Source organism: Microcoleus sp. A003_D6, from assembly GCF_036702825.1.
GTDB lineage: Bacteria > Cyanobacteriota > Cyanobacteriia > Cyanobacteriales > Microcoleaceae > Microcoleus.
Genome location: NZ_JAUBWA010000002.1, coordinates 88202 through 130480 on the forward strand (window position 1 = coordinate 88202; position 42279 = coordinate 130480).

At 47.3% G+C, this 42279-nt stretch carries 31 protein-coding genes (1 of these 31 running past the window's edge); 22 read left to right on the forward strand and 9 right to left on the reverse strand.

Features of this window, described 5'->3' with window-relative positions; all coding sequences use genetic code 11:
* Positions 1-47, reverse strand: the start of a protein-coding gene (gene rpsB, locus QUB70_RS01205; RefSeq protein WP_332977909.1) for a 30S ribosomal protein S2. It extends 784 nt beyond the left edge of the window; 47 of the gene's 831 nt are visible here — the first part of the coding sequence; it begins with the start codon at positions 45-47; its stop codon lies off the left edge, out of view.
* Between the two features lie 372 nt (positions 48-419).
* A complete protein-coding gene (locus QUB70_RS01210) occupies positions 420-608 on the reverse strand; it encodes a hypothetical protein (RefSeq protein ID WP_332977910.1) in 189 nt (62 codons plus the stop codon).
* Between QUB70_RS01210 and QUB70_RS01215 the strand changes: the two genes are divergently transcribed.
* The 4 genes from QUB70_RS01215 to QUB70_RS01230 all read left to right on the forward strand — a co-directional run bounded on the left by QUB70_RS01215 (position 607) and on the right by QUB70_RS01230 (position 5508).
* Positions 607-2811, forward strand: a complete 2205-nt coding sequence (locus tag QUB70_RS01215) for a cation:proton antiporter (protein ID WP_332977911.1) — start codon at positions 607-609, stop codon at positions 2809-2811. The genes QUB70_RS01210 and QUB70_RS01215 overlap by 2 nt on opposite strands.
* 83 nt (positions 2812-2894) lie before the next feature.
* On the forward strand, positions 2895-3431 hold the full coding sequence (locus QUB70_RS01220; RefSeq protein WP_332977912.1) for a hypothetical protein: 537 nt from the start codon (positions 2895-2897) through the stop codon (positions 3429-3431).
* Positions 3432-3705: 274 nt separating this feature from the next.
* A complete protein-coding gene (locus tag QUB70_RS01225) occupies positions 3706-4332 on the forward strand; it encodes a DUF3038 domain-containing protein (RefSeq protein ID WP_332977913.1) in 627 nt (208 codons plus the stop codon).
* Between the two features lie 3 nt (positions 4333-4335).
* The gene (locus QUB70_RS01230) at positions 4336-5508 is read left to right on the forward strand and encodes a DUF4335 domain-containing protein (RefSeq protein WP_332977914.1); all 1173 of its coding nucleotides are present in this window, start codon (positions 4336-4338) and stop codon (positions 5506-5508) included.
* Between the two features lie 188 nt (positions 5509-5696).
* On the opposite strand, the gene QUB70_RS01235 is transcribed toward QUB70_RS01230, so the two are convergent.
* Positions 5697-7775 (reverse strand): abortive infection protein, encoded by a 2079-nt coding sequence (locus tag QUB70_RS01235; protein WP_332977915.1) that lies wholly within the window; start codon positions 7773-7775, stop codon positions 5697-5699.
* A 5-nt stretch (positions 7776-7780) separates the two neighbouring features.
* Positions 7781-8452, reverse strand: coding sequence for a hypothetical protein (locus tag QUB70_RS01240; protein WP_332977916.1), 672 nt, complete (start codon positions 8450-8452; stop codon positions 7781-7783).
* A gap of 354 nt (positions 8453-8806) precedes the next feature.
* Between QUB70_RS01240 and QUB70_RS01245 the strand changes: the two genes are divergently transcribed.
* On the forward strand, positions 8807-9742 hold the full coding sequence (locus tag QUB70_RS01245) for an OmpA family protein (protein ID WP_442927675.1): 936 nt from the start codon (positions 8807-8809) through the stop codon (positions 9740-9742).
* Positions 9743-9907: 165 nt separating this feature from the next.
* Here the strand turns inward: QUB70_RS01245 and QUB70_RS01250 are convergent, their stop codons facing one another.
* The gene (locus QUB70_RS01250) at positions 9908-11020 is read right to left on the reverse strand and encodes an AI-2E family transporter (RefSeq protein WP_332977918.1); all 1113 of its coding nucleotides are present in this window, start codon (positions 11018-11020) and stop codon (positions 9908-9910) included.
* 80 nt (positions 11021-11100) lie between these two features.
* Here QUB70_RS01250 and QUB70_RS01255 point away from each other — a divergent pair, with 80 nt between their 5' ends.
* Together QUB70_RS01255 and QUB70_RS01260 are read left to right on the forward strand one after the other, a co-directional pair.
* Positions 11101-11415, forward strand: a complete 315-nt coding sequence (locus QUB70_RS01255; protein ID WP_332977919.1) for a helix-turn-helix domain-containing protein — start codon at positions 11101-11103, stop codon at positions 11413-11415.
* Between the two features lie 24 nt (positions 11416-11439).
* On the forward strand, positions 11440-12396 hold the full coding sequence (locus tag QUB70_RS01260; RefSeq protein ID WP_332977920.1) for an alpha/beta fold hydrolase: 957 nt from the start codon (positions 11440-11442) through the stop codon (positions 12394-12396).
* 31 nt (positions 12397-12427) lie between these two features.
* Here QUB70_RS01260 and QUB70_RS01265 read toward each other — a convergent pair whose 3' ends face one another.
* Positions 12428-12655 carry a hypothetical protein gene (locus QUB70_RS01265; RefSeq protein WP_332977921.1) on the reverse strand — a complete coding sequence of 76 codons (228 nt, stop codon included), beginning with the start codon at positions 12653-12655 and terminating at the stop codon, positions 12428-12430.
* A gap of 247 nt (positions 12656-12902) precedes the next feature.
* On the opposite strand from QUB70_RS01265, the gene QUB70_RS01270 reads away from it, so the two are divergent.
* Positions 12903-13772 carry a methylated-DNA--[protein]-cysteine S-methyltransferase gene (locus QUB70_RS01270; protein ID WP_332977922.1) on the forward strand — a complete coding sequence of 290 codons (870 nt, stop codon included), beginning with the start codon at positions 12903-12905 and terminating at the stop codon, positions 13770-13772.
* Positions 13773-14027: 255 nt separating this feature from the next.
* Here QUB70_RS01270 and cysS read toward each other — a convergent pair whose 3' ends face one another.
* Entirely contained in the window at positions 14028-15617 is a 1590-nt protein-coding gene (gene cysS, locus QUB70_RS01275; RefSeq protein ID WP_332977923.1) for a cysteine--tRNA ligase, read from the reverse strand.
* A gap of 797 nt (positions 15618-16414) precedes the next feature.
* On the opposite strand from cysS, the gene QUB70_RS01280 reads away from it, so the two are divergent.
* The 9 genes from QUB70_RS01280 (at position 16415) to QUB70_RS01320 (ending at position 25667) form a co-directional block, all read left to right on the forward strand.
* Complete coding sequence (locus QUB70_RS01280; RefSeq protein WP_332977924.1) at positions 16415-17779, forward strand: DUF4912 domain-containing protein; 1365 nt, start codon at positions 16415-16417, stop codon at positions 17777-17779.
* 592 nt (positions 17780-18371) lie between these two features.
* Positions 18372-19685, forward strand: a complete 1314-nt coding sequence (locus QUB70_RS01285) for an ABC transporter substrate-binding protein (RefSeq protein ID WP_332977925.1) — start codon at positions 18372-18374, stop codon at positions 19683-19685.
* A 180-nt stretch (positions 19686-19865) separates the two neighbouring features.
* On the forward strand, positions 19866-20765 hold the full coding sequence (locus QUB70_RS01290) for a carbohydrate ABC transporter permease (protein ID WP_332977990.1): 900 nt from the start codon (positions 19866-19868) through the stop codon (positions 20763-20765).
* A 274-nt stretch (positions 20766-21039) separates the two neighbouring features.
* Positions 21040-21903, forward strand: coding sequence for a carbohydrate ABC transporter permease (locus tag QUB70_RS01295; RefSeq protein ID WP_332977926.1), 864 nt, complete (start codon positions 21040-21042; stop codon positions 21901-21903).
* 152 nt (positions 21904-22055) lie between these two features.
* Positions 22056-23138, forward strand: coding sequence for an ABC transporter ATP-binding protein (locus tag QUB70_RS01300; RefSeq protein WP_332977927.1), 1083 nt, complete (start codon positions 22056-22058; stop codon positions 23136-23138).
* A gap of 333 nt (positions 23139-23471) precedes the next feature.
* Entirely contained in the window at positions 23472-23819 is a 348-nt protein-coding gene (locus tag QUB70_RS01305; RefSeq protein ID WP_332977928.1) for a hypothetical protein, read from the forward strand.
* A 354-nt stretch (positions 23820-24173) separates the two neighbouring features.
* Positions 24174-24347, forward strand: a complete 174-nt coding sequence (locus QUB70_RS01310; RefSeq protein WP_332977929.1) for a DUF3574 domain-containing protein — start codon at positions 24174-24176, stop codon at positions 24345-24347.
* A gap of 165 nt (positions 24348-24512) precedes the next feature.
* Complete coding sequence (locus tag QUB70_RS01315) at positions 24513-24752, forward strand: hypothetical protein (RefSeq protein ID WP_332977930.1); 240 nt, start codon at positions 24513-24515, stop codon at positions 24750-24752.
* A 405-nt stretch (positions 24753-25157) separates the two neighbouring features.
* The gene (locus tag QUB70_RS01320; RefSeq protein WP_332977931.1) at positions 25158-25667 is read left to right on the forward strand and encodes a hypothetical protein; all 510 of its coding nucleotides are present in this window, start codon (positions 25158-25160) and stop codon (positions 25665-25667) included.
* 78 nt (positions 25668-25745) lie between these two features.
* Here the strand turns inward: QUB70_RS01320 and QUB70_RS01325 are convergent, their stop codons facing one another.
* Positions 25746-25946 carry a hypothetical protein gene (locus tag QUB70_RS01325; protein WP_332977932.1) on the reverse strand — a complete coding sequence of 67 codons (201 nt, stop codon included), beginning with the start codon at positions 25944-25946 and terminating at the stop codon, positions 25746-25748.
* Positions 25947-25968: 22 nt separating this feature from the next.
* On the opposite strand from QUB70_RS01325, the gene QUB70_RS01330 reads away from it, so the two are divergent.
* From QUB70_RS01330 to QUB70_RS01350, 5 genes are all read left to right on the forward strand, one after another.
* The gene (locus QUB70_RS01330; RefSeq protein WP_332977933.1) at positions 25969-27975 is read left to right on the forward strand and encodes an ABC transporter ATP-binding protein; all 2007 of its coding nucleotides are present in this window, start codon (positions 25969-25971) and stop codon (positions 27973-27975) included.
* A gap of 763 nt (positions 27976-28738) precedes the next feature.
* Positions 28739-34081 carry a PAS domain S-box protein gene (locus tag QUB70_RS01335; protein WP_332977934.1) on the forward strand — a complete coding sequence of 1781 codons (5343 nt, stop codon included), beginning with the start codon at positions 28739-28741 and terminating at the stop codon, positions 34079-34081.
* A 341-nt stretch (positions 34082-34422) separates the two neighbouring features.
* Positions 34423-35742, forward strand: coding sequence for a cytochrome P450 (locus tag QUB70_RS01340; RefSeq protein WP_332977935.1), 1320 nt, complete (start codon positions 34423-34425; stop codon positions 35740-35742).
* A 449-nt stretch (positions 35743-36191) separates the two neighbouring features.
* Positions 36192-37601 carry an RNA-guided endonuclease InsQ/TnpB family protein gene (locus tag QUB70_RS01345; RefSeq protein ID WP_332977936.1) on the forward strand — a complete coding sequence of 470 codons (1410 nt, stop codon included), beginning with the start codon at positions 36192-36194 and terminating at the stop codon, positions 37599-37601.
* A 71-nt stretch (positions 37602-37672) separates the two neighbouring features.
* Positions 37673-41413 carry a PAS domain S-box protein gene (locus QUB70_RS01350; protein ID WP_332977937.1) on the forward strand — a complete coding sequence of 1247 codons (3741 nt, stop codon included), beginning with the start codon at positions 37673-37675 and terminating at the stop codon, positions 41411-41413.
* Positions 41414-41471: 58 nt separating this feature from the next.
* Here the strand turns inward: QUB70_RS01350 and QUB70_RS01355 are convergent, their stop codons facing one another.
* Entirely contained in the window at positions 41472-42065 is a 594-nt protein-coding gene (locus QUB70_RS01355; protein ID WP_332977938.1) for a chorismate lyase, read from the reverse strand.
* Between the last annotated feature and the right edge of the window lie 214 nt (positions 42066-42279).

Consider the following 42279-nt stretch of genomic DNA (forward strand, 5'->3'; position numbering starts at 1 on the left):
AAGTGAACTCCTGACTCTAACATTTGAGCCAAACTGACTACTGGCATTGTATTTTTAACTCCTGTATTCGGGTTAATCCTCCATCCGGTCGTATTTCTGAAGGTTTGCGCCCTCGAAACACCCGAAAACCCGGATGTGCGAATTTAAACAACTTTTCTAGTTTATCACAGCTCGCGCTACTTTGTCTGACAATCTTATATCACTAGGTTTAAACTCAGATGTTGCACCATTGTCAAGAACGGGCCGGAGAGCCCGTTCCACAAGAGATGAATTTTCTTGTGGAACAGGCATCTTGCCTGTTCCTAAACAAGTAATTGAGAATGGTGCAAGATGTGAGTTTAAATGGGCGGTGGGCATCCGGAGGTGAGATTTAGTGCGGGGTGCGCCGACTGCGGTTAGAGTTACTTGCAAGCGTTTCTTTAAAACGAAAAATCCAGGTGGGAGGTTGCCAAAGCCTTTGTTCGCTTGTGAGAGAATGGCGTTGTTGGTGTGCCTCTTGTGCCTTCTACCTTCGATCGAGCTTGTATCCATTTTGTTCGATCGGCAATTCTGCCGGCTTTACGAGTTCCTTCTCGATCCGCAAAAAATCCCAAAGCTACAAACGCCATGCCCATCCCCATTCTAGTTCTAGTTGAAGTTCTAATTGTCATCGCACTTTCCCGAATTGTCGGTTTGGGATTCCGCTGGATCAAGCAACCTCAAGTCATTGGAGAAATCGTAGCAGGAATTATGCTCGGCCCGTCTCTGTTTGGCTTAGTTGCACCAGATTTAGCAACAGCCCTTTTTCCACCCGAGGCCGTCCCCTTCCTCAACGTGCTATCCCAAATCGGGCTGATATTTTTCATGTTTTTGATTGGTTTGGAACTGAATCCGAAGTACCTCAAAAGCAATTTAGATATAGCGATTTTAACTTCCCACGTCAGCATTCTAGTGCCGTTTTCCCTGGGAAGCTTGCTCGCACTGCTGCTGTATCCCATCGTTTCAAATAATAGCGTTTCTTTTACAGCCTTTGCCCTGTTTTTAGGCGCTGCGATGTCAATTACAGCCTTTCCGGTGCTGGCAAGAATTATTACAGAACACAACTTGCAGAATACAAAATTGGGGACGCTGGCCCTGACTTGCGCTGCCGTTGACGATGTGACGGCGTGGTGCTTGTTAGCAGTGGCGATCGCAGTTACGCGAACTAACTCCACGATCGGCGCTTTGCCGACAATTATTGAATCTATAATTTACATCGGTTTCATGCTGACTGTAGTCCGCTGGTTCTTGCAGCGGCTTTCCAAGCACTACAATCGCACCGGCAGGTTAACTCAGTTAGTGCTGTCGGGTATTTACATGGGAGTTGTAGCATCGGCTTTAATTACGGAATTGATCGGCATTCACTTAATCTTCGGTGCATTTTTGCTGGGTGCGGCCATGCCTAAAAATGCGGGATTAACCAGAGAATTAGCAGAGAAAACCGAAGATTTTGTCCTGATATTTCTGCTGCCAATCTTTTTTGCTTACAGCGGCTTGCGTACTCAAATCGGCCTGCTCAACAGTCCCGAATTGTGGCTGCTGTGCGCCGCAGTTTTGGGAGTGGCAATTGTCGGCAAATACCTCGGCACTTACGTGGCAGCCAGAGTTTGTGGCATCAGCAACCGCGAAGCTTCAGCGCTGGGATGGCTGATGAATACTCGCGGTTTGACTGAACTAATTGTGCTGAATATCGGTCTTTCCCTGGGCGTAATTTCGCCGCTGCTATTTACGATGTTAGTCATCATGGCTTTAGTCACAACTTTTATGACTTCGCCGCTGTTGGAGTGGACTTATCCAAAACGGTTAATTAGATTAGATATTTCAGAAGTTAACTCTGAGGATTCAGAATTAGAAGATTCACAAATTGCTGACATCAGCGAAGAAACTGCTAACAAATTGCTGCCAATTTATCGAATTTTAGTACCTGTTGCCAATCCCAGCACGCAGAAAGGTTTACTGCGACTAGCGGTAGCGCTGGCGCAGCCGGCTGCTGGTATGGGCGGTGATGATTTGCAGTCGGCGGCGGTTCATCCTCTGAGTTTGATAGAATTAAATGAGGACTATGCCTTTGAAAGTACGCCTGCGGAAGCCGATCGCATTATTCAAGAGCGCTGCGCGAAATTATCAGAATTGATTGATAGTTTGGCACTGCCGGAGGCGCGAAAATTCGTACATCCCATCATTCGGATTACTAATGATATAGCGCGGGAAACGGCACAAATTGCGGAACTAGATCGCGCGGATTTGATTTTACTAGGATGGCACAGGCCTACTTTTAGCAGCAACCGTTTGGGAGGACGTGTCGGTCAAATTCTCAGCAACGCTAAGGTGGATGTAGCAATTTTTGTTGACAGAGGCAGGGAAAAGTTAAATAACTTGTTAGTACCTTACGCGGCAAACATTCACGATGATTTGGGGTTAGAATTGGCGCTGAGACTGTTAGTTAATAGCGAGGAACGCCGTTTGACGGTGCTGCGGGTGGCGGTTGACGGGGAAGCTGGAAACGAGTTGAGTTACGAGTTTGGGCGAGTGATGGAGCAGTTGCCGGTTGACGTGCGATCGCGCATTGAAACTCCGATTGTGGAGGCTGCTGAGCCAATTCAAGCGGTGATTGCTGCTTCTGCTAATGCTGATTTGACTATTGCAGGTACGAGTCGGGAGTGGGGAATTGAGCGCCAAACTTTGGGACAGTATACTGATGAATTGGCTGTGCAGTGTCATTCTTCGCTGCTGATTGCGCGGTGTTACGTTAAAGTGCGATCGCACTTGGCTTCGGTACTTCCTCAAAGGTAGTCAGTAGACAGTTGACAGTTGGCAGTTGTTATTGGTTATTTGTGAGTTAGTATCAATGCCCAATGCCCAATGCCCAATGCCCAATGCCCAATGCCCAATTATTAATTACCAAGATGATGAATCATTTAAGCTTCAAATCCCTGGCATTTTACGGGGTAGCGATCGGCTCTGTTTTGCTGCTATTTAAAGTAGTAACTGCTTACGGAGAAGCAAATTTAAAGGCTGCTCCGGCAATTGCGGGAAGTTATCGCTTCGATCCTAAAAGTTTGCCTGAATGTCTGAAATCTGATTCCTTGGTCTTGACAATCGAGCAATCGGGTGTTTATTTGAGCGGTAATTTGCGATCGGGCAGCAGGGAGGGCAGGGAAAAAACAGCCGAGGAGAAACCTTCTCTATTTGGTAAGTGGGAAACTCAAGGATTGAACTTGTCCGGTGCGGTTGCTAATTTAGCTGGTTGCAGCGACTCCACAGCAACCGGTCAAAACAGTTCTGTTAAAATGCGCGGAATTGTGGATCGAGAAAGCTTTAAGGGGAAAATTAGTCTAACTGATAAGGCCGCGGCTACTGATTTTACGGCTCAAAGAGAAGCGGCGGTGCAACCCCAGAAGCAAGAACATTGATTGAGCAAAATAGAGAATAAGAAATGGGAAAGGGGTAATTCTTTGTCGCTTTCCGACTCTCCCCTTCTCCCCTGATGAAGCAAGGAATCACAAAGCGGCGGTGGGGGAGTGGGCGATCGAACTCCGGCCGCCGGAGCTCGCCTGTGACGGTCGGTTGCTGCTAAATTAGAAAATATACCTAAAAGTCAATGATAAAAATAAAGTATCCCAGAGGAGTCTTTGGTTGAGAATTTGTCTTGCTCAAGACCCCCCGTGCCCGTATAGTTTGTTTGGAATGGATGTTGCCGTGATATTAATGCCGTCAGAAACTTCGCTTACCGAGTCAAACCCGTTGATTTTAGACAGTTTGCCAGACTTGTCGCCGAACGGTGGCGGGTGTCCCCGCCGGGCCAGATTGCAAATTGATTTGATGTTGCTGGCGATCGAAGCCTTGTATCTCGGAGGTGCTGAAGAAATGCTGGCAGTGTCAAAGGAGCTGGAATTGGAATCAATTATCAAAAATCGGGTTGCCCTTTGGCTGATGCGCAATACTAACCCGCTGAGACGCTACGCCCAGCGCCGCTCCCTTACCATTGTGGAGGCAAAAGCGCTGGTGGCGATCGCCTGTAATATGGCGCGCAAGTTAACCGCCACAATTCGGCAGTTGCTGCTAGACTCGCAGCAGTTGCGATCGAAAAATATCCCCCTCAACCAGAACCTGCCGCTGGCCGAGTATTTAGAACGCTTTCGAGCTCACTTTCGATCGCGCATGAACCCCAAGCGATCGCTGGTTGCAGTTTACGATTCCGACGAAAAGCTCGACGAACTAGCTTTGAACTTGTTGAGCAAACTGCTATTTTGTACAGGCACAGCCGGAATGCAGCGCTTCTGGGTTAGCCTGTTTGATGGAGAAGTTGAATAAAAAATGACTATTAGGCGTCAGTACAGTCTGCCAAATTGCACCCTGGTTCTAGAAGGGTTGAGCGATGGATCGGCAGCCAGCCAGTTAGATATACGGCCGGTGCTTTCGATATTAATGAGCGCTGAATGCTATGTTACAGGTCTCGGCGAGCCCCTGACGGGGGGACGGGAGTTTTTTGAAAGCTTGGTGAGGGCCGTCAGCAGCTACGCTCAAGAATTTATGAGCGGAGTGCATTATCCCGATCGCTACGGCCCGAATTTGGGTATGGTGCAGTTGCAGAGAATTGACGGCAACGTGCATCGGTTGACCGTTCTACCCGCCTCCACAGGCAGCCCAACCCAAATCGATCAAAAAACAGAACTGTCGGCAAAAGTAGATTTGACGACGGTACAGCTATTTGACTTGGTAGAGGCGATCGATCAGTTTTTTGCCGACACGCAGACGCTACCGGAATTGTCGCTGCAATTAACCCCAATTTCCAAGCGTTATATCAAGTCGGCCGAACCTTTGGCGAAGCGGAGTTTGCCTGCTGTCGTGGGAGTGTCGAGTTTGGCTTTGGCTGCGATGGCGTTTTTCTTGGTGCCGATACCCGAAGTCCAGCGCCCCAGAGATCCGGTGCCGCAGCCCAATCCTGCGGGCCAGAATCAGGGAACGCCGAATCCGGGCGGATCGGGTTCGCCGAATCCCAATCCCGCGCGCCCTGCTGACGGTTTGCTGCCTGGGAATAAAACTCCGAAAGCTGAATCGAGTTCGCCGACTCCGAGCCCCGCGCCGCAGTCGGAGGCTTCACCGTTGGCCGCACCGCAGTCTAATACTTCGCCCGAAACCACGCCCAGTCCTGTTGCTGAAGGTTTGGCAAGCCCTGAAGCGGCTGCCGTGCCGATTACCGATCCGGCGGAAATTGAGCTGTTGAAGGGCAAACTTTCGCAGCAAATTGAGGGAGTTGTCAAGAATCAGCCTGCCGTTGATGCGGAGTTGGTTTATCGGGTGAGTGTGGCTAAAGACGGGGCGATTGTCGGTTACAAGTCGGAGAATTCGGCAGCAGTCGATCGATCGCAAACGCCTTTGTCGGAGTTGCTTTACAAACCGATTGGCAGCAGGCCGCCTGCGGAACCGCTGGCTGATTTCCGAGTAGTTGTTGCACCGGGCGGCACTGTTCAAGTGAGTCCTTGGTAATGGTTCATAGTTGAAGAAGACCGGGCGGTTAGAAACCGCGTCTACACAAACAAAACCCGCCTCCGCGGGTTGAAGAGTGCGCGGTTAAAATTACCGGATCTGATTAATTCTCTTCATTCCGCGGAGGCGGAATTCGTTTGTGTAGACGCGGTTTCAACCGCCGTCTTTTTCTTATATTATAATTTGACTCAAAAGCCTGTTGGTGCGATCGGCTCAATGTCTGGGTCAAATCCTCCGACTTGATTGGTGCGAATTATCCACAAAAATGCTCCCTGTTTTAAGAAAATTTTGGCGATTTCATCTTGGGTGCGTCTGGGCAGCATTGTTCGGTAACTAATAGCAGCTTTTATCAAGTTCGCTATACCCGCAAAAAATGTTTTTTTCAGTTCCGAATCAATCCCCGCCAATCTCGTATTTTTCCGCCAATCTGGACGGACAATACCGAGGGGAATTAATACTTTTTCTAAACTTTCTCCTAAAGCTACTAACTGGTGAAATCTTTGGGTTTGTGCGTCGGTGGGATGTGTTTTCAGCCAGTCTTGAATCTGAGGATTTGACTCGACTTCGGAAGTAATTTTTTTAATTGTCGCGTAAATTGCCTGACTTGAATCTTGGACGCAAGAAGTTGCTGGCGTGACTAAAGTTGCGCCGGTGCCGTCTCCGCTGCGGTAGCGGGCCATCATGATATCTAGTTGCTGGTTTAATTCGGTTAAGGGCGACAAGGCGATGCCGCCAAAATCGTAGTCGCAACACACGCAGTCTAATTTACAGATGATATCGCAAACCGGGCGATCGCCCAACCAGCCGCGCTGCAAGTCTCCCATGTAACTTTGCCACTTGTTGGAACCGGCGACAATTCCGTCGGCATTGTGGGCGTAAACTTGTTTGTATTCTATGTCAAAACGCAGTTCGCTAGTAAATCGATCGCGCACTACTTTTGCTACTCCGAAAGCAAAATGTCCGGTGACAATTCCCAGCGGTGGCCGTTCGCCTTTTTTGCCGCCGATACCCCCGAAACTGTGAATCACTATGCCGATATCTCCTTCTTGCCAAGGAGAGATTGAAGGGTTTTCTGTAGCGTCATCAGGCGTTAACAATACTCTTTTTGCTTGCCCTTTTTGGGCTGGTGTATTTTCCCAATTTTTGCTGCTTAAATAAGCGAGAGATTTTTTCAGTCCGAAATGTGTTTCATCTGGAATTAATTGGGCAATTTTGCGGGGTTCGATTGCCTGTACTGCAAATATACTGTCTTCGTCTCTTTCGCCGTAAATATACCAGCCGTCTGGATTTAATGGCGATTGTTCGATCTGGTGATTGGTAGACCTCGCTACGCCATTTTTGTCTGGCTGTACTTGGGGAATCCGAATGATTTCGGCGGCGCCGTCAAATTGTTGAGATGTTTTGTTGAAATGGCGGACAATAAATTTGTCGCTGTTGGGTTCTTTTCGCTGTAGAATTGAGACTAAGGCGCACAAACGTCCGATAATTTGTACTGGTTCGCGATCGATCGTGAGTTCGCGGCGATCGCTGCTGCTATAATTAATTGCAATCACTGGCCTGCGCAGCATCACTGTCACGCTGTCTTCGAGTCGGGTACCTGCGAGAGTTTCTAAAGGGCCGACATTTCGTAACCCGTTCAATCTATCTGGATGAATGTTGCCAGATTTTTTACTATTTTTAGCCTGTTTGGTGAAGTTGATATCTTGCGTTACTGCGTGGAGAAAAAACTGTACTTCGCGATTTGTACTCCATTTCAAAAATGCTGTTTTGCCAATAAAGTTTTGATATCTTTTTGGTGCATTTATTACTTCAAAAAACACTGTATCGTAGGGCTGGCGCTGTTCGTTTGAGGGCAAAATCAAGCGGCCGTGCCAAAGAGCGATCGGCTTGTAGAGATGGGCAACTGCTGCTGGATTTTCGCAGATTATCTGCGGATCGCGCGCTTCTGAAATATCGCTTCCAGATCCACCAAAAATAGCAGCCGTTAAATTGCCCTCAGTTTCTAGGAACAGCGGTTCTAAAAAAAGGTTTTGCGAGTCAGAAAGATTAGCGGTTGAATTGCCGGAATTTTTGGTAAACTGCGGTCTAGAAGAATGGCGTTTTTCCTCCAATTTCACCTGCAACCAATTGAGGAACAGCCGAATAAAAATAAAAGCTGTTAGGCCGGAAATAACAGCCAGAACAATCAGCGCCAGAATCAAAATGAATTGGTCGAAAGATAGACCGGAAAGTAAAATAATTGTGGGCCCGATCGCAGAAAATGCCATAATATCTAAAAACGAGTTTTAGGTTCGATCCAGTCTGTGCTGGCTTGACTGCCGAAAACTAGGGGTTTGTCCTCGCTGACAGCTACCGTTTGGCCTGTCATATCCACTGCACAAAGAGGCCAAGATCGATCGCCCAAATTGCCGGCGCGGAACAGAACTTGTCCCGGGCAAACTTGACTCCAACCCAACAATACAGCATGAGTGTAAAGACTGCGAGCGGGAGCAACGGTATAAGTGTAATTATCATTTTTGTCCCAGATTACCGCGTAGTCGGACATATCGGAAGAGTTGAAAAGCGCTTCAAATTCGCGGGCGAGAACGCGGGAACCCTCTTGATTCCAAGAAACAGGCACTAAAATCGCGATCGTCCCGGACATATCTGTGTCATCGCTAGCATACATTCCGCTTTCCGCCAGAGGCGAAGCAGCCGCTACTGTTTGCAGTTCCCCTGTTTTGAGATTTTCCACAAACATGACGCTGCTAACCCGACACCGGGCGAATTCCGCCTCTACTTGCAACTCAATTCGACTGTAAGCGGCGTATTGACCGTTAGTTGAAACTAGGGAAGGGCTGCGATAGTAGCGGACGCCTGTGCCGGCAGTTGAGCTCACTTTAGCATGAGTGGCACTAATCCATTCCCAAGGAACGGGATAAGGGCTATTTAAAGGGTCAGTCATCGGTTTTTTTCCAAAAGTTATACAGCATTATCTAACAGATTCAGGCTTGCACGCAGGGCACTAGAAACCCGGTTTCTGCCGGAAATGCTTCGCCGCCAAACCCCAGATTTGGAAAAACCGGGTTTCTGTTTTAGATTAGACGAGCAATTGCATTCATTCCCTCGCACTTCTTGAAATTCATCTGCGTTTATCTGCGTGCATCTGCCTTACATCTGCGGTTTCTGTATCAATCAAAGATTTATGCAATTCAAGTCTAATGTAGATTTGTCTTCCAATCTAAAATCTCAAATCTCAAATCGGATTGGTAAGATAGTATCGAAATTAATCTGGTACGTGCACCGTCCGGGAGGAAAAATGACGCCATCTTTTAACCAAAAACCTTCAATCCCCCCGACTCGCGTCTCCAAGTCGCGGGGAAAAGGTTTGCTTGTACTGTCGCTGATATTTCGACTGCTGCTGCTGGGGGTAGGCAGCGGTTTTGCGTGGGTTTTGGGGATGGCGATCGCTCAAATTTACCCTTCTAACACCGCCGAGATGCCGCTGGCAGAGAGATTGCTGCGCGTAACTCAAAATTTGACCTCCAGCCCGAAACGCGCCCCAGCAACGCAAATTCCGGCGCTCCCGACACCAACCGCTACACCGACTCCCCAGTCAAAACTCAGTCCTGCCCAGAGAGAGAAATTGCAGTCGGATTTGAGACAGTTGCAGGGGGAGTTGAACGCGCTAATCGGGCGCACGGCGGCTTTGGAGAGTCAGTTGGGCAGCAGCCGCCCGACGGAAACTTTGGAAAAGCGGTTGCAGTTGATGTCGCGGGAATTGGCAGGGCCGGAAACGGCGGCAAGTCCTGTTCCTGCTTTACCGGCGATCGGCAGCAGCCCCAGTCTGAGCCCTGAAACGGTGAATACTGCGCCGCAGAATGCCAATAATCCGGTGTTTGGAGGGGATGGGCTGATGGTAACTCTGCCCAGCGATGTTTTGTTTGATACTGGCAGCATTTCTTTGCGCGCGGGAACAAGTGCGATTTTGGACAATTTGGTGGCGGAGTTGAGCAATCACGAGGGGGCGACGGTGCGGGTTGCGGGCCATACTGACGACGCGGGGGAAGCGGCGGACAATCGCAATGTGTCGTTTGCGCGGGCTCAGGCTGTGGTGCAGTATTTGTCGGGTGTGCTCGGTCAGAAGTATCATTGGGTGGCGATCGGCTATGGGGAAAGTCGCCCTTCGGTAGACAATAGTTCTGATAGTAATCGGCAGCGCAACCGCCGCATTGAAGTGGCAATTAGTCCTTAGTCAGCGGACTTGTGGATACTAGATTTGTTGCATGAATCTTTGATTGATAGTGAACCGCAGATGTAAGGCAGATAAACACAGATAAACGCAGATAATTTCCACAGAGGTGATCGAATGGTTGCAATTGGAGGCTACTGTGTTGAATTATCAAGGGGTAAGCTGCTGTCACGCTGAAGGTGTAAGAGGTGGCAAGTCAGAATTATTTTTAGCCCGATCTATTGCCTCTTGATGTTCGCTCCTAAGTTTTGGTTTTAAATACAAGTTTTCAATCAAAGCTGCCACTCCGGCAAACCAAGGCGGCACGATTATAGCTCCGATAATTCCCAATACTTGAACGCCTCCCAAGACAGAAAGCAATTGATATAAAGGGTGCACACCAACCGATGAACCAACCAGCAAAGGATCGAGGACGTAAGTTTCTAAATTCTGGATAATTACAAATAACAGCAACACCCACAAAAGTACCCAGCCACCTTTAGCTAATGCTACGATTAATGCTGGTACTGCTCCTAACACGGGGCCGATGAAGGGAATCAAGTTGGTAACACCGGCGATCGCACCCAAGCCTAAAGCAAATTCCGGCATTCCCAAAACGCTCAAACCTGTGGTAATAAATATCCCTAAAATGCCCGAAACTAACACTCGCCCGCGAATGTAACTCCCCATTCTTTGACCGATTGGCGTGGCTTGTGCTGCTAATCTTTCATCCCAAGGTTTCGGGAAAAACTGCACCAAACTTTTAATTAATGTGTCGCTGTCGGCAACCATGTAACCTGAGATAAATAATGCTAAAACTAAACTGAAGAAACCGCCGAGAATGCCTCTCGTTAAACTGTACGATCGCAAAACCAGTTGTTGGCTCGATCGAATCAGCCAATTAGTCAGCGATTGAGTGTCCACCAACTGACCCACCAAGGTTGGGGCATTGTCGCTCAACCGACTCAATACATTAGTTGCCACAGTTCGCAAACTTTCGACATAAACTGGTAACTGCCGCAGCAGTAATTCTATTTGTGCGATTACTGTGGGGCCGATTAACACCACCGTGCCGCTTAATCCGCCGATGAGAGTTAAATAAACCATAATCACCGCCAGCCAGCGGGGAACCCGCATGGTTTCGGCCCAATTCACGATCGGGACGATCGACGCGGCGAGCACGACTGATATCATCAGAATTACTAGCAGGCTGCGCAATTGCCACAGCAGCACTAGCAGCAAGGACGATGCAACAATTAGCAGCAAGTTAGGTAAAGAAATAGTTATCCGCTGTTCTGACATGATTAAGTAATTATATTTTTGGCGATCGTCTCAACCTTGATTTTATAATAAACGATATGATATAAGTTACAATTAAGATTATGAAAGTGCATTCAAGCAGTGGGAATGTGTTTGCTGACTTAGGGCTCCCCAATCCTGATGAACTATTGATTAAGGCAGAACTAGCTCATCAAATCAATGAGTTAATCTCCGAACGCCAACTAACCCAGACTGAAGCAGAAAAGCTCTTAGGTATCGATCGACCCAAAATATCAGCATTGATGCGCGGTAAATTATCCGAGTTCTCTACAGAACGCCTATTTAGTTTTCTCAACGCACTCGGCAGCAATGTAGAGATTCGTATTGCCCACTCGCAACCAAATGTCCAAGCTCAAACTCGCATTGTCGTAGCATAGTACAGGAAAAATTAAAAGATTAATATGCAGCCGCAATATTCCACCCAAGATTTGTCCGCCATTTCGTCTATAAAATCCCCAACGCTGTTTTACGAATGGCAAAACTATCGCTGTGCTTATGAAGTTTATAACCCAACTACTGCGACAGAAGATAGCATCCCTTTGTTATTAATTCATCCGATAGGAGTTGGGTTGTCAAGAATCTTTTGGCATAGATTTTGTGATAGTTGGTACAAAGCAGGGAACACTAATCCTATTTACAATCCCGATCTTTTGGGCTGCGGCGATTCCGAAATGCCGGCTGTGGCTTGCTATCCAGACGATTGGGCCGCACAGTTGCAGTTTTTCTTGGAAACTGTAGTCAAAAAACCTGCGATCGTACTCGTGCAAGGTGCTTTACTTTCTGTAGCCTTGGCTTTAGCAAAAATGCAGCAGGAAAGCGGCTCAAATTTAATTCGCGGGTTAGTCCTCGCGGGGCCTCCCGCTTGGGCGGTGATGAACAAACATTCGACAGACAGACAGCAAAGAATTGTCTGGAATTTGTTAAATTCTCCCTTGGGAAACGCTTTTTACCGCTACGCCAGACGCGCTGAGTTTCTGCGCTCTTTTTCCATCAAACAACTGTTTGGCGATGCGGCGAAAGTTGACAGCGAATGGTTGGATGCTTTGCAGGCTGGGGCAGCGAATCCTGACAGCCGCCACGCGGTTTTCTCGTTTTTAGCGGGGTTTTGGCGTCAGGATTACAGTAGCACGATTCAAAAGTTCGATCGCCCCACACTCGTTGTCATGGGAGAAAAAGCCTCAAGTATCAGTCAATCGGGTAAAGAAGAAAAACCCGATGAAAGATTAGCGCAATATTTAGCTAACTTTCCCAATGCGGAAGGTTTGTTGATACCGGGGCGCAACGTTTTACCTTACGAATCAACCGCAGAATTTGTGGCTGCTGTTGGTGAGTTTGTGAATAAGTTAAATAAAAATTAAATCTATTTTTGGAGTTTCAGAACCAGTTGTCTCATGCTTCCGGCTCGTCCAAAGACTGGCGTAATTTTGAAATAACATCCTCGGCTGACTGCTGTCGGAATTTGCCTGTACGGAAATCAGCTAAGGTTTGTTGAGCATCCGCAGCTATTTCGGCGCGGATACTCTCGCAGTGACGGTTTTGCAGGATTTTGATCGGCATTTCCTGCTGTTCGCAGGACAGTTGCAAAGTAGTTTCTAGCACTTGGTCGAGGGTATTCATAGAGTTAGGCTATTACCCAATACGGTTGAACAACTTGCGAAGTTTAGTAAATTGTATCGCTTATTCCCTCCAGTTGCTAGGTACTACCTGCTCGCGCCTTGCTCGCTGGTTGGTAAGCTGATATAATTTTTTCCAAGACAGCGTGTTTAGAATTCGCTGCTGATACAAATACCGCAAGAAACGGGTGGCTTTAAGTTTGCACCATCAGTAGACTAAAAAGATGCAAATCTTTTTCTGAATAGCCGACATGATTTCGATCGAAAGTCCGAGTATCTATGACAGCGAAGATTATCACCGGATTGCTGGGGCGATCGCATTTATGCGTCAAAATCACTTGCATCAGCCAGATTTAGCAGCCGCAGCACAGCATATCGGTTTAAGTGAGTATCATTTCCAACGAATGTTTACTCAGTGGGCTGGTATTAGCCCCAAGCGGTTTTTGCAGTATCTGACGGTTGAATATGCCAAGTCAAAGATTGCTCAAACTAAAAGCCTTCTCGATTTAACATCAGATATCGGCTTATCTAGTCCCGGAAGATTGCATGATTTGTTTGTGAATCTCGAAGCAATGTCTCCGGGTGAGTTTAAAACAGGCGGATTAGGATTGCAAATTGTCTGCGGAATTCACGACACTCCTTTTGGCAAAGCTCTAATTGCAACAACAGCCCGCGGCATTTGTAATCTGTATTTCTTGGATGGAACCGATGAGCAAAGGGCTGAACAAATGCTGCGGAATGTCTGGTTAAATGCTGAGGTTATTTGCGATCGCGAAATCACTCAACCTTTGTGCGATACAATTTTCGATCGAGGCAGTTTTTGCGATCGTAAACCGATCGCACTTTTGGTGAAGGGAACTAATTTTCAGGTTCAAGTCTGGCGGGCACTTTTGAGAGTCCCATTTGCGGGAATCACCACCTACCAAACTATTGCTGAAACCATCGAGCGCCCGACAGCAGCTAGAGCCGTTGGTAATGCTGTGGGTAATAATCCCGTCGCCTATCTGATCCCGTGTCATCGCGTCATCCGAGAATCTGGAGAGTTGGGCGGTTATCGCTGGGGTGTGGAGCGAAAAACAGTTATTTTAAGCTGGGAAGCCAGCCGCGAAATTAACAAATAATATCATGTCCGGTTGAATAGTTATAATACTTTTGTTCGACCATGCGCCACGCCCGTCAGCCACAGGTATCTAATTTTATCGCGATCGCACTTAACTCCCTAACAATTGATATCATGTTCGATCGCATCCTTCGTGTATGGGCGGGGCGGGTTTAGGAGATAATTAGTTTGAGACGTAGATTGTTGGTAAAACCCGCCCCTACGAAATCGCAAATTATTCGATCGCGAATCAAGCAGACATGATAGGAATTTGGTTTCAACTGCGATGCCAAATTGTTGTACCGTCTTTTTGGTCGATTAGAGTAACACCTTTATCCTTAAGCTCATTGCGAATGCGATCGCCCTCAGCGAAATTCTTAGCTTTTCGGGCATCTTTCCGCTGCTGAATCATCGCCTCAATCTCCCCATCCGTCAAACCACCAACCGAGATTTCCGTCTCAGCTTCCGGCTGAACTTCCAAACCCAAAACCCCAGCCAAATTCACCAAAGTCACCCACTTTTGCTGCAACAATTCCGCAGGTGTTTCAGTTTTCCCTTGATGCACCAAAACATTACCTTCCTTGCCCAATTCCTTAGCTAATTCAAACAGCACAGTCAAAGCACCCGGAGTATTAAAATCCTTATCCATAGCTGCTTGAAATTGCTGCACTAATGTGCTATCTCGTCCAGTCAATGTATCTATTTTCTCAACATCCCAACCCAGTTTAGAGCCGTGTTGACTGCCAAAAAGTAAGCCTTCCTTAAGAGTCTGCCAGCCATTTCGAGCGCTAGCGATCGCCTCTTCAGTAAAATCAATCTGACTGCGGTACTGCGCCATCAACACAAACAGCCTCACCGCCATCGGTTCCACCGCTTTGGACTTATCACTCTTACTCCCCCCCTTACCAAGGGGGGGCTGGGGGGGGTTAGATTCATTCTGACTCCCCCCCTTACCAAGGGGGGGCTGGGGGGGGTGAGATTCCAAATCGCTCGACCAATTTCCCGACAGCAAATCGCGAATTGTAATAAAATTGTGCAAAGTCTTAGACATCTTTGTGCCGTTGACAGTCACAAAAGCATTGTGCATCCAATAATTAGCAAGGGATTTCCCAGTCGCGGCTTCAGATTGAGCAATTTCGTTTTCGTGGTGCGGAAAAGTTAAATCGGAACCGCCGCAGTGAATGTCAATAGTTTCGCCCAAGCAATCGCGCACCATCGCCGAACATTCAATGTGCCATCCGGGGCGACCTTTTCCCCAAGATGACTCCCAAGCAGGTTCACCTGGTTTAGCGCTTTTCCACAGGGCAAAATCAGACGAATCTCGCTTTTTTTGAGCTTCTATTTCTGCGGTTTCCAATCTGCCGCTAGCCCCTGCTTCCATTTCTTCCAACTTGCGGCCGGAAAGTTTTCCGTAATCGGCAAACTGCCTAACGTTGTAGTAAACGTCGCCGCCAGACGCATAGGCATAACCTTTATTTTCTAATTCGTGAATCAGCCGTTTAATGCCGTCCATTGTATGTGTGGCGCGGGGATATTCATCGGCCCTGAGAATATTCAGCTTGTCCATATCTGCAAAATATTCGTCGATGAAGCGTTCCGCTACAGATTCCATTGTGGAATTCGTTTCTCGCGCGCGGTTGAGAATTTTGTCGTCAATATCTGTAAAATTCTGCACGTAGCGGACATCAAATCCGCGCCACATCAGATATCGGCGCACCATGTCCCAAACAATGTAAGCGCGGGCGTGCCCGACGTGGCAGTAATCGTATACCGTAACGCCGCAGCAATACATCCGCACCTTTGGGGGTTCGAGGGGTTCAAAAGGTGATTCGCGGCGGGTCAAGCTGTTGTAAAGCGTTAGAGTCATTCGATTTTAGATTTTAGATTTTAGATTTTAGATTTTACAAGATTTACGCATAACCCCTATATGTTAGGGTGCGCAGTGCGCATATTATCTGTATAGGTAACGTGTCAAACCATTTTTGCGTCTAGGACTATTGGTTTGTAGTTGCGATCGCCCGTAAGCGTTGCTTGCAGAAGATGAACACCCAACTGCCAGCCGAGGAAATTTTGCACTCAATCTCCTCTATCCATAGTACCGCCCCAGCCGACTCAATCTCACATCTAATTCATGTCACGGAATCTTGACAATAGTTGCGGCGACGATCCCCACAAGCGGTTTATTGTCAAGACTTCCTGACAAATTGATCCCCAAAGTCACGAAAATGCGTATAAGTACCCATGATTGAGGCAAAAGACCCCTTGACCAGATCGCAACTTGTCTGCAACATTAAGTCATGACAAAGCGATCCCAAAGAAATACTTGGATTAAGCCGAGGCAGCTCTGGGAGTCGAATAGCGCGCGTGCTGCGAGCACAGCGTTGCTAGCAGCACCGATCGCACTCACAAAATCGATCTTGTCAATCAAGAATCGACAGAAAAGTTTTATTTAGATCGGACGGTGCGCGCAGAAGCCAAGAAGTCACAACCCCCGATCGCATAGGGGAAAAGACAAGCTAAAAACAAGCAAGGCTTCAAAGGTTGGAGAGATTTGGAAGCTCGATAATATTTGCATTTAAAAGAGTTTCTAACTCAAAAAGTCAACACATTTGTGTTGAAACGAAAAATCTAACCCGCCATCCTAAATTAGTGGAGAACCAACTCATGGCAAAAGAACGCCCACCATTAGAAGAGATGACTTTGCGACAACTCCGCAGAGTTGCTAGCGAATGTGGAGTCTCTCGCTACAGCCGGATGCGGAAATCGCAACTTCTGGCATCAATTCAAGAAATTCAGCGCACCAAATTTTCATACAGTCCATCTCGCAAACTAGAGGCACAAGAAGCAGTGGAAGCAGCAAAGTTTGAACTCGGCCAAGAAGATAGAACAGGCGGTTCTTTGTCGTCTGTAGATGAAGGTTTAGCAGATTTGCCCAACGGCTACGGCGAAAGTCGGGTTGTTTTAATGCCCCGCGACCCAGAATGGGCCTACACTTACTGGGACATTCCGAACGATCGCAAACAAGAATTGCGCCGCCAAGGAGGACAGCAACTCGCCCTGCGGATCTACGACGTTACAGACGTTAACCTCGACAGCCAAAGCCCGCACAGCATTCAAGAATATCCCTGCGACGAACTAGCCCGCGAATGGTACGTGCCAATCCCCGTGAGCGATCGGGACTACGCGATCGACATCGGCTACCGCTGTGCAGACGGCCGCTGGCTGGTATTAGCCCGATCGGCCCAAGTCCGCGTCCCGCCCATCTATCCCAGCGACTGGATTGAAGATCAATTCATCACCCTTGACTGGGAAGAAGACTTGCGCGGCCAAACCTTCGCCGAACTGGTTACTCCGGCCAAGAAAATGGCAGCAGCAACAGCCTCCGCAACTTACAGCAACGGTAACGCCATTTACGAGCAAATCTTCGGTATGGCAGAATCGGCAGAAGCGATGCGCGTAGCGGGTTCTATCTTCGGTTCCATGCAGCACGTCGCCGGTTCCATCCAGCAAGTGGGCATCCACGAACAAGCTATCAGTTCCTACGTGTTCCCCTCCGGCGTCGGAATGTGGGCGGCTTCGGCCATGTCCGGCCTCACCATGTCCGGTGTCGGTATGTCCGGCCTCACCATGTCCGGTGTCGGTATGTCCGGCCTCACCATGTCCGGTGTCGGTATGTCCGGCTTCACCATGTCCGGTGTCGGTATGTCCGGTGTCGGTATGTCGGGAGTTGGCTTCGCCGCCCCGATGCGCCCCCGCCAGTTCTGGTTAGTTGCTGACGCCGAACTGATTGTCTACGGCGCCACGGAGCCCAACGCCACCGTCTACGTAGGCGGACAGCCGATTAAACTCAATGCTGACGGCACTTTCCGCTTCCAAATGTCCTTCCAAGACGGCTTAATCGACTATCCGATTTTTGCAGTAGCCGCAGATGGCGAACAAAACCGCGCTATCCACATGAAATTCGAGCGCGAAACCCCAGAACGGCGCACTAATACCAAGGAAGATGCTGTTGTTGAATGGCTTGGCTAACGGCAACGGTCGATCGCGATCCGGGCGATCCCCCAGGTTTGTGCCAATTTTTTAACCATCACAAGGCAGACCCGGAGCCGATCGTGATTTGTTAGGGTTAATCCCAGACAACAACCCATAACACCCCCTATACACCGTTCTCCTGTTTTGAGGAGCGGTGTTTTTTGTGTTTAGAAGGAAGAAGGAAGAAGGAAGAAGTTCGGCAACGGATTTTGTAGCGGATGTAACGGATGTAACGGATTAGAAGAAGGAAGAATTATTTATTTATAATGTTCTCAATAGACTTGAATTGCATAAATCTTTGATTGAAGGATCAACCGCAGATTACAGGCAGATAAACACAGATAAACGCAGATAATCTCAAGATAGTTGATGATTTTTGTAATAGGTTTAATATCTATCTGTAGATAGATGTTGATTTAACTCGCCATCTCATCAGTTAAATCAAAATTTGCACTCTTCACTCAAGCATTATTAAGTAAGCTAAAGTTTACTTAAATTTTTATTGCACAAACTCGCTAAATCCAGCGAAACAAAAGAAAGCGAGTTATCAGAGAAATAAGGCGATCGCACCGCCACTTCTCAAAAACAAATGCAAAAAATAAATTCCCCGCCGCAACAAAGGCAGAAGCCTCATCTTTTCGCCTTATTCGCGATCGCATTAGCCGCCGTCTTGCTTTTATTTATCCTGCCGGCACTGACTCAACAGCCAGTCGCGATCGCGATGTTGATGCAAAGCCAAGACATTGTTAACTGGAAACCCTTTTTCAAAGAATTTGAACAGAAAAACCCCAAGATTCGCATCAACCTCATAGAAGGGCCTTCTGATACCAACCTCGTAGAAAATCTTTACACATCTGCCTTTCTTTTAGGCGAGTCGCCCTACGACATCATCAACATGGATATTGTCTGGGTTCCCAAATTTGCAGCCGCAGGTTGGGTAAGGGATTTGACAGACAGAATTTCCCCCGAACAACTATCAAAATTCATCCAAGGTAACGTCGAAGGTGGGCGGTATCGGGGCAAACTTTACCGAATTCCCCACGCTTCCGATGCCGGAATGCTTTATTACCGCAAAGACATTTTAGAACAAGCGGGAATTCCAGCGCCGAAAACCTTTGAAGAGATGGTAAAAATCTCTCAAAACTTGCAGAAACAGGGAAAAACAACTTGGGGTTATTTGTGGCAAGGCAAACAATACGAGGGAGTATCTGCGATGTTTGTCGAGGTTCTCTCCGGTTTCGGCGGCTTCTGGGCCAACCCTCAAACTTTTGAAGTTGGGTTAGATAAACCGGAGGCAATTAAAGCAGTGGAATTTCTCAAAAATACGATCGCCTCCGGCATTTCTCCGGCGGGTGTAACCACTTACGCCGAAGAAGAAACCCGGCTGTTGTTTCAAAACGGGCGATCGCTTTTTTTGCGAAACTGGCCGTATGTTTGGAAGCTGGCAAATGCCGAGGGCTCGAAGGTTAGAGGCAAAATTGCGATCGAGCCAATGCTCAGCAGTATCGGTAAAACAGGCGGTTCCTGCTTGGGCGGCTGGGGCTGGGGAATTGCCAAAACCTCAAAACATCCAGAACAAGCGTGGAAAGCAATTAAATACCTTACCAGCGAGGAAACGCAGCGCAAATTTATTTTACAAACCGGTTTAGTTCCCAGTTACAAATCCCTATTTACCAACAAAGAAATAGTCGCCAAATATCCCCACTACCCGCAACTGCTAAAAGTAGTGGAACGATCAGCTTTGCGCCCCCCCCTGGCACAATACGCTCAAGCTTCTGATATTTTGCAGCGCTATTTGAGTTCAGCTTTTACTGGGAGAATGAGTGCAGAACAAGCAATGAAAGCAGCAGCTAGCGAAACTCGCAATTTATTAGGCAGTTTGAAACAACCCCAAGCTTTGTAAATTTGACATCTTGCCTCTGTCAGAAACAGGCAAGATGCCTGTTCCACAAAGAGTGAATTTTTTTATTGTGGGGTGGGCATCTTGCCCGCCCGAACAGGCAAGATGCCTGTTCCACAAACAGTTAATTCAATTGTGGGGTGGGCATCTTGCCCGCCCAAAAATAATTTAAAGGTGAACAATATGCAATTAGACAAGATGCGACAGCGCGAACAAAAAACCGGATGGATATTAGTAGCACCAGCTTTGATAATTCTGATGCTAGTATTTGCTTACCCAATATTGCGCGCTTTTTGGCTGAGTTTATTCACCCAAAACCTCGGTACAGAATTAAAACTAATTTTTTCCGGTTTTGCTAACTACAGTCGAATCTTAGGCGACGGGCGTTTCTGGCAAACTTTAGGCAACACCACAGTATTTACAGTCGCCTCAGTCTTACTGGAATTAATTCTCGGCATGGGCATTGCCTTAGTCTTAAATCAATCCTTCGCAGGGCGCGGCATTGTTCGCACAATCTCCTTGCTACCTTGGGCGCTGCCGACTGCATTGATGGGAGTAGCTTGGGCGTGGATTTTTAACGACCAATACGGCGTAATTAACGATATTTTGATGCGTTTGGGATTGATTAAAAATAGCATTAGCTGGCTGGGAGACCCAACTTTGGCAATGATGGCAGTGATTACAGCAGATGTGTGGAAAACTACGCCGTTTGTCAGCTTGCTTTTGTTAGCGGGATTGCAATCAATTCCCGGTGATTTGTACGAAGCCCACGCGATTGACGGCGCCAGTAGCTGGCAGAGTTTCCGTCAAGTTACGCTGCCGCTGCTGATGCCGCAGATTGCGATCGCCTTGCTGTTTCGATTTACTCAAGCTTTCGGCATTTTTGACTTGATTCAGGTGATGACGGGAGGGGGGCCGGCGGGGGCGACGGAGACGGTTTCTATCTACATTTACAGCACGGTGATGAGGTATTTAGACTTTGGGTACGGGGCCGCTTTGGTGGTGTGTACTTTTTTGCTGTTAGTGGCAGCAGTTGCGATCGCCAGTTACCTGTTATCGAGAGCCCGCGCCAGTCAATTTTAGATTTGTCGCACGCACACCCCAGAAACCGGGTTTCTTCGTATATTTCTCGCGACTCGTCGAATAAACTCGCAGAAACCCGGTTTCTTGCCCCACGCGCCCGCACACCCCAGAAACCGGGTTTCTTCGTAAATTTCTCGTTCCTGTCCGCAAAACTCATAGAAACCCGGTTTCTCGCTATTTCTTGAAACTCTTGTGGGGTGGGCATCTTGCCCGCCCCAAAAAATAAATCTAAATCCCGCAACAACTTAGCACGTTCATTTCATTGGTATAAATTATGTCGATCGCCCGCGAACAACCTACCAAAAAAACCTTTAACATCCGGCAATTAATCTTGCCAATCTCGGCAATATTAATTGTCGCATATTTCCTCGCACCCATCGTCTGGCAGGTGCTAACTTCTTTCAAAGTAAATGCGGATATTGCGGCGATTCCCAACGTCTACATTCCCAAACGAATTACTTTCGAGCACTACCTGTCTTTGTTCCGCCGCCGCCCGTTTGCACTTTATATTTTAAATAGCGCTTTTGTTTCCATTACTTCAACACTACTGTGTTTAGCAGTAGGCGCTCCCGCAGCTTACGCTTTAGCCAGGTTGCGGCTGTGGGGCGAGAGAATTATCCTGGCAACTGTGACGATTGTAACCTTGTTCCCGGCGGTGCTGCTATTTTTGGGACTGCTGGAAATTGTCAAAGCTTTGAACTTAGGCAATAATTATTTAGCCTTAATTATTCCTTACACCGCTATCAACTTGCCGCTGACAATTTTGGTAATGCGAAGTTTCTTTCAACAGTTGCCAAAAGATTTGGAAGATGCCGCTAAAGTGGACGGATACAACACTTTTCAAATGCTGTGGCAAATCGTACTGCCGATGACATTTCCCGCGTTAGTCACAACTGGAATTTTGACATTTATTTCAGCTTGGAACGAGTTTATATTTGCATTAACATTTATGACTCGCGAATCTCTAAAAACTATTCCCGTCGCCACGGCTCAACTCAGTGGCACGTCAGTCTTTGAGATTCCTTACGGGCCGATCGCCGCAGCCACCGTTTTGGGAACTTTGCCCTTGGTTTTCCTAGTTTTGGTGTTCCAGCGGCGCATCGTTCAAGGTTTAACAGCCGGGGCTGTAAAAGGATAAATCGATTTTAGATTTTAGATTTTAGATTTTAGATTGGAGAGTAGTCAGCAGTCAGTAGTCAGTAGTCAAACAAGCAACAAAAAATTAATCCGTGTATCCGTGTTTATCCGTGTCGTGCTGTTCTTACCAATTCCCAATTACCAATTAAAATCATGGCAAAATTGCAACTAAAAAACCTCAATAAAACCTACAGCCCTAAAGTTGTTCCCGTAAAAGACATTAGCTTAGAAGTCAGCGAAGGAGAGTTTCTGACTTTGCTGGGGCCGTCGGGGTGCGGCAAATCTACGACGCTGCGGTTGATTGCAGGGTTGGAACAGCCGACTAGGGGCGAAATTAGAATTGGCGATCGCAATGTCACTTATCTCAGACCGGGCGATCGGGATATTGCAATGGTTTTTCAAAGTTACGCGCTTTACCCGCACATGACAGTATACGAGAATATGGCGTCGAGCCTCAAACTTCGCAAAATCTCCTCCGGCGAAATCAATCGGTTGGTGACGGAAGTTGCAGCATCCCTGGGATTGACGGAATTAGTCGATCGCAAACCAGGGAAACTATCAGGCGGACAGCGGCAGCGAGTCGCCCTCGGCCGCGCATTAGTGCGCCAACCGGAAGTATTTTTGCTCGACGAACCTTTGAGCAATCTCGACGCATTATTGCGGGAAAAAGTTAGGGCCGAACTCAAACAATTATTTGCCTCCCAAAAAGCTCCTGTAGTGTACGTCACTCACGACCAAACCGAAGCAATGACGCTTTCTACAAAAGTCGCCGTTCTCAACAGCGGCAGCGTGCAGCAGCTAGATCCGCCACACTTAATTTATACCCGTCCTGCAAATCAATTTGTAGCTGGTTTTGTGGGCAGCCCGCAAATGAATTTGCTAGTGCTTAAATGCCAGGGCAATTTTGCGATGTTAGGTGATTTTGGAGTTCCACTCCCAAATCTGCCGACTCTGCCGCCAGAAATTGTGTTGGGAATTCGCCCAGAACACGTCGGCTTTGCAAATGCAGAGGCCGACAAGATAGCGGCCCCAGAGGCAATTAAAGGTGAGGTTTATTTAGTGGAAAACTTGGGAATGCAAAATTTAGTTAGCGTCCGAGTTAAAGGTGTGGAGTCAGTAACGGTGCGGGCTTTGCTGCCAAATGACCGCCACTGGAATTCAGAAATTGTAGAGCTGGTTTTTGGGCCTCAGTTGCTGCACTGGTTTGACGTGAAAACTGGCGATCGCTTGCAATAAAAATTTGCCCTGAATAGCATCATTGATTAAAAATTGTCTAACTATGTGTATAAAAATATTTTTTTGGCTTCTAATTAAGTTATGACTTTAGTTAGAGGTAGAACAATTTTGCTGCTGTTAAGGTGATATTCATGTGTGAAAAAGCTAATTGGCTCACACATAGGTGGCGCATTTACCAGAATTTATCGCTAACCTATAACTCTATTTAGGTGGTTAATGGCAAGGTAAAGCTAAGTTGGCTTTCTCTGGCGTTAACTGCTGACTTTGGAGTGAGCCAATGAGATTTAAAAATGTTGAAATTTATCACCAATCAACTTAGGGAGTATTACCGAGATGAATTTGATTTCCACTGCGATCGCTCGCATCAGTTCCCTGCTTAAGGGCTTTCAAGTGAAGAGTTTTTTGAGTGTTGTCCTAGTCGGTTTTATGCTGCTGACGGCAAATGTTAATGCTGGAGACAATAGCAAAGCTTACGGCACGCAAGTTGGCTCGAAGGGCGATCTTAACAACCCCGAAAGACCTCAAACAACCCGGGAATGGAGGCAAGAAGCTCGCGAAACTAAGGACGCTCCGGGCGAGAGAGTTCAGAAGATCGGGCAAGAGGCAGGAGCTGCTGTGAAAGAATTTGGAGAAATGTACCAAGACACTGCTAAAAGAAGTATCCGCGAATTAAAAGATTAATAGGGCAGACGCAAGCAAGTAGGCGAGCAGAAATAAACTAGGACTGACATTCAAAAACCCGGTTTCTCTTGTGAAACTGGGTTTTTGGGTGGAATCGTTTTATGTTAAATTATATCAAATTTGGGTGACAAACCCCGTTTATAAGACTCGGCGGTTGAAACCGCTCAAGACTCAAACGAAGTCCTATAAACTCATAGGTTGTACCATTCTAAATTAGCCTTTTATGAACAGGCAAGATGCCTGTTCCACAAGAAATTTTATGAACAGGCAAGATGCCTGTTCCACAAGAAATTTTGGCGTTGCTTAATTAGGGTATGAAAACAATAAGTTGAAAATCCCGAAGCTTTGTGGATAATGGTTTCTAGGACTTGCATATTTAGCCTTTCATACCGTAAGTCAGCAACGCCGATTTATGAAAGTAGCCCGGACAAAAATCGAGCTATTAATGAAATTATCGAAATTTACAAGCGCACTTTCCAGCAGGAGTCAGTGTTGCGGGCAACCAGCGAAGTTAAGGTTTCTTTCTGATGCGGTTATCGAATCAGCGTATTTATGATATTATTTGCGGTAATCGAGGTCATACCCTCAAGGATAAGTTGGGTGCGGGTGCAATAAAAATCATAATTTGTGGGTATCGATCGCACGCACACTGCGAAAAGTCGATATAAAAACCAGCCCGGGAGAAAACAAAAGATGACGAACGACGGCAACCCAAAAGCTGAACCGCCGGAAAACGAGGATTCAGAAAATTTGGACGGTATGGCGAAAGCTTTTCTTGTGAGCGTGGCTTGGTCTTACGCAGAGGCATTGGAGCGAACGAAACGATCGCGAAATCAACAGGAACCAGCGCCGAAATCTCCGACAGAATCTCAGGGCGAATCTCCAGCAGAATCTCAGACAGAAACAGTCGATCGCACTTTTGAAAGCAATTGATCGCAGAGGCTGTTGTGCGTTGAGAATAATCAACGCACAACAGCCTCAGCGATTGCTTTCCGAAGAAAAGCGATTGCAGAGGCTACAGCAGACAGCGCCACAAAATCCGTAGCGAGCAGATTTTGGGCGATCGACTTTGGCGGCAGATTCCCCAAATTAAAGGGGTTGGTAAGCTGTTGTGCATTTAAATTGTATATTTCGAGTCCCGATCGAAAATCGTCAAATCCTCTCCCCCGATCCCCATCGGACCCTCTCCCTCTCTAACACCATAGGCAATCTAGATGCAACACAGCTTATTCAATTTGACTAAATGTATTTCATTCCCCAAAAAAGATTAAAACTAAACAATGTCCGGTTTTACCGCTACAGTGTACAAAAGAAATAACCAATTTTTAGATCGGCCTCATGTCTAATTCAAAAATGATTGGCAAAGCGATCGCAGGTAGCCTTTGCTTCGGCATCCTCGCCAGCTTCAACGCCTCACTCGGCCCCGCCTCCGCAGCAGCACCAACAATTGCCCAAGCAGCAGCCCCGGCCACTAGCAACATCGACCAGCAACTCCTAGGTCAATGGCAAGGCACAGTCCCCTCCGGTCAGTCTTTCACCTTCGTCTTTGCCCCAGAAGGCAAATTGTTTCTCATGGCTAAAGGCCCCGACGGAGCCGCCCGCGCCAAAGAAATGAGGTACAAAGTTAATCTCGGTGAAAAACCGATGCACCTTGATGTCGGCCTCAGCAGCACAGAAACCGTTGAGACTATTTTTGAGTTGACTGCCGAAGGTCAAATGCGCCTTCAGTTGCAAGGCACCAATCCCGGACAGGCGAGACCTAATTCCTTAAACGAACAGGCAACCGTGTTTAAAAAGGTCTCCGAGGCCACTGCACTGCCTGCTGACACTCAAGTCATCGGTTTTTGAAGGCATTCGGCAAAAGGCTTGTGAAGGAAAAAGGCAGAAAGCATTCGGCAGAATTCAAGAATTTTCCTTGTTTGGAGTTCAAACAAAAAAGTCCCTCTTCCTTCTGCCTTTTTCCTTCTTCCTGACATCCGTTACATCCGTTGCCGAACTACCCTCTTCCTTCTTCCTGACATCCGTTAGATCCGTTACATCCGTTACATCCGTTACACAATCCGTTGCCGAACTTTCCCCGTGCCTTCTGCCTTCCACAGGCCCTGCTACAATCCACTTAATCTCCATTTAACTTTTGTCATAGACTTCCATGAGTGAAACCGTCCTAGAAGTTCGCAACCTGCGGGTTCAATTTCAATCTGCGGACGCAGGCGATGCGTCTGCAACAGTCAAAGCTGTTGACGGCATTTCGTTTGAGGTCAAGCGAGGGCAAACTCTGGGAATCGTGGGAGAATCGGGGTCTGGAAAATCGGTAACATCCCTGGCTGTGATGGGTTTGCTGTCGAGTTCGTCAACGAAAATCGACGGCGAAATTTGGTTTTCTCCGACAAAAGACGGCGCTAGCAATGGGCCTGTGAATCTGCTGGAAATGCCGGACAGGGAAAAACAAAGATACCGGGGCAGCCAGATTGCGACGATTTTTCAAGAGCCGATGAGTTCGCTCAATCCCGTTTATACGATCGGATTTCAACTCACAGAAGCCATTTGTTTGCACCAAAAGGTATCGCAGACAGAAGCGCGGCGCAAAGCTGCTTCTCTGCTGCAAGAGGTGAAGCTGCTACCGGGCGACGACGAGCTCGGGCAGCGCTGTTTGGCTTTGCGGCAAGAAGCTGTTCGGGATGACGATCGCGATTTGATGGATCTCGTCAACGGCCAAAAACAAGCTATGCTCGATCGCTACCCCCACGAACTCTCAGGCGGTCAAATCCAGCGCGTGATGATTGCAATGGCCATTTCTTGCAATCCAACTTTATTAATTGCTGACGAACCTACCACGGCTTTGGACGTAACCGTGCAGGCAACAATCTTAGCTTTGCTGCGCGAGTTGCGGGACTCTAGAGGCATGGCAATGATTTTTATTACCCACGATTTGGGCGTCATTGCGGAAATTGGCGATACCGTGGCGGTGATGTACCGAGGCAAGATTGTTGAGTGCGGTGCGATCGAACAAATTTTCAGCAATCCCCAACATCCTTACACAAAAGGTCTGTTAGCTTGCCGCCCAACTCTCGATCGGCAACTGCGCCGCTTGCCGACAGTTTCCGACTTTATGGATGTCAGCACAAATGCTAGCGGCGAATTAGTAATTGTCGAGAAAAATATCGATTTAGACGGCGACAGCAGCGCTGGAAATCCCGCTTTTGCAAATGGAAAACCGCCTAGACTGCCGCATATTTCCGGCCCTTTGCTAGCTGTTAATAACTTGCGAGTCGGTTTTCCGGTGCAGGGAATGTTTGGCGAAACTAAACGCTTATTTATGGCGGTAAACGATATTTCTTTTGAAGTTTACCCAGGCGAAACTTTGGGTTTGGTGGGCGAATCTGGCTGCGGCAAATCAACTTTGGCTAGAGCTTTGCTGCAATTAATTCCGATCGCCAGCGGTAAAGTATTTTTTGAAGGTCAAGAAATTACGCCTCCTGCCAGAAGTAGTTCGGCATCGCAGTGGATGGCCAATTATCGGATGAAAAAAGAGTACGATCGCAAATTGCGGTGGCTGCGGCGCGATCTGCAAATTATTTTTCAAGACCCTTTTAGTTCTCTCGATCCGCGCCTGAATGTTGGGGATGCGGTGATGGAACCGATGGTGATTCACCGCTTTGGTAAGAACCATAAAGAACAGCGCGATCGCGCGGCTTATTTATTGGATAGAGTGGGTTTGAATCCCAATTTCATGCAGCGCTACCCTCACGAGTTTTCGGGCGGGCAGCGGCAGCGAATTTGTATTGCTAGAGCTTTGGCTTTGAATCCTAAGTTTATTATTTGCGATGAGTCGGTTTCGGCATTAGATGTCTCGGTGCAGGCGCAAGTTTTAAATTTGCTCAAGGAGTTGCAAACAGAGTTTGGACTGACTTATATTTTTATTTCTCACGATTTGAGCGTGGTCAAGTTTATGAGCGATCGCGCGATCGTCATGAACAAAGGTAAAATCGAGGAAATTGGCACTGCCGAGCGCATTTATCGCCAACCGCAGCAAGCTTACACGCGGCAACTGATAGCTGCTATTCCTGCGGGGAATTTGGAGCGAATTAGGCAACAGCAATTAGGGCGCAAAGCTGCTTGGCCCCCATCGCCGGCAGATGAATCAGAACAAAATTGATATCTAGTGTTTTAAACTCCTATCAATTACCAATTGCCCGTTACCAATTACCAATTATTAATTAGCCATTACGCGCGAACATCTCGTGCAACGAAAAACTGCTACAAATATTTTTTTCATTTTATCTTCACAAATCAGCAGTTTATTTTTTTTTAACTTCATAATTTACGGTCAAATTCAACCTGCTTGAACTTGACTAATATTCCGGGTTGTTCAACCCACAGCCAAGGCACTCCACGCAGTATTTTCATATAGCAACCGCCACATAGGTTAGGACATAAATAATGTCCTGAATAAATCCTATGACCCTTTAGCATAAACGGTTTGATGCTCGTACTATGTAACTGTCAACTGTCAACTGTCAACTGCTATACATCAAACCCGGTCATTCCTAAACGCAAAAAGTTCGGTATAATCCACTACTAAAAGCCCGGTAAGCAGCTTCATGCGCAGCGTCGATAATTAGGCTCTGCGTCCAAAATTAGCTAGATTAGGCCAAATGTCCAATGACTAACAGCAATATGTAGCGTAGTATTATAGAGAAACTCTCTCTATGAGTGGGAAAAAGTAGAAAATGTGTACCCTAGCTAAAAAGAGATTGCTCGCTAGTTCCGTAAATACACTTAATTGTCTGGCCGGGTTGCGTAGATTTACGCAAATTTTAAAAGGCTAGATTTTGCAAGCTAGGAAAATCTTATAATATTTAAATATTTTTATTGTTATTTTGAATCACCACAAGTAAAAAGGAATCAAGAGTAAAAAAATGAAATCTTCTGTTCGTAACGAAGAATCGAAAAGCACTAAATTATCGAGCTTACTGCAACTGTTGTTGATAAAAATTACCGCAGCAGTCACCAAAATAGAAAAGGCAGAATGCAGAAAGCAGGATGAAAAAACAATCAGCCTAGCGACGATCGCCCCTGGCAGTTTATTCTCAATTTGGATAATTGTACTGCTGGTGTTAAACGGGTGTCTTTTAGCTGGCAGCCGCGATCGGTTGTACGATAGCCAAATCGCCCTGGGATTTTTGGCAATAGCAAATATGGTCTTTTTGGCGGTATCGGCGTGCTCAAACGCCTCTTGGGCCATCGCGGGAAACGATCGCCCATCCAGCGAACCAGACGGGAGCGATCGCTTTTTTAGCCTCTCCCTAGATATGCTGTGCGTCGTTGGTTTTGACGGTTATTTAAAACGCATCAACCCAGCAGCAGAAAAAATCCTCGGCTATTCCCCAGCAGAAATGGTGGGCAAACTGTTCATTGAATTCGTGCATCCAGACGATCGCGAAGCTACCCTAAAACAAGCTGAAAGTATTGCTGCGGGCAATAATACCGTTGGGTTTGAAAATCGCTGGCGGTGTCGAAACGGCTCTTACAAGTGGGTAGCCTGGACTGCTAGCGCTTTCTGCGAGGAAGAATTGATGTATGCGATCGGCCGCGACGTTACCGATCGCCAACTGGTTCAAGAGTCACTCCAGCACAGCAATTCTATCTTGCGTTCCGTGATAGAAAGCACGCCGGATATCATTGTTGTCAAGGATATTCAAGGCCGCTACATAATCGCAAATTCTGCGGTAGCTCAATTTTTGGGAAAACCGATCGAAGCAATTATGGGCAAAGACGATACAGCATTATTTCCTGCTGAAATAGCCAGTCAAATTATCGAACTAGACCGCAAAGTGACTGCCGCCGGAGAATGTTTGACTTATGAAGAAGATATACCACACAACGGGGGTATACGAACGTTTATAACAGCGAAATACCCTTGGCGTGACTCTCAAAAAAATATTGTCGGCGTAGTTGCCATATCTCGCGACATCAGCGATCGCAAAGAAATAGAAGCAGCGCTACTAGAGAGAAACATCCTCTTTGAAAGCGTAATCGAAAGTACGGGCGACAGCATTTTTGTCAAAGATACTCAGAGCCACCACCTATTGGTCAATTCTAAGGCGGCGGCGATTATTGGCTTGCCCAAATCAGAAATTATTGGCAAAAAAGATGCAGAATTATTTCCTCCCGATATTGCAGATATGCTTGGGGAAAATGACCGCCGGATCTGGCAATCTGGGATTGAGGAAACGATCGAGGAAATAGCAAAAGATAGCGAGGGCAACATCCTGACATTTCTTTCTACCAAAAGTCCTTTGCGCGATCGGGCCGGAAACATCACCGGTGTAGTGGGAGTTGCTCGCGAAATTACCGATCGCAAACGCGCAGAAAAAGCCCTACAAGAAAGCGAGGAACGCTACCGCTGCTTAATTGAAGCCACATCCCAAATTGTTTGGGATACTAAAGCCGAAGGCGAATTTGTCACCGAACAACCAGGATGGAGTGCATTTACCGGACAGATTTACAGCGAACTTAAAGGATGGGGGTGGCTAAATGCTATCCATCCAGATGATAGACAACATACTGCAAAGATTTGGTCTGATGCAGTCGCCAACTGCACTTCCTACCAACTAGAACACCGCTTGCGCAGGCACGACGGCGAGTACAGGTACATGAGCGTGCGCGGTGTGCCCGTATTGAACGCAGACGGCAGCATTCGCGAGTGGGTGGGAGCGCACTCCGATATTACCGATCGCAAAATCACAGAAGAAGAAATGCAGCAGCAAAAAGAATTTTTGCGCAGCATTTACGACGGCGTAGACTACAGCATTTTTGTAATAGATATCGGCGCAGATGGAGAGTTTCGCTACGCCGGCTGGAACCCAGCAGCCGACTTATTCGGAGGCATCAGCAGCGAATTCGGGCGCGGCAAAACTCCCGAACAACTTTTCGATCCATTTACAGCAGCAACGTTCCGGCAGAATTTGATCGACTGTTTGGAAAGAGGCAACTCGATTTCCCGCGAATATCCCGCTACTTTTGACGCTAGAGAAATCTGGTCGATCGTAACTCTAACTCCGCTGCGGGACGGATCGGGCAAAATTTATCGCGTTGTCGGCAGTTGCAGCGACATTACAGAACGCAAAAAAGCCGAAATCCAATTGCGCGAACAAGAAGAATTTTTAAACAGCATCTATAACGGCTCCAATCAAGCTATTTTCGTGGTAGATGTCACCGCCGACGGAGAGTTGCGCTACACAGGCTGGAATACTGCTACAGAAGCCTCTACAGGCTTTTTAATCGCCGATGTCCAAGGCAAAACTCCAGAAGAGGTTTTTCCCCCGGCAGTAGCAGCAGATATTCGGCAAAGATACGTCGATTGTTTGGCAGTCGGCACCTCGATTTGTTACGAAAACAAGACGGAGTTGGAAGGCGTCGAACATTGGTTTATGGTAACTCTGACGCCACTGCGCGATGCCTCTGGCAGAATCTACCGCCTGATTGGCAATTCTATGGAAATTACCGATCGAAAACTTGCAGAAGCAGCGCTGCAAGCCAGCCAGCATTTTGTTGAGCGAATTGCCAATACCAGTCCGAATATTCTCTATGTTTACGACGAAAGCGAGCAGCGAAATGTCTACAGCAACCGCAAAATCACTGACATCCTCGGCTATACGGCCGAAGAAGTTGAACAAATGGGCAGCAGTCTGTTATCTACCATTATCCACCCTGATGATTTAGCTAAATATCCCGAATATTTGCAGCAATTAGAAAATGCTCCCGACGGCGAGGTTGTTGAGTACGAATATCGGCTGCGCGATCGACAGAATTGTTGGCACTGGTTAGTCGGCCGGAATGTTGTATTTAGCAGAACAGAGGATGGAAAAATTCACCAGCGTCTCGGTGCTGCTACGGACATTACAGAGCGCAAAATAGCAGAACAAGCTTTAGCAGAACAATTGAAACTTTCTTCATTCACAGCAGATGTGGGAATTGCTCTAACTCAAAACCAGACTTTGCCTGCAACTTTGCAAAATTGCACCGATGCAGTTGTGCGCCATTTGGATGCTGCGTTTGCTCGGATTTGGACGCTGAACGAACAGGGAAATGTATTGGAGCTGCAAGCAAGCGGGGGGATTTATACTCACATTGACGGCGCTCACAGCCGCATTGCTGTCGGTGAGTTCAAGATTGGTTTAATCGCCCGAGAGCGAAAACCTCACATCACTAATTCTGTGAAAGAAGATCCCCGAGTCAGCGACAAAGAATGGGCGAAACGAGAAGGAATGGTAGCTTTTGCTGGATATCCGCTAATTGTTGACAATCAGTTGCTGGGAGTAATCGCGATGTTTTCCCGCCAGGAGTTGAACGAATCAACGCTGGTTACTTTGGCTTCAACTGCCGATTCGATCGCCCTGGGAATCAAGCGCAAACAAACAGAAATGGCTCTCGCCGCCCAAAAGCAAACTATGAGGACAATTATTGACAACGCTCCGATCTGGGTGTGGATGGCAAATCCTAGCGGGCGGATGTTATTAGTTAACAAAACTTTCTGCGAAGATGTGGCTGTATCCGAAGATGAATTTTTGGCAGCCTCTCACTATTCCGAAGTTTTGGGATTAGAAGCATCTGCTAACTGCATGGCATCTGACGCGCAAGCGTGGAGCCAAGATACTCCCTGTTATTCTGAAGAATTGCTCCAGTTGGCTGATGGCGAGTATCACCAGGTGGAGACAATTAAAACTAAAATCAAAGATGATTGTGGCAGGGCGATCGGCTTGATCGGTTTGGGTTTGGACGTTACAAAACAAAAAGAATCTCAAAGACAGTTGCAAGAGTCGGAAGCGAAATTCCGCAAATTAGCGGAGCAGGAAGCGCTGCTAAACCAACTAGCTAGCAATATCCGCAAATCTTTGGATTTAGATACTATTTTGGCAACAACAGTGCAGCAGATTCGCGACTTGCTGATGCTCGATAGCTGCGTGTTTATTTGGTATTCCCCAGACGCATCTCCGCCTGTTTGGGACGTGCAATACGAGGCGAAAAATGCTAGCTTACCTTCGGTGTTGGGTTTATTTCCTATTAGCTCAACTGGTTCTCACGCCGCACGAATTGCCAATTTAGAAATAATTCGGGTCGATGATTTTGAGACTGTTACCGATCCAGTAGAAAGGGAATTTTTCAGTTATATAGGATTGACTTCTCTGCTGAACATTCCCCTTCAAACATCTGCTGGTAAAATCGGGGTAATTTCCTGTAGTGCTTCTAGCGGCGTGCGGTGTTGGAGCGATGAGGAAGTGGAACTGTTAGTGGCCGTGGGCAATCAATTGGCGATCGCCATTAATCAAGCGGAACTTTACACTCAAAGCGTCGATTCAGCCCGGATAGCGCAAGAACAAGCTGCAAAACTAGAAGTAACTCTGTGCGAACTCCAGCAAGCTCAAACTCAGCTCGTGCAGGCCGAAAAAATGTCTAGCCTCGGTCAGATGGTAGCAGGAATTGCCCACGAAATCAATAACCCGGTCAGCTTTATTTTCGGCAATCTTACCTACACCGAAGAATACACCACAAACCTGATGAAACTGCTGCAAATGTATCGACATGAATACCCGGAACCTTCTCCAGCTCTTCAGGAGGAAATAGAGGTATTAGAGCTGGATTTTGTGCTAGACGACTTGCCGAAAATGCTGTCTTCAATGCAGGTGGGGGCTACTCGGATTCGGGATATCGTGCGGAGTTTGCGGAATTTCTCTCGCCTCGATGAATCCGACATGAAAAAGGTTAACATTCACGAAGGCATCGACAGCACATTGATGATTTTAGAACACCGTCTGAAAGTTCAGCCCGTTAGCGTAGCGGGTACGGAGTACCATCGCCCCGCAATTCAAGTCGTTAAAGAATACGGAGAATTGCCGCTAGTGGAGTGCTACGCGGGACTGTTAAATCAGGTGTTTATGAATATTATCGCTAACGCGATCGACGTTTTACAACAACCGCTCGAAAATCCGGGAATTATTCGCATCCGTACAGAGGTAGAAGGTACTCTCGCTGTGATTAGAATTGCTGATAACGGTGCAGGTATCACCGATCGAGTCAAGCAGCGAATCTTTGACCCGTTCTATACTACAAAACCGATCGGTTCGGGGACGGGGATGGGTTTGGCGATTTCCCATTCAATTATTGTCGAAAAACATAAAGGTGAAATCAAGTGTTTCTCGGTGGTGGGGGAAGGCACTGAATTTATAATCGAGATTCCGATTAAAAGAATAGAAAATTAAATTGGTTTGCAAGCAAAATTACTAAGGTGCGTCATTCGATTTTAGATTTTAGATTTGAGATTTTGGAGGCGACCCCACGGATAAGTTCGGGGGCTTGAGGATTTTAGATTTGAGATTTTGGATTGATTCCACGGATAAATCACGTGGCGGGTACCATCAAGAAATTCGCTTGTCAGTTGGAAAACCCGATTTTTTTGTACTAATCTTAAGATTGACGAACCCTACAGACTCCAAACAGATAAAAGTTATTTTACCAGAAATTTGTCTGGTGCGTATTGCCCACCCTCCAACTAAAATTGATATGATATTAACAATCTAATATCTAAAATCTAATATCTAAAATGGCATTACCTCCAGGCAGTTTCGGTTTACCCCTAATTGGCGATACTATCAACTTTTTGCAAGATTCCCAATTTGCCAAAAAACGCCACCAGCAGTACGGGCCCATTTTCAAAAGCAGCATTTTCGGACAGCCTACCGTGTTTGTGTGCGGCCAAGAGGCTAATTTGTTTGTTTTAAGCAATGAAAACCAGTATTTTGTTGTGAGTTGGCCTCCCAGCACGAAAGCGCTTTTAGGGCCGCTTTCCTTGGCGCTGCAAACGGGCGCTCACCACCAAAATCGGCGCAAGTTGCTGTACCAAGCATTTGCGCCGCGAGCGCTGGCCGGGTACATCGAAGCGATGGAAGATATCACTGGGCGCTATTTGCAAAGATGGGCAAAAATGGAAACCATGACTTGGTATCCAGAACTGAGAAATTATACTTTTGATGTTGCGGGTAAGTTGTTAGTAGGGATTGATAAGGGTTCTGAAACGGCGCTGGGACATTATTTTGAAACTTGGTGCAAAGGTTTATTTTCGATTCCTTTAGATGTGCCTTGGAGTCAGTTTGGCAAGGCGAAAAAGTGCCGGAAGCTGCTGTTGGCAGAACTTGAAAAGATTATTCGCGATCGCCAACAAGGAACCCCTAGCGGCAATGATGCTCTGAGTTTGCTGATTTCGGCTCGCGATGACGAGGGAAATAGTTTGAGTTTGGAGGAGTTAAAAGATCAAGTGCTGTTGCTGCTGTTTGCGGGACACGAAACTTTAACTTCGGCGATCGCCTCTTTTTGTCTTCTCCTAGCTCAACATCCCGATGTGATGGCAAAAGTGCGGGCCGAACAGCAGCAGTTCCCCGCAACTGAACCGCTAACCCTGGAACAGCTCAAACAAATGACTTATTTAGAACAGGTTATGCGAGAAGTGCTGCGGTTGGTTCCGCCGGTGGGAGGCGGTTTTCGGCAGGTAATTAATGCTTGCGAGTTCGGTGGCTGCGAAATTCCCAAGGGTTGGAACGTTTTGTATGAAATTAATCAGACGCATCAGGATAGCGCAGTTTATCCCGAACCCGATAGATTCGACCCCGATCGATTTAACTCCGATCGATCGGCTAAACCTTTCAGCTACGTACCCTTTGGTGGAGGTTTGCGAGAATGTTTGGGCAAAGAATTTGCCCGATTAGAAATGAAGTTGTTTGCGGCGAAAATGATTCGGGAGTTTGAATGGGAGCTTTTACCGGATCAAGATTTGAATTCGATCGCAGTACCGACTCCGCATCCTCGCGACGGTTTGCGAGTGAAATTTCGGCGACTGAAAATTGTAAGTTTAGGACTTAAGCAATAACTTTAGTTCTAGGGTGTGCATTGCACACCTTACCTATGGGATAATTTGAATGGATGGTGAGATGTAGGTGAATCCTGCTATCAATAAGTAAAGTTTCATATCTAAACTTTTGTGCCTTCCGATGGACGATTTCAGTACCGCGTGGTATAGCTAATAAGGATCGCGAATTAAATAATTTACACAAGTTTGTGGGGAGTAGGGGTTGGGCGTCCCGCCCGCCCTTTCTGGACGGGCGGGACGCCCATCCCACAAGAACATCAAAATTGTAAGTTATTTAATTCTCATTCCTAAGTAGGAAATTATCAAAATAGTTCGGCAAGCGGAAAACTCATCGGCTTTAGCCATGAGATGTAAGCGGCACGGGCGGTTTTAACCGCCGTAAATCTTTTTAATTCTTAATATTTGAAGTCACAGAAAGCATTAATATATAAACAAGGAGGTGAGAGAAAATGCTGACAAACTATATCTATAAGTTGCGTCCTAATCAAACACAATGCCTAAAGATGGCGAATTGGGTAGATATGTTACGAAGCCAATATAATTGGTGCTTAGGTGACAGAATTACCCAATACAATCAGCAATTCATCCAAGGCAATTACTCCGATATCCGAACCAAAAGCGAAGCTTGCCCATTAACCAGTTTTGTGAGCAAGAATGGCGCAACAGGCAATCCCTGGAAAGACTCGAAGTTTGACAAAGAAGGCAAGGTCAAAAATCCTCGAAGAAGCGCGGGAGATATTCAAATTACAGCATTGCCAGAATTGAAGATTGCTAGACCTTGGTATGGCGGGATAGATTTAACTGTTTTACAGCAAAATGTTAAACGATTAGATATCGCCTACAAAAACTTTTTTGAAGGTAGAGGGTTTCCTAAGTTTAAAAGCCGCAGTAATTTTACATCTTTTACTTTTGTAATGGGTGTGAAATTACAAGGAAGTAAAATCTACTTACCAAAAGTGGGTTGGATGCGGTTTTATAATTCCCGCTCCATCCCTAATGGCTTTACCCTCAAGGCTTGTACGGTTAGAAAGCGCCAAAATGGTTGGTATGTTTCCATCAGAATAGAAGATAAATCTATTCCTGATTACATCCCTAAACCTCTTGATGATGTCGCTAAAATAATTGGCTGTGACTTAGGGATTACAAAACTGGTACATCTGTCTGATGGATATCAGATTGATAATCCCAGATTCTCAACCACCAAAAAGGCAAAGCGTACTTTAAGGATTAGACAAAGGCGAGTTAGCCGTAAGATTAAAGGTAGCAAAAACCGCAAAAAAGTGGCTATTAGAGTTGGGCGATTTCATCAAAATATCCGTGACAAACGGCAATCTTATCAGTGGAAAGTTGCGAACAAGATTGTGTCTCGCAACGCCGATGTAATTGCCCTGGAAGATTTGAATATTTCTGGGATGATGCGCCGATGCAAGGTGAAAACTGACAAAGGTAGATTTCTCAAGAATGGGCAATCCAGGAAAAAAGGTTTAAATCGCGCTATCTCTGATGCAGCTTGGGGTGATTTAGTTTTAAAGATTGAGTATCTGGCTGCAAAGCAAGGAAAAATTGTAATTAAAATTAATCCCAAACACTCTAGCCAAGAATGTAGAAATTGTGGTCATACAGATAAGTCCAATCGGTATGGTGAAAAGTTCATCTGCGTTGAATGTGGCTATCACGAACACGCCGATATTGGCGCTGCAAAAACCATCAGAGATAGAGCTTTGTCAATAGTACGTGGGGACTCCGCGAAACTTGGTGTTCAACACCTAAACGCCCAAAAGATATCACCGCGCTCAAAGAGTAAACGCGGTGAGTTTGGGAACCCTAGCAATAGGGATATTAAGGAAGCAATTTCTTAAGAATCTCAGTCGCTTTAGCGCTGAGAGTGTCAAATTAGCCAAATATTTTTCAGCGTAAGGACTGAGAATTTATGACTTCTAGCTTCCACAGTCACTCTGTCCCTTCAGAGAATGGTTTACCTCAAAACAGCCAAAAGGTAATTACTGAAGCAGATGTCCTGATTACAGCAGCACTGGCCGATCGTCCAGCAAGAGTCCCGGACTTAGCGGCTGAAAACCAAGCGCTTCTGACTCTTGCTCAACAACTGACCGACGAGCCGCAGTCCATGCTCAAAACCCTGGTTCGGATTGCCAGGGAGCTCTGTCGTTGCGACACTGCTGGGGTCAGCTTGTTGGAGACTTTAGCCGATGGCAGCTCCGTTTTTCGCTGGGTGGCGATCGCAGGTGCATTAGAATCTTTGGAACAAACGACTACACCAGGCAACTTTAGTGCTTGTGGCACGACAATTCAGTGCGGACACCCGCTACTATATGCGCGTCCCGAACGCTATTTCACCTACCTGCACGATCGGCAGTTTCCCATTGTTGAGGGACTGCTGTTGCCGCTTTGCGTGAACGATCTACAGCTAGGCACGATTTGGATTATTTCTCACAACGAGCAGCGACATTTCGACCGGGAAGACCTACGGTTGATGACCAGTCTCGCAGGCTTTACTGCTGCTGCTTTGCAGAGTATTCATCAGCGTCAGACGGCTGAATTAGCCTTGCAGCGAGAGCAAGCTTCGAGGCTAGAAACAGAAGCGACCCGTCAAGCCTTGGACGAGTCGGCCTCACGGGCAGTCGATATTCTCGAAAGCATTACCGATGCCTTCATATCTCTGGATGGAGAGTGGCGCATTACTTACGTCAATCAGGAAGTTGCCAGGATAAATAACCTGCAACGGTCGGAGATAATTGGTAAAACACACTGGGAAATCTGGCCTTGGTCAGTCGGTACGATCGTCGAACAGACTTATCGCCGAGTTGTGGCAGACCAAGTAGCGGCTCACTTCGAGGTTTTCTACGAACCCCTGAAGATGTGGTTAGAGATTCACGCTTATCCCGCGATCGCAGGTCTGAGTATTTATTTTCGGGACATTAGCGATCGCAAACAAGCAGAAGAGGCTTTGCGGCAACTCTCCGGCGAACTCGAACGAGAACTGCGAAAGTTCGACGCGATCGCATCTTCTGTCCTAGATTTTATTTACACCTTCGATTTATCGGCACGCTTCACCTACATCAATCCGGCGTTGCTCAATCTCTGGCAAAAAACTTCGGCCCAAGCTTTGGGAAAAAACTTTGTTGACCTGGATTACCCAACGGATGTAGCGACCAGACTTCAAGATCAGATTCAGCAAGTCATAGAGACGCGCCAACCGCTCAAGGATGAAATGCTGTACACCAGCGCATTGGGCACGCGCACCTATGAATACATTTTCGTCCCGCTGTTCAACGCCAACGGCGCAGTAGAAGCGGTGGCAGGCGTGACGCGAGATATTACCGATCGCAAACTTGCTTTATCGGCACTGCGAGAGAGTGAAGAGAAGTTCCGCAACATGGCAGACCATGCTCCCTTTATGGTCTGGGTGACTGACCCTACGGGCTACTGCCACTATCTCAGCCAAAGCTGGTACGACTTTACAGGACAAACCCAAGAAACGGGTTTGGGATTTGGCTGGTTGAACGTGACCCATCCAGACGATCGCGAGTATGCCGAGCAAACGTTCCTAGCAGCGAATCAGCGCCAGGATGTGTTCCGAGTCGAGTATCGCTTGCGCCGCTCTGACGGTGAGTATATTTGGGCGATCGATATGGCGAATCCCTGGTTTGGGGCAGATGGTGAGTTCAAAGGCTATATTGGCTCGGTGATTGATATTGACGATCGCAAACAAGCCGAGTCCGCCTTACGCCGATCGGAGGAACGCTATCGAACGCTGTTTGAGTCGATCGACGAAGGCTTTTGCGTCATTGAGGTGCTGTTTGACGAAAACGACACGCCGACAGACTACCGCTTTTTGGAAATCAATCCCGTCTTTGAGGAGCAAACGGGACTTCGAGAAGCAGTCGGTAAAACAGCGCGTCAGTTAGTTCCCGATCTTGAAGACCACTGGATTAAGATTTACGGCCAAGTCGTACTGACAGGTGAATCCGTTCGTTTTGAGAGTGGTTCCGAGGTAATGAATCGTTGGTTCGACGTTTATGCCTGCCGCACCGGACAGCCAGAGGAGCGAAAAGTTGCGATCGTCTTTAAAGATATCAGCGATCGCAAGCGCATCGAAACCGAGCGCATCGCAGCCCAAAAAGCTTTGGAGGCAAGCGAGGAGCAGAGCCGGAATATCTTGGAGAGTATTACCGACGGATTTTTTGCACTCGACCGAGATTGGCGGTTTACCTACGTGAATCGGCAGGGAGAACGCTTGCTCGATCGTACTCCCGGCGATCTGCTCGACAAGGTGATCTGGGAAGAATATCCCGGCCTGGCTGGAAGTGAATTTGAGCGAGCATATCACCAAGCCGCCAACGAGCGGGTTGCCTCCTCGGTCATCTCGTTCTATCCTGACCACAACCGCTGGTACGAAGTCCAAGCCTATCCTGCCGCAGATGGAATCACTGTCTACTTCAGAAACGTCACCGATCGCCAGCGCATCGAAGCTGAACGCGAACAACTCCTGCAACGCGAACAGATGGCGCGGGAAGTCGCCGAAAATGCCAACCGCATTAAAGATGAGTTTTTGGCGGTGCTGTCGCATGAGTTGCGATCGCCGCTCAATCCCATCTTGGGCTGGTCAAGGTTGCTCCAAAACGGCAAGCTAGACGCATCAAAGACGGCACAAGCACTAACAACGATCGAGCGCAATGCCAAGCTACAATCTAAGCTGATTGAAGATTTGCTTGATGTCTCCCGGATTTTGCAAGGCAAACTCAGTCTGACTGTTAGTCCGGTCAACTTGACATCAACGATTAGAGCCGCGATCGAGACTGTGCACTTGGCAGCAGAAGCCAAATCCATTGGGGTAGAGGTCAGCCTCGATCCGAACGTTAGCTCTGTTTCCGGCGATGCCACCCGCTTGCAGCAAGTCGTGTGGAATCTGCTTTCCAATGCTGTTAAGTTTACCCCCGCAGGTGGTCGGGTTGAGGTGCGATTAGCACAAGCTGACAATCAAGCTCAAATCACCGTCCGCGACAACGGTAAGGGAATTCCTTCAGAGTTTTTGCCCTACGTCTTTGACTACTTCCGTCAAGCCGATAGCAGCACGACGCGCCAGTTTGGCGGCTTGGGATTGGGATTGGCGATCGTGCGTCATCTCGTTGAATTACATGGCGGCACAGTTGAGGCAGATAGCCCCGGTGAAGGACTAGGAGCCACTTTTACCGTTAGGTTGCCGCTGATGCCGATTAGTCCAGCCAAAAATCAGGCCGAGCAATTCTCCCAGCCATCCCTCAATTTGCAAGGCGTTCGAGTTTTGGTGGTTGATGATGATATCGATTCACGCGAGTTGGTGGTGTTTCTGTTGCAGCAGGCCCAGGCAAGCGTTATTTCAGCAAGCTCAGCAAACAAAGCTTTTGCAGTGTTAAAGCAATCTAAGCCGGATATCATCCTGAGCGATATTGGGATGCCAGATATGGATGGCTATATGCTAATGCGGCAAGTGAGAGCTTTGCCACCAGAACAGGGTGGGCAAGTTCCGGCGATCGCCCTGACTGCGTATGCTGGAGACTTTAATCAGAAACAAGCTCTCGCTGCTGGGTTTCAACATCATGTAGCAAAACCGATCGAACCGAATGAATTACTCAAGGCGATCGTGACATTGCTCAGGAGACAACCTCGCTGACTCCGACGGGACGGGATGGACAAGGGCGCTGTCAATCCATGAACCTATCCCTACGGGTTTACTGCATCGGCCCTAAATACTTAGTTAAATAAGGCGAAAACACCTCATAAATCAGCGTCAATGGCTTACCGTGATGCCAAAACAAATAGTGTCGCCCCCAAAAAGGCCCCGACTGTTCAAAAGCTGACTCCAAAGCAGCCGAATTACCCAAATAAATGCCTTGCACGTCCCGATACAATTCCGTCCGCACTCGCGCTAAACTCGCCCAAATTGGCAAAGATTTATTTTGCAAATATTCGTCTACATGACTCGCTTCCCACCAAGAAGTTGCATAGGCTAAACGCTGTCCAGAAGCAGTCCGCAGCCACACTTGGCGGCGCAGGTGCGGCCCCGGAACCGCGACAATTTGCTCCGGTGCGCCGTCTGCGTCTTCACCCACTAAAGACATATCGATCACATCTACTTCTGTGGGTTCCCCTGTCAGCAGTTGCAGGTGACGGGTGGGGGAACCGTCGCCCAGGAGCAGTATTTGCCACGAAGGTGCTAGCTTGGTGTGGGGTAAACCCTTCTGTACTGCGTCTTCTGCTCCTTGCCACAGGGGGTTGAGAGCGTGCCAGGTTCGGCTGTTTTTGGGTGTGAATGTTGCAGTCAATGGTCTTTACAAAACTTAATTTTTTGCTTATTATAACGCTTCTGCAATCTACAATTTAAATCTGTTTAGAAACGGGCAAGATGCCCGTTCCACAATAAAATTGAGTTTGTGTGGAACAGGCATCTTGCCTGTTCTTGAATAAAATTGAGTTTGTGTGGAACAGGCATCTTGCCTGTTCTTGAATAAAATTGAGTTTGTGTGGAACAGGCATCTT

What these genes read in the sequence shown, in the direction of transcription:
- QUB70_RS01250 (WP_332977918.1), bottom strand. Translation starts at nt 11,020, where the DNA reads ATGTCAGAACAGCGGATAACTATTTCTTTACCTAACTTGCTGCTAATT.
- QUB70_RS01320 (WP_332977931.1), top strand. Translation starts at nt 25,158, where the DNA reads ATGTCTAATTCAAAAATGATTGGCAAAGCGATCGCAGGTAGCCTTTGC.
- QUB70_RS01225 (WP_332977913.1), top strand. Translation starts at nt 3,706, where the DNA reads ATGGATGTTGCCGTGATATTAATGCCGTCAGAAACTTCGCTTACCGAG.
- QUB70_RS01345 (WP_332977936.1), top strand. Translation starts at nt 36,192, where the DNA reads ATGCTGACAAACTATATCTATAAGTTGCGTCCTAATCAAACACAATGC.
- QUB70_RS01325 (WP_332977932.1), bottom strand. Translation starts at nt 25,946, where the DNA reads ATGGAGATTAAGTGGATTGTAGCAGGGCCTGTGGAAGGCAGAAGGCAC.
- QUB70_RS01280 (WP_332977924.1), top strand. Translation starts at nt 16,415, where the DNA reads ATGGCAAAAGAACGCCCACCATTAGAAGAGATGACTTTGCGACAACTC.
- QUB70_RS01305 (WP_332977928.1), top strand. Translation starts at nt 23,472, where the DNA reads ATGAATTTGATTTCCACTGCGATCGCTCGCATCAGTTCCCTGCTTAAG.
- cysS (WP_332977923.1), bottom strand. Translation starts at nt 15,617, where the DNA reads ATGACTCTAACGCTTTACAACAGCTTGACCCGCCGCGAATCACCTTTT.
- QUB70_RS01330 (WP_332977933.1), top strand. Translation starts at nt 25,969, where the DNA reads ATGAGTGAAACCGTCCTAGAAGTTCGCAACCTGCGGGTTCAATTTCAA.
- QUB70_RS01220 (WP_332977912.1), top strand. Translation starts at nt 2,895, where the DNA reads ATGCCCAATGCCCAATTATTAATTACCAAGATGATGAATCATTTAAGC.
- QUB70_RS01295 (WP_332977926.1), top strand. Translation starts at nt 21,040, where the DNA reads ATGTCGATCGCCCGCGAACAACCTACCAAAAAAACCTTTAACATCCGG.
- QUB70_RS01230 (WP_332977914.1), top strand. Translation starts at nt 4,336, where the DNA reads ATGACTATTAGGCGTCAGTACAGTCTGCCAAATTGCACCCTGGTTCTA.
- QUB70_RS01210 (WP_332977910.1), bottom strand. Translation starts at nt 608, where the DNA reads ATGGCGTTTGTAGCTTTGGGATTTTTTGCGGATCGAGAAGGAACTCGT.
- QUB70_RS01340 (WP_332977935.1), top strand. Translation starts at nt 34,423, where the DNA reads ATGGCATTACCTCCAGGCAGTTTCGGTTTACCCCTAATTGGCGATACT.
- QUB70_RS01255 (WP_332977919.1), top strand. Translation starts at nt 11,101, where the DNA reads ATGAAAGTGCATTCAAGCAGTGGGAATGTGTTTGCTGACTTAGGGCTC.
- QUB70_RS01315 (WP_332977930.1), top strand. Translation starts at nt 24,513, where the DNA reads ATGACGAACGACGGCAACCCAAAAGCTGAACCGCCGGAAAACGAGGAT.
- QUB70_RS01335 (WP_332977934.1), top strand. Translation starts at nt 28,739, where the DNA reads ATGAAATCTTCTGTTCGTAACGAAGAATCGAAAAGCACTAAATTATCG.
- QUB70_RS01290 (WP_332977990.1), top strand. Translation starts at nt 19,866, where the DNA reads ATGCAATTAGACAAGATGCGACAGCGCGAACAAAAAACCGGATGGATA.
- QUB70_RS01310 (WP_332977929.1), top strand. Translation starts at nt 24,174, where the DNA reads ATGGTTTCTAGGACTTGCATATTTAGCCTTTCATACCGTAAGTCAGCA.
- QUB70_RS01270 (WP_332977922.1), top strand. Translation starts at nt 12,903, where the DNA reads ATGATTTCGATCGAAAGTCCGAGTATCTATGACAGCGAAGATTATCAC.
- QUB70_RS01235 (WP_332977915.1), bottom strand. Translation starts at nt 7,775, where the DNA reads ATGGCATTTTCTGCGATCGGGCCCACAATTATTTTACTTTCCGGTCTA.
- QUB70_RS01350 (WP_332977937.1), top strand. Translation starts at nt 37,673, where the DNA reads ATGACTTCTAGCTTCCACAGTCACTCTGTCCCTTCAGAGAATGGTTTA.
- QUB70_RS01240 (WP_332977916.1), bottom strand. Translation starts at nt 8,452, where the DNA reads ATGACTGACCCTTTAAATAGCCCTTATCCCGTTCCTTGGGAATGGATT.
- QUB70_RS01245 (WP_442927675.1), top strand. Translation starts at nt 8,807, where the DNA reads ATGACGCCATCTTTTAACCAAAAACCTTCAATCCCCCCGACTCGCGTC.
- QUB70_RS01300 (WP_332977927.1), top strand. Translation starts at nt 22,056, where the DNA reads ATGGCAAAATTGCAACTAAAAAACCTCAATAAAACCTACAGCCCTAAA.
- QUB70_RS01215 (WP_332977911.1), top strand. Translation starts at nt 607, where the DNA reads ATGCCCATCCCCATTCTAGTTCTAGTTGAAGTTCTAATTGTCATCGCA.
- QUB70_RS01285 (WP_332977925.1), top strand. Translation starts at nt 18,372, where the DNA reads ATGCAAAAAATAAATTCCCCGCCGCAACAAAGGCAGAAGCCTCATCTT.
- QUB70_RS01265 (WP_332977921.1), bottom strand. Translation starts at nt 12,655, where the DNA reads ATGAATACCCTCGACCAAGTGCTAGAAACTACTTTGCAACTGTCCTGC.
- QUB70_RS01260 (WP_332977920.1), top strand. Translation starts at nt 11,440, where the DNA reads ATGCAGCCGCAATATTCCACCCAAGATTTGTCCGCCATTTCGTCTATA.